Here is a 57,671-nt window from a genome sequence, read left to right as displayed (position 1 = left end):
AACCATATCAAGGTCATTTAACTGGGAGGAGAAAGACCATGAAACTGTCAAGATCACTGATGATCGGTGCGGCCTTGGCCATGTGCACCACGACTGCCGCGATGTCGCAAAATCTGCGCGGCGCGGGCGGCGCCTCGCAAGCGCATCCATCAACCTATATGTATGAACGCTTCGCCACCTATCTGGAAGAAGAGAGCGGCGGCAGCATGAGCCTGAGCCTGATCGGCCCCGAAGTTGTCACGCTGACACAGGTTCCCGATGCGCTGCAATCCGAACTGATCAATATCGGCAACCTGCTGCCGCTGTTTTTTGCATCCGACTTTCCACGCACCAATGTGGCAGGTGATATGGCGCTGATTGGCCGCCTGTCCCACGCGATGGCGCTGGCCATGACCGAATTCGTGGTAAACTGCGAACCATGTCAGGAAGAATTCAGCAACAAGGGCATGGTGTTTCTGGGCGCAGGGGCATCCGACCCCTATGTGCTGATCACCACCACCCCGGTGCGCACGGCCGAAGACCTGCAAGGTCTGCGCCTGCGTTCGGGCGGGGCACCCTTCTCTCGCTGGGCAGAGAATTTTGGCGCAACCCCGGTGAACATGCCGGTCGGTGAACAATTCGAAGGGCTGAACCAGGGCACTATTGATGGCACGATGAGTTCGATCGTGGACATGCTGTCCTTCCGTCTGGTCGATGTGGCGCGCTATGTGACCGATGTTCCGCTGGGCACCTATCATGTCACATCTAACTTCACAGTCAATCAGTCGACATGGGGCGGTATGAGCGAGGATGACCGCGCTACACTGCTGCGCGCCGCCAATCGCGCCAACCCGACACTGACCGATCGCTGGGGCTTCCAACTGCCAGAAGCGGCGCGCAATGCGGTTGCAGAGGCAGGAATAGAGGTCATCACCCCTGATGAAGCCCTGCTGGAAGCGTCCAATGCCTTCGCAGCCTCTGATGCGGAATCGCGCATCAGCGCCGATGAACTGGCAGGCGACTTCGCGGCGATGGTCGAGAAATGGACCACCATCGTTGAAGAGCTTGGCGACGATCCCGTTGCCCTGTCCGAACGCGCGATGGAAGAAATCTGGGCGAATGTCGATCTGTCGACATATGGCATCTGAGAACCAGCCTTGACGCCAACCTCTGGCCCCACCGGCCAGAGGATTTCAGGATGAACGCATGCACATGATAATCAGGTTTTCCGCCGGGCTATGCCGGCTATTGTCCTTCATTGGCGGTGCCGCCGTCGTGTTGATGATGCTGCATGTCACGCTTGATGTCGTGTTGCTGAACCTGTTTCGCGTGTCGATGAATACCACCCCCGAAATCGTGGCGCGCTACTACATGGTGGCGGTCGCCTTTCTGCCGCTGGGCTGGCTGACCTTGCGCAATCAAATGATCTCGGTCGAGTTGCTGGATTTCGTCCTGCCCAAACGGCTGCGGGAAAATCTGGACGTGTTGATCGCACTGACCGGAACCCTGATCTACGGCATGTTGACCTATGCAACATGGTTCAAAGCGCTGCGAGAGATGCGCTCTGGCTCTTTCGTGGAACTGGTGCGGTTTCAGATGCCGGTCTGGCACTCGCATTTCCTTGTCCCCATTGGCTTTGGCGCGGCAACACTTGCCTGCGCGTTGATGACCATCGTGCTGCTGTCACCCAGAAGCCGCGAATTGCTTGCCTCTCACATTGGGGAAGACACTGAATGAGTGTTGAAATCGGTCTTTGGGGTGTAGCGATACTGATGGGCCTGCTGGCGCTGCGTCTGCCGGTAGCGCTGGCGCTGATCCTTGTGTCTTTTGGCGGTATCTGGGCCATGTTGGGCTGGAACCCGGCTATGGGTATTTTGGCCAATACGCCTTATTCCTTCGCCGCGCGCTGGACCATGAGTGCTGTGCCCATGTTCTTGCTGATGGGGTTTGTCGCCTATCATACGGGCCTGACCGGCGGGTTGTTTGACGCGGCCAAGGCGTTGCTTGCACGCCTGCCGGGGGGGCTTGCCATCTCGTCAATCTTTGCGTGTTCCGCCTTTGCCGCCGTGTCCGGGTCGTCACTGGCAAATTCGGCGGCTATGGGCCGAATTGCAATTCCCGAAATGGTCAAGGCAGGCTATCGCCCCTCCATCGCAGCGGGATGTATTGCGGCGGGCGGCACCATTGGCGCATTGATCCCGCCATCCATCCTGATGATCATTTATGGCGTGATTGCCGAAACCTCTATCGTTCAGGTGTTTCTCGGCGGTATCAGCATCGGCCTAATTACGGCGCTGTCCTATTGTATCGTGGTGCTGTGCATCGCGTGGTTCCGGCCTGACATCATCCCGCCCACCGGCGCAGTCGAGCCGCCAGACCTGTGGCAATCGCTGCGCCAGGTGCTGCCAATCGTTCTGTTAATTATACTGGTCTTTGGCGGTCTGTTTTCAGGCATGTTTACTGCAACACAAGCCGGGGCAGTCGGGGCTTTCGGAACTGTCGCGCTGGCAGCCGCAATGGGACGACTGACCCGCGACGTGATCCGCCGCTCCCTGAATGAGACAGTGATCACCACCAGCTCTCTGCTGATCATCGGCATTGGTGCGACCATGTTCACCCGCTTTCTGGGCATTTCGGGTGTATCGAACCTGATCGCATCATTTGTCAGCGATAGCGGCATGAGTATGATGCTGGTGCTTCTCATCATCATCTGTATCTATCTTTTGCTTGGGACATTCATGGAACCTTTCGGCGCCATGCTGGTCACCCTGCCCATCTTTCTGCCCCTGATCGACGCGCAAGGGCTTAGCCTTGTGTGGTTCGGCGTGCTGGTGGTGAAGCTGCTGGAGGTGGGGATGATAACCCCGCCAGTGGGCATGAATGTCTTTGTCATCAAGAATGTCGCCAGCCGCTATGTGATGGTCACGGATGTGTTTCGTGGGGTGCTACCCTTCATTCTGGCCGATCTTGTGGTTGTGGCCCTGATCGTGGCCGTCCCCTCGCTGGTTCTGTTCCTTCCGGAACTGGTTTCAGGCGCGCGGTAGCGGGTATTGAAGCAATCTCCGAGAGAAATCATCAAGTTTAGAATCTTTCTAAAATAAAACTTGAAGCAAACCGGATGATACACTACATCTGGATTCAACGGGTAGCCAGCCAGTCGCAAGCCAGTCCCGTGTTGACGCATCCCGCATTTGCAACACGAAACAGGAGGGGTCCATGACCCAGACAGCCCAACAATTAACCGTTTCTGCGAAAGAAGCGATTTGCGAAGCACTTAATCAATCCGTCGCTGAAACTGCGGTCACCACCATGCTCGCGCAGAATTTCCACTGGAATGTAACGGGCATGGCTTTTGGGCCTTTGCACGCATTGTTTCAGCAAATCTATGAGGACCATTTTACCGCACAAGACGACCTTGCCGAACGCATCAAGGCGTTGGGCGGCCATGCCGAGGGGCAACTGGCCGGTATGCTGAAACGGTCCAAGGTTGCCGAACATGACGGCCATGCCACGGCCGAGCAGATGATCGAGGCCCTCGCCAAGGCGCAGGACACTCTTGCAGCAACTCTTGCGGGCACTGCCGCCATTGCCGAAGAAAATGGCGATCTGCTGACGCAGGATCTGGTCATTGCCCGCGGTCAGGCACATGAAAAATTCGCCTGGCTGCTGCGCGCGCATCTTGGTTGATATGGGCTAGACCGGCGCCTTGACACCTTTCTTGTCACAGCGCTTGCGATACGCGTCTATCCAATGGCGATATTTCCCCATGTCGTTTTGCTGATGCACCAAAAGGTCCAGAAAGGCCTTTTGGTGCGCTTCCTTTTTCAGTTTCTTGAACATGGATTTCTGCGCCTTGGTCATCGAGCACCCGATGCAATGGCCTTCTCTTTTGAATTTGCACACATCGATGCAGGGTGAGGGAATCTTGCTCATGAATATGTCCTGATAGGCATCATTGGCTGTTGGCTTGGCTATTTTGTGAGGATCAGTTTCCCCGCACGGGTAATTCGCAAAACATATGTTTGCCCCATAAGGCAAATATGGGCTGTCTGCCCGCCTCCCGTCAGGCTTCTGGCGCAATGCGTGGGAACAGCTTCAGCACATCGTCCATTCCCAATGGGCACGGTCGAAATGCCGCCCGGTTGCTTATCCTCATCCTGCATAGGCATTTGCCCGGCCTGTCAGGTCGGCATAGCGCAACAAGGCCATAACCACTTTACACGCGCATTGATCCAGCATCGGTATTCCACGTCACAAACCGGATGTAACCGGATATGATTATGCCGGGCTGACCGCGCGTCTGGCTAGGCGTCTGCCTTTTTCCTGACAAAAACAATTGGATATGTCAAGCCCGTCACAGCCGCGTCAGTGATCAAACCGAAAGCACGGCCTCCACTGCCCGTTTCCAGCGTGCTGTTCGTGCCTCGCGCGCAGTCGCATCCATCCGGGAGTTAAACTGCCGCTCGACCGCCCAACCCTTGGCGAAATCCTCCATCCCCGGCCAGACACCCGCGCGCTGGCCTGCCAGCCATGCCGCACCCAGTGCCGTTGTTTCCAGCACTTGCGGACGGTCAACAGGGGCACCGATAATGTCCGACAGAAACTGCATCGCATAGTCATTCGCCGCCATGCCACCATCGACCCGCAAGGTGGGCTGCGCGCCTTCGCGCACCCAGTCGGCCTGCATCGCCTCTAGCAGGTCGCGGGTCTGGTAGCCCACCGATTCAAGCGCCGCACGGGCAAATTCGGCAGGGCCGGAATTGCGCGTCAGGCCAAAGACAGCGCCGCGCGCCTCGGGCTTCCAATAAGGCGCGCCAAGCCCGACAAAAGCCGGCACAAGGATCAGATCCTGGCTTGGATCAGCCTGTTCAGCAAGCGCTTGCGTTTCCGGGGCCGCGCGGACCACCTGCAACCCGTCGCGCAACCATTGCACAACCGCACCCGCAATGAAGATGGACCCTTCCAGCGCATAGGTGGGTTTGCCGTCAAGCTGGTAAGCGATGGTCGTCAACAGCTTGTTGGTCGAGGTGACGGGCGTCCCGCCCGTGTTGAGCACCGCAAAACAGCCCGTGCCATAGGTGGATTTCAGCATCCCGGGGGTGAAACAGGCCTGCCCGATCGTCGCGGCCTGCTGGTCACCCGCCACACCCAGAATGGGAATCTCGCGCCCGAACAGATCGGCCCGCGTTGTGCCAAAATCCGCCGCGCAATCGCGCACCTCTGGCAGCATTTCGCGCGGGATGTCGAACAGGTCGCAAATACTCTGGCTCCAGCGGCCCTTGTGAATGTCATAAAGCATGGTGCGCGCGGCATTGGTGGCGTCCGTCGCATGCACCTTGCCCCCTGTCAGATTCCAGATCAGCCATGTATCGACGGTGCCAAAAGCCAGCTCTCCGCGTCGTGCGCGGTCGCGGGCCCCCTCAACCCTATCGAGGATGTATTTCAGTTTCGTGGCCGAGAAATAGGGGTCCGCAAGCAGCCCAGTGCGCGCGGTGATCATCGGCTCATGACCATCCGCACGCAGCCGCGCGCAGAAATCGGCCGTGCGGCGGTCCTGCCAGACAATCGCATTATGAATGGGCTTGCCGGTCTTTCGGTCCCATACAAGCGTGGTTTCGCGCTGGTTGGTAATTCCGATTGCAGCAATGTCCGTGGCATGAAGCCCCGCCTTCTCGATGGCGGCGCGCGTAGTAGCTGCGGTGGTTGCCCACAGGTCCGAGGGATCATGCTCGACCCAGCCAGATTGCGGGTAATGCTGCGGAAATTCTTCCTGCGCGACAGATGCGATCTGCATCTTTGCGTCAAACACAATTGCCCGGCTAGATGTCGTGCCTTGATCAAGGGCCAGAATATGGCTCATGACGCGCCTCCCGTTTTTCATACTTTCAGATTGCCTGCTTCCGTGCCCGCGTTCAACCGGTTGCGCGCCATCCAGTCATCCAGAACCGCGACCTGCGCCTGATCCAACCGCAAACCCAGCTTCGAGCGCCGCCACAGCACATCTTCGGCGCTATGGGCATATTCGCGGGTCATCAGCCATGTGACCTCCGCCTGGGTCAGGGTAGCCCCGAAGTCCTGCCCCAGATCATCGGCGGTTTTCGCACCGCCAAGGATAGTGCGGGCTTGAGTGCCATAGGCGCGCACCAGTCGCCGCGCCCAGAAATCGCTTAGGAACGGATAATCGCGCTGCAATCCCGCCACCAGCGCGGGCACACCATCATGCGCAAAATCCCCCCCCGGAAGCGCCACACCTGCGGTCCATGCCCCTTTGGCGACAGGCAGGACGGTGCCAATCTTCTCCAATGCAGACTCGGCCAGCCGCCGGTATGTCGTGATCTTGCCGCCAAAAATGTTCAGAACAGGCGCGCCCGCACTTCGATCAATCTTCAAGGTATAGTCGCGCGTGGCCGCCGTGGCCGAACTTGCCCCGTCATCATAGAGCGGGCGCACGCCGGAATAGGTCCAGACCACATCCGCCGCGGTGACGGGCTGGGCGAAATACGCGCTGGCAAAGTCGCACAGATAATCACGCTCTTCATCCGTGCAGACGGGCGCGCGCGACGGGTCGTCATGTTCCGCATCAGTCGTGCCGATCAGGGTAAAATCCTGCTCATAGGGAATGGCAAAGATGATCCGTCCATCCGTGCCCTGAAAGAAATAGCATTTGTCATGATCATAAAGCTTGCGAGTCACGATATGACTGCCACGCACAAGGCGCACATTCTCGCGGCTATTGAGGCGCAGTTTGGCGTGAATTACATCCCCCACCCAAGGCCCGGCCGCATTCACCAGCATTTTCGCACGAACAGTTTTCGTTTCACTTTCGGTTTTGACTGTGATCTGCCAGCTACCATCCACCAGCGCAGTGGCCGAGGTCACCTCTGCCCGCGTATGAATGCGCGCGCCGCGCGCCTCTGCATCGCGGGCATTCAGGACCACCAGACGCGCATCCTCGACCCAGCAATCCGAATATTCATAGGCTTTCGCAAACCGGTCCTGCAGGGGCGCCCCCTCTGGCGTGGCGGCCAGTGCGCGGGTGGCTGTTGCTGCAAGAATCTTGCGCCCGCCCAGATTGTCATACAGAAACAGCCCCAACCGGATCAGCCAAGCAGGGCGACGCCCCTTCATCCAGGGCATAAGCCGTGACAACAGTTTAGACGTTGGCGTATCACTCTCGAAGCGCATATCTTCATGATAAGGAAGGATAAAGCGCATCGGCCATGAAATATGGGGCATTGCACGCAACAGCGTCTCGCGTTCCATCAATGCCTCGCGTACAAGGCGAAACTCGAAAAACTCCAGATACCGCAACCCGCCGTGGAACAGCTTGGTCGACGCCGAAGAGGTTGCGCCCGCAAGGTCGCCTTTCTCGAACAACGCCACTGAAAGGCCCCGCCCTGCCGCGTCACGCGCAATCCCACAGCCATTGATACCGCCACCTATGATCACAAGATCATGAACAGTCTCTGGGGTGGCCTTTCCTTCATCGGATCGCGGCATGAACTCTCCTGGTGCGCGGCGCTATTTCTCTGCGCTACCTAGTACAACGAAAATATTTCATGCAAGTTTTTTTCGTTTCAGCCCAATAATTGTTCGCTATTTTCATAACGAATATCTCAAACCGATTTGTTCTATTTTCGTTTGGGCTTTAGTTTTCGAAATTCTCGATTCTTGCGAAAACCGAACATCGGCATTCAAGCTGTTCCGAAATACTTGTTCGTGCAAGCAAACATACACGAATCGCGGCATGGCACAGGCAGAACCTTCGGTTTCACCGCTCTTTTCAGGGACCACCATCAACAGCACGGCTCCATCGATATAGCCAGACAGGCGCGATGTCGCGGCCCGCCTTGCGCAGTTGCATCCGCAATTCGCAACGCACGCTTGCCTCTGACGGCGTCAGCACAAAACTGACCCGAAGTTTCGGGCGCTCTCCCTCTATTCTATACAGCGCCTGCCCGGAAATGACCGCCCCTTCAGGTTGCGCAATGACAAGTTCAAGATCGTCGGGGACTGGCAGCGGCGTGTCGCCCGCCACGGCATAATCAATCACAAAAAGCCTTGACGCTGTGTCTTCCGGGTTGACCCCCGATGCGCTGTTGACGGGCAGCAACTCCAACCCTGCGGCTTCTGGTAGCGCGGCCAGCCCCGGTTGGGTCCAGCGTAAATCATAGCGAAACCGATGTGCGCGTCCCGGCTGCAACGGGTCAAGCGGACGCCAGAATGCCACAGTATTATCGGCATATTCATTGGCGGTGGGTATTTCCAACAGCCAGACAGCCCCTTTTCCCCATGCGCCGACAGGCTCGACAAAGGCCGAAGGACGCCGGTGATACGCCCCTTCGGCATCGCGGAACGCTGCGAAATTGTCGGGCATTTGCAGCAGTCCAAAGGCCCGAGGTCCATCATCCAGAAACCCCGACATTTCCACCTGTGCGGGGTTTGCCAATGGACGCCACAACCGCTCTCCCGCGCCATTGTCCACAACCAGCACGTCGCTGTCATGGACCGCAGGGCGGAAATCATCCACGCGGGCTGGTCCAAGGGCGTTGTGCTGAAACATCGACGTCAACGGCGCAATTCCGATATCTGCGACCACTTCGCGCACGAATAGATGCAGATCACATTGCATGACCGTTTCGGGGTTTTCTGCATTCCCCGGACGCAAGTGCACGATCAGCGCTGCCGCCGCGCGCGGACTGTCGATCAGGCAACCAAAATGAAGCTGCCCGTCATTGGTGTCGAACACATCAATCTCGCGGGTAACCGGAAATTCTTCGGGGCCTGTGCCACCCGTTCCCAATGCCAGCCCGCGCGCAGACAGGCCGTAAGCAACGTCACGCGCGAGTGCACGAAAATAACTTGCGCCTTGCAAGACGATCAGGTCATCCAGCTGGTCGGGGGAATTCAACGGATAACGAATGCGCAAGCCAGAATGCCCAAGTCCGGTGAATGGGCCTTGTGGCGCACCATCAGGGAAATAGCGCGGATCGAAGTCGAAACTTTCAGGTTCAAAATCCACCCGTGCGCGCCGACCGGGCAAAGATATCTGGACCGGTGTGTTGAACAACCATCCCGGCGGCAGCAAATCTGCTTGGAAGTGCGCACCAATGTCCAGCCCCGCAGCGCGACCTGCGCGCGGACGAATGGCGCGATACATATCGTAATCAAGGCTATCAAACGGGGGTGGCAAGGCGTCCGCAGCGCCCTGATGGGGCTGTTCCGCTAGGGCCTGCGCGCGCGTAATCAGCGCGTCAAGACCAAAGGGGTCATCACTTCTGGCGACACCGGGGACGCCGCCAAATATCGCCCCAACAGCTACCAAGGCACTGTTAGAAAGCAAATCGCGGCGCTTCATGCGGCGTAGCTTTCTTGTCTTGGTCCGGACAGAGTCTTGTCCACCCAGTTGCGCCACTCATGGATTTCTAACCAATAAACCCTGAAGCGGCATGGCAAAGAGAAAAGACACAGTAAATCAGCCCGGCGAAACACATGCTCAGGTGCAAGGCAAATGCCCATCTGATTTCCCTTCCCCTGGCTGGAACTTGTTGCCATTTTCTTCTTGGTGTTTTTCCCTGTCGCCAAGGTCAAGCACCACTTACGGTAAAACTAGCCAGCCGATGGCCCAATTCAAGCATGACCCCTCGCAGGGTCATGTCCGAGAGGAAGAAAGCGCGCGGATACAGTGTTGGCCTGACGACAGGTGCCGTTGCCACAGAAAAGCAAGCTATTCCCGGAACGCACGTTCCTTCACCCGCACCACTGGCGTTGTCAGGTATTCCAGCACGGTTTTGCGGCCAGACAGCATGTCAATCTCGGTCACCATACCCGGCATTACCTCGACCCCGATCCCGTCACGATCAAGAAAGCTCTCTTCGGTGCGGACATGGACGACAAAGAATTCTTCCGTATCACGCTCTGACCGTGTGACAGCATCGGCCCCGATGCGTGTAATCTCACCGTTCAGGCTGCCATAGCGCGAGAAATCATAGGCTGTCACCTTCACCTTGACCGGCTGGCCCGGGTAGACAAAGGCAATGTCCGAGGGCCGCACATAGGCTTCGACCAGAAGCGTGTCATCCAGCGGAACAATCTCGATCAGGTCTTCGCCGGGGCGCGCAAGGCTGCCAAGGGTGGATCGGTGAATACGGTTGACCACCCCGCGCATCGGCGCACGGATCGCCGCGCGGTCCGCACGGTCACGCAATGCTGGCAGGCTGGGTTCCAGCGCGGCAAGCTCGGCCGTGGCCAGCGCAAGATCAGACAAGGCCGCCGCGCGGCTTCGTGCGCGCAAGGCGCGGATCTGATCGTCGATCTCCTCCAGCCCGGCTTGCAATCGGGCGATGCTGGCGCGCGCGCGGGTTTCACGCCCGCGCCACTCGGACTCGCGTCGACGCATTTCTAGAAGCGTGGTTTCCGGCTCTACCCGGCGCTGGACAAGCGGCTCTATCATCGCGCGCTCTTCGGATAGGATCGCCAAAGTATCACGCGCCGTTTCCAGATCGACCAGCCCTTCGGCGAACTGCTCCTGCCGCTGGTTGCGCTGGCGTTCCATGATCGTGATCTCTGACAACAGTTCGTCACTGCGCGCATGGTAAAGTGCCGTTTCCGAGCGTACGACCGCGGGTGCCTGTGCCACAAGCACATCAGAAAAGACCAGATCGACGCGGTCAATTTCGGCCTGTAACCGTTCGATACGGGCCATCAGGCCATAGGCGCGCTGTTGTTCCTGATCAAGCTGGCTGGACAGTTGTGTGCCATCCAGTTCCATCAGAATGTCACCCTCCTCGACAATGTCGCCTTCGACAACATGCAGCGCCTGTAAAACGCCCGGCTCTGTTGCCTGAATAAGCTGAAGGTCGCGCGAGGGAACGATGCGCCCCTCTGCGCGGGTGACATCATCAATTTCAGTGCGTGCGGCCCAGACCCCGGCAGTAAGAAAGAACAACAAGATCACCGCAAGCAGCAGGCTGCCGCGCCAGCTTTGGCGACCCTGCATTTCACGCGCAAGGCTGTCCAGATCATGCTTGCGTGCCATTGCTACCCCCTTTCACGCCAGCGCGCGCAAGAATGGATTTTGGCCCGTCCGCCGCCACGCGCCCCTGATCGATCACAATCACCCGGTCCACCAGGTCCAGCAGGCTGGTTCTATGGGTGACAATAACCACCGTCCGGTCCGCCAGTTCGGTTTTCAGCCGCGTGATCACTTCCGCTTCGTTCTGCACATCCATGCTCGAAGTCGGTTCATCCATCAGCATGATCGGACGCCGCCCAAGCAGCGCGCGGGCAAGCGTAATCGCCTGTTTCTGCCCGCCTGACAGCCCCTCGCCGCGTTCGGCCAGCATCATGTCATAGCCCGAGGGGTGGCGGCGCACGAAATCCTCGACCCCTGCAATGCGCGCGGCCTCGATAATCTCGTGGTCGCGCGCCTGCACCGCACCAATCGCAATATTTTCCCGCACGGTCCCGGAAAACAGCCAGATGTCTTGCAGGACAGACCCCATGTTGCGCCGCAGATCCCCCGGATCAATCTGGCGAATATCGACACCATCCACCAGCACGGCCCCCTCGCGCGGCTGGTACAGCCCCAGCATCAGACGGGCGACCGTGCTTTTGCCGGACCCGATCCGGCCCAGAACAGCCACTTTCTCGCCGGGCTTGATCGTAAAGGAGATATCGCGCAGCGCGTCCACACTCTGGTCAGGATAGGCGAAAGAGACCCCGTCGAACTTGATCTCGCCATCCAACTTGGGCCGCGAAATCCAGCCCTTGCCCTCTGGCCGTTCGCTTTCCGCCTTCATTAGCGCGTCCAGACTGCGATAGGATGTGCGCGCCTGATTGAACCGTGTCAGGGTTTGCGCCAGCTGCGCCAGAGGGGCCAATGTCCGCCCTGTCAGGATCACACCTGCGATCAGCGCCCCCATGCTGACCTCACCGGCCGTAATCAGGAAAACACCATAAAACACGATCATGACCTGCGCGCCCTGCTGCGCAAAAGCTGTCGCGTTGATGGCAAATTGGGTAACCGCGCGGCTTTTCAGCCCGTGGTCCGACTGGCGTGCAATCGCATCTTCCCACCGCGCGCGCATCTGGCGCTGCGCGCCCGCAGCCTTGATGGTTTCCAGCCCTGACAGGGTTTCAACCAGCACCCCCTGCTTGGACTGCCCGTCGGCAAAACTCTTTTCCGCCAGCCGTGCAAGAATAGGTTGCACGGCGATACCGACGATCAGCACAAAGGGCACTGCCAGCGCAGGCACGATCGCCAATGGCCCGCCAATCAGATAGATCACCCCTATAAATAACAGGATGAATGGCAGGTCCACCACAGCCACCAGCGTGGCAGAAGTGAAGAAATCGCGCAATGTCTCGAACTCGCGCAGGGTGCTGGCCAGTGCCCCGGTCGAGCCCTTGCGCGCACGCATCTGCAAATCAAGGATCTGGTCGAAAATCCGTCGCCCCATCACCATATCGGCGCGCTGGCCTGCGCGGTCGATGAATCCGGCCCGCAAGGACTTGATCAGAAAATCGAACAGCAGCGCGATGCCAACCCCGATCGTCAGCGCGATCAGCGACTCAATCGCCTCATTGGGCAGCACCCGGTCATAGACCACCATGATGAACAGCGAAGTCGACAGGCTGAGAAAGTTTGCCAGAACAGCTGCCAGCAGTACCTGACTATAGGCCCAGCGATTTTCGGCAAGGGTCGACCAGAACCAATGCCCCTGCCGCCCCGTGGCATTCAGTGCAATATCCTCGCGGTGTTCGGCGCGCATCAGCAGTGCAAAGCCGGTATAGGCCGCATCCAGCTTGTCCCGCGCCAGAATACCCACACCCTGCCCCAAGGCCGGGTCAAACACGGCAAGCTGGCCATCGGCCAGTACATCTTCAAGCACCACGGCCCGGTCATCATCAAGGATCAGGATTGCCGGGGTCAGGCTGGGATCAAAATCCTTCAGCGCGCGCCTGCCAAAGCCGGCTTGCAGCCCCGCGCGCTCGGCGGCGGTGATCGCATCGCGTAGCGTCACTACCCCATGCGTTCCCGATTGTGCGGCCTGCAATGCAGCAAGGGTGATGGGCCGGTCCAGACTGGCGGCGACATGCAACATGCATGCTTCCAACGAAGTCATGCCCTCTGCATCTGCGCTGGTTGGCACCGATGCGTCCCTTCCAATCTCGAGCGTTTCGTTCATGCGCCATCCTCGGCATCAACCTCTTGGCGCGTATCTCCGGTCGGGCTTGGCAGACTAATGGCGAACGCATCCAGAATGTCCCCGGTCAGGGCCAGCGCGGCATAGCCAGACAGCGCGACTTCTTGTTCTGCCGCGATCAGTGACTCATTCGCCTCGAACAGGTCCCGCTGCGCATCCAGCAGCCCCAGAAGCGAGCGCCGCCCGATCGAGAATTCTTCGCGCGATGCCTCTACGGTTGCCTGATTGGCATTCACGGCCTCGCGTGCGGCGGCCACGCGCGCAGCACCTACCCGCTGGTCAGAGCGCAGGTCAGCCAGTGCACGCGAAATATCGCGGGCAAGCCCCTCGCGCATGGCACGAACGGCATCAAGCTGCGCTTCGGCTGCGCGAATGCGGGCCTGCTGGCTGCCAGGAGCACCGGGGTCATATGACACATCCAGATTGGCACTATGGCTGCCGCGCTGCGCGCGCCCATCCACCCGCAATTGCGGGAAACGCTGCGATCTGGCGACCGCGACATCGGCCTGAGCGGCTGCGATTCTGGCTTCCATCCCCAGAATGCGAGGACTTGACGCAATGAGGTCTTCATCGCTTGCTCTGGGCAAGCTGGGCGCTTTTGGCGCCGCGGGCAACTGCGTCGCGGGGCGCTGTCCGAAACTGGCTGCGAAACCTGCCTCTGCCCGCTCGACACGGGCATCGGCATCGGCGGCACGGGCCTGCGCCGTGGCCAGACGGGCGCGCGCGGTCAGAACATCGGAATTCCCGCCTGCCCCGGCATCTGCGCGGTCCTGCACCTGCGCAAGCACCCTTTGATGCGCGCGCACATTATCGGCAGCGATACGCGCGCGTTCGCGCGCCGCGCGCAGATCATACCACGCGGCAACAGCATCAAGCGTCAGCGCAGCGGCAACTTCCTGTCGTCCGCCACGTTCCTCAAAGACCCGCGCTTGCGCCGCGACCTGCCGACTGGCAGCTTCGCCACCATCAAACACAAGCTGCATGACCTGAACCACCGGGGTCAGGCTGTTTCCACTGACAGTTCCGTTCACGATCGAACCCAGCGTGGCGCCCACTGAAAAGCGCGGATAAAAACCGCCCCCTTCAGCATCCGCGCGCGCCTGTGCGGCGCGGACCCCGGCACTGGACGCCCCGATTTCAGGATGGCTTTCCACCGCCCGCATCACCTGCTGACCAAATGTGCTGCGCGCGACATCGGCTGAGACACGCGCTGCGCGAATATCGGGTGGTGCATCAAAACTTGTACGGATTTCATCCAGATCAGGCCGCGGAGCACAGCCCGCCAGCAATGCCGATCCAATCAGGATTACAACGGCTTGTCGTGTCAGGGCGCGGCCCGCGCCAAAGCGGGTCGTGATCCGGGACTCATCTGAAAACATGCGTCGTTTTACCCTTAATCAAATATATTCCGTAAAATATTGCCAATACATCAATGCCCGCTGCCACACTGAAATTGTGCACATGCGCCGGGACAGAATCTCTTCAAATCACTCTGACCTTACTAGGCTATTTCGACAACCGACACCACTTTCGATAAAAAAAATTGGCACCTTTGGGTGGCTTGCGTCACAAATATGCCCTGTGCGCAGCATCTACCATTGTCGCATTCCCTGCCAGATGCCACGTTGTGCAAACGCAAAACGACCCTCTGACAAGGTCATCACGAATGCGTTTTTTGCATCGGTTACAAGCGGTCAGGTCTGGACGCGGCAGACAAGCCCCTTAGAACAGTCGGCATGAATTCTCGCCGCAGCTTTCTTATCGCATCCGCAGCTACCGTCTTTGCACCCGCGACCTTGCGGGCGCGATCAAATGATCTGCGCACAGCAATCGACAGCCTGCCTCAGTTGCATTCCTTGCAGATCAGTCGCGGGTCAGAGACAGTCTTTGCCGAAGCCCCGCGCGGGCCGGGCCTTGAGCGCTTGGCAAATATCAAGTCCTGTTCGAAAAGCATTGTCGCGCTTTTGCTTGGCGCTGCCATCGACCGGGGAGAGATCGCGTCGGTGCGTGCGGCACTGGGCGATGTGGCCCCGGCCATTGTGCCACAAAACGCCACCCCCGGCGTGACCAAAATCACGATGGAAGATCTTGTCACCCTGCGCGCGGGGCTGGAACGCACCTCGGGGGCGAATTACGGCAGTTGGGTCAGCACGCGCAACTGGTTGGCCGATGCGATGACCCGCCCGATGGTCGGCGCGCCGGGAGCAGAGATGCTGTATTCAACCGGCACAACACATATTCTTGGCGCCGCTCTGGTCGAGGCGACTGGGCAAAGCTTGCTGGAACAGGCGCGCACACGTCTGGGCCGTGCCCTGGATATCGAGATCCCACCCTGGACGCGCGACCCGTCAGGCTATTTTCTGGGCGGCAACGAGATGGCATTGCGCCCGACCGCAATGCTGAAGATCGCCCAACTGGTGCGTGACACCGGCAGATTTGCCGATGAACAGGTGATTGGCGAAGACTGGATGACAGCCTCGGCGCAACCCCGCGCACGGTCGCCATGGTCGGGGCTGTCCTATGGCTATGGCTGGTTCCTCTCGCCAAGCGGTTACATGCTGGCGCGCGGCTATGGCGGGCAGATCATTGCCGCACACAAGGACCACGACCTTGCCGTTGCCATTACTTCGGACCCAACGCGCCCGGCGCGCTCTGACGGGCATTTCGGTGATCTGATGCGCCTGCTGGACGGGCCAGTGCTGGATATGGCCTGACACCTGTCTTGCCGGCGCTGTGCCGGGATGCAAGTCTCCGACACTTGCGCAACTTGCAGCAAGAAGCCAGCATCCTGCCACAAATGAAACATGCCGGGACCAATGGCCCCGGCATGACGTTAATCAGGCACTGTCAGCACCCAAGCGGCAGATCAATCACTTGCAGTCATGACGGTCAGGTCACGCAAGGTCACATCAAGCCCATCAATTTCCCACGAGTCCATGATCGCGCCATCTTCAAGCGAGATCATGTGCAAGGCGCCATTCGCAGAAAGCCACGCCGTATTCGTGCCCTCAGCATCGGTTACAATGTCGAAGCCGACAGGCCCGTCGAACATGACCCCCAGTTCACCGATCATCGCGTTGTCGCCATCATTTGGCGCAGTCTGGCGCAGCAGAGCAGCGCGATCGGTGTCGATGTTATACATTGCAGTTTCATCCGGGGTGCCGAAAGAGTTGCTATAGGCGGTCCCCCCGACCATAGGCATACCGTCGGTTCCATCTGTAAAGGTCAGATCACCATCGACCATCACTTCACCGCTTGACAGGTTTACACGGTGGTTTGTCGTGCCGGACATGAAGCGCAGGGCATCCGCCGCCGGATTGATGTCAACGATCACCGCAGCGCCTTCGGCAATGTCCATAGACATGTCCATTTCGGCAATAACAGACCACTGACCGCTTTCCGGATCAATCTCGACCACGACGAATTCATCAGTAACGCCGATCAGACTGTCCGTTGCGGGGCGGTAATCGATGCCAAGCAAACGGCCCTCATAATCAACCTCGGTCATGCCGGTAACCTGACCTGTCGAAAGGTCGATCATCGCAAGCGTACGCTCTCCCGCAAGGCCAATCGCGGTATCGGCGGCAACAGGCAGTGCAAGCGCCGAAATCAGGGCGGCGGGTATCGTGAACTTAATCATGGTCTTCTCCATTTACTCGACCGGCCAGCGCGCCGGACAGCAATAAGGACGCCGCGCAGAAGCGAAAGTTTCGCCTGCATGTCTGACAGTTTCGTGAACGCGACTTCGTACAGCCGGGAAGATTGGCAGTGCAATCGCCTGCGATAGTTGCAGGCACGCCCCGGTCAAAGACAAATATCGGCGTTGCCGTCCAGCAAGGCCACAAGGTATTAAAGGTTGACACCGCGCGCGCTCTGAAGGCAGCTAGTGAAGCGAACAGAGTGGGCGACGGTTTGAGTGACAGTGTAATAAATGATCTTCTCGAAAAAGTTGCGCGGCAGGATCGGGCAGCGTTTCGTGAGGTATACCATCTAAGCGCCCCGAAACTCACCGGCGTGCTGACCCGTATGCTCAGGGACAGGTCCGAGGTCGAGGATGCTTTGCAAGATGTGTATATCCGTGTCTGGCAGCGTGCCACACAATTCGATGGGACGCGCGGTGCCGCAATGGGCTGGCTGGTCGCGATTGCGCGCAATGTGGCGCTTGACCGGCTGCGCGCGCGGCCAGAGGCGCGCGGCATGTCGCGCATAACCGCCCGTAGTGACACGCCAGATGACGACCCTCTGGCGCAACTGCCTGCCTCGGGAACCGACGCGGAAGAACGTATTCTTGCCTCAGCCAATGCGCGCCGCGCCGTTGAATGTTTCGGAGAGTTGGAGCCAGAGCGCGCAGCAGCCGTGCGCGGCGCTTATCTGGAAGGGATCGCCTATAAGGAACTGGCAGACCGATTTGACGTGCCGCTCAATACAATAAGGACATGGCTGCGCCGCAGCCTTTTGCGCCTGAAGGAGTGTCTGGACAGATGACCGACCCGACCACTTCAGATGACTTTGGCCCCGAAGAGCAGGACGAACTGCTGGCGGCTGAATATGTGCTGGGCACCCTGTCTGCCGAGGACCGCCGCCGTGCGCGCGAACGTGCCGAGGTTGACGGCGCCTTTGCCGAACGCATCGTGGCATGGGAAATCCGGCTGAGCACGCTGAATGACGGGTATGAGGAAATTCCGCCCGCTGACTTGCTGCCACGGATCGAGGACAGACTGTTCCCCGCCGCCCCCGCTACCGCCCCCGCGCCGCAACGGCGCTGGTTCTCCTGGGGGCTGCGTGGCGGTGCTTTGATTACTGCGCTGATTGCCGCAGTGGTGATCGGAGTGCTGACACTCGCGCCGCCCACAACAGCGCCTATTGTCCTTCAGGCCGAACTCGTCGCAGAAGAAACAGACCTGCGCTTTGCCGCGCGCTGGGATGCGAGTGCCGGATTGCTGGAAGTGACACGGGCCGATGGCGCGGCCGCACCCGCAGGGCAGGATTACGAACTCTGGGTTATTGACGACAGCGGTGTGCCGCGCTCGCTTGGGTTGCTTCGTGACGATGTCACGCAGGTTCAGGCAGTGCTGGAATCGGGGCTGACGCTGGCGATCAGCCTTGAACCCGAAGGCGGATCCCCCGATGCGGTGCCCTCTGGTCCGGTTCTGGCGGCAGCACCGCTGGATGATGCCTAGTGTCAGGTGCCTTAAACCAGGCACCTAGTGTTCGCCACATGACGAAAGGTTCCCGCGCGCCAGGCGATGCTGTTGCGTGTGGCTGCTATGTGGGACCAAGGGGACTTTGCAGCATCGGACACGAAGCCGCGTAGCGTCGGGCCATGGTGCGGCGTTGTGCGGTAAAATCTGTAGCACTTTATGCTGGCCAAATCCGCAAAAGATCAGATCGTTGCGCTGGGGGCAGCCCCCACCGTTTGACGCTACAGCCCGCAAATGCGTCGCAAAACTTCTCTGGCAGGGTGCCGCGCTCTTTTATATTCCTGAGCAAACCGAAGTCGTCCTTTTTGAACGGACTTGCGTTAAGGTCAGTCTACGGGGTGGTGATATATGCGAGAACGAAAAGGGCTAGATCCCACTGACATTCGTATCCTGAGCGCTGTCCAGCGGCACGGGCAGCTCAGCAAAACCAAGCTTGCGGAAATCGTGAACCTCTCGCCTACCCCATGTTGGGCGCGGCTGGCACGGCTGCGGGCTGCTGGCTACATTCGCGGCTATCATGCAGATATTGCTCTGGACCGGGTTCTCGATGCGACACGTGTTGTCGTGACGGTGTCACTGAACTCGCATCGCAAATCCGATTTTGACAGGTTCGAGACCTATATCAGATCGGTTGACGAAATCATCAACTGTGTCGCGACGGGCGGCGGCCTAGATTACGTGATGACAGTCGTGACCCCCAGCCTTGCAACCTTTCAGGACGTGATGGAGGACTTGCTAGCTGCGGATCTGGCGATTGATCGCTACATGACCTATTTCGCAACCCGCCTGATCAAGGCAGAACAGCCAAATCTGGCCAAGCTGGCGGCATATCGCAAAACTTGACGCGCCAAGTCCAAACGGTCTTTTTTTCGCCAAATCCAAGCCCGGACTGCCGCGTAAACGCCCCGATTTCAGTCCGCTATTGCGCGCGTTTTGCATTATCTCTGCTGCACGAGGAACCGCGGCATCTGGCAGCGCCCAAGCCGCAGTAAAGGGTGGAGAAGATGAACACGACGCAAGACTTCGGATTCGGAACACAGATCCGCAAATCGCCCTATTTTGACGCAACCGTGCGTTGGGGTGCGCAAGGGTTTTCGGTTTATAACCACATGTATATTCCGCGCGATTTCGGGGATCCTGAACAGAACTTCTGGAACTTGGTAAACGACGCAATCCTGTGCGACGTGGGCGTTGAGCGCCAGGTCGAGATTACAGGCCCTGATGCCGCGCGTTTCGTCCAGATGCTGACCCCGCGCGATCTTTCGAATATGTCCGTCGGTCAGTGCAAATATGTCCTGATCACCAATGCCGATGGCGGGATTCTGAATGACCCGATCTTGCTGAAATTGGGGGAGAACCAGTTCTGGCTGTCGCTGGCCGACAGCGATATCCTGCTTTGGGCGCAAGGGGTTGCAGTGCATTCGGGGATGCAGGTGTCGATTTCCGAGCCCGATGTCTCGCCCCTGCAATTGCAAGGCCCGAAATCCGGCAAGATCATGCAGGCACTGTTCGGCGATGAGATACTGGACCTGCGCTATTACTGGTTCCGCGAAATGGAACTGGACGGCATTCCCCTGATCGTGTCGCGCACCGGTTGGTCAAGCGAATTGGGGTATGAGCTTTACTTGCGCGACTCGGCCTATGGCGATGCGTTGTGGGAACGGATCATGGCCGTTGGCATGGCATTCGGCCTGAAGCCCGGCCATACCTCCAGCATTCGTCGGATCGAAGGGGGTATGCTGTCCTATCACGCAGATGCCGATATCCACACCAACCCGTTCGAACTAGGGCTGGACCGTCTGGTTAATCTGGACATGGAAGCTGATTTTATCGGCAAATTTGCGCTACAGCGCATCCGGGACAACGGGATTACGCACAAACAGGTCGGGCTGATCATCGACGGTGATCCGTTGGCAGGGCCAAACACAAGCTTTTGGAAGATCAACCATGATGGCAACACTGTGGGCAAGGTCACATCGGCAGTCTATTCGCCGCGCCTGAAGAAAAACATCGCCCTTGCCATGGTCGCGGTTGAAGTGGCCGAGCTTGGGACCAAACTGCAAGTCTTCACCCATAGAGGCGAGACGACAGCGACGGTCGTCGAGCGCCCTTTTTTCGACCCGCGTAAAAGCCTTGCAGCGACCGGCGCGGCTGACGCAGCACAAGCTTCAGCGTAAGGGGCCTGCCATGTCCGCCCTTGCGATCGAGTTGCACTGGCAACGCACAGAACCTGCCTTGGAAACCGGCAAGTTTTCAAACGCGCATAGCGTGCATTACAACAGCAGCCACGAGTTGCAGGTTGACGCCGCCCCGGATTGGGGCGGCGCGCCCGAACACACCAACCCCGAACAGGCGCTTGCTGCGGCCCTGTCAAGCTGCCACATGATGACCTTCCTTGCGCTTTGCGCGAAGGCGGGCTGGCCTGTGGCCAGCTATCATGACTACGCCGAGGCGCATTTGGGCAAGAATGCGAAAGGGCAGATGGCGGTCACACGGATCGACCTGAACCCGGTCGTACGCTTCGACACCGGGTTTTCCGTCAGCGACGACCAACTGACCAATATGCAAGACAGGGCGCATCGCTACTGTTTCATTGCCAATACGCTGGCGGAGAGTGTCGAAATCAATGTTAACTAACCCTTCAAAAATCCCCGCATCCATGCCCGCTGAACCTGACATCCTTCTGCGCACGCTTACAGATGATGGCGTCTTGCGTCTGACCCTGAACGATGTTGCACGCCGCAACGCCTTGTCCGAGGCGATGCTTTCGGAACTGGGAAGGGCTTTCACTGCAGCGGGCCGCGACAGCGCGGTTCGCGTGATCGTCCTGGCCGCAAATGGTCCGGCATTCTGCGCGGGCCATGACCTGAAGGAAATGACAGCCGGGCGCGCGGCCCCTGATGGGGGGCGCGCCTATTTCGCAAGTGTCATGGCACAATGTTCGGCTGTGATGCAGGGTATCGTCCAGTGCCCCAAGCCCGTGATTGCCGAAGTGACGGGCGTTGCCACGGCTGCGGGCTGTCAATTGGTGGCAAGCTGTGATCTGGCGATTGCGGCGGATACTGCAAGGTTCAGCACGCCGGGGGTGCATATCGGGCTGTTCTGTTCGACCCCGATGGTGGCCTTGTCGCGCAACATCTCAAACAAGCACGCGATGGAAATGCTTCTGACCGGCGACATGACCCCGGCCCCCCGCGCGGCAGAAATCGGCCTGATAAATTACGCCGTCCCTGCTGCGGAGCTGACAACAACCACGATGGAGATGGCCCGCAAGATCGCGTCGAAATCCGGCATGACGCTGGCCACAGGCAAACGCGCCTTTTACGCACAACGCGAGATGCCCCTTGCGGATGCCTATGACTATGCCAGCCAAGTGATGGTAGAAAACATGCTGGCCCATGACGCCGAAGAGGGTATAGGCGCCTTCATCGAAAAACGTGCGCCCCAATGGCAGGATCGGTGAACAAGCCGCGTAGCTGAATTATGGCGCATCGGCATTCGGCCACGTCGAGTGATCCGGCGCTTTTGCCAGTCCGATCAAAAGTCTTTGGTCGGCTATCGCCTCAGAGCATTCAATCCTGCTGAAAGATCGCGGTAAGAAAGGCTGAACGAGAACACGATGCAACCGCTCGCCAATGCCATTGCCAGCAAAATGGCAGCGCCATCAGTCAAGTCCCAAGCCTGGGTGATCAGCAGGTAAGTTACAGCCGCCGCGATAGCCAGAATGACCTGTCCACCTACGGCCTTCATGTAATCTGCGACGCTGCACCCAACAAGTGGCAACATCACCCGAAGGCTCCAGGCAGAGAATGCGAGCGAGGAAACCGTATAGGCGATGGCAATAGCGTAAAGCCCGAACCAGACCGAGCCCAAAAGGCTAATCATCCACAGGACAGTTGACTGCATCGTCAGCCGAAGCTGAACATCCGGGCGCCCGATTGCCAGCACAAATGTTCCCAACACCCCGATGACAGGCTGGACTGCCGCTGCTGCGACAATCAAGGAAAAGACATATGCCGCCTCTCGCCATTTTTCAGAAAGCAGAATGTCGAAAATGGGTACGCTGGCCGCCCCAATCAAAGCCATAGGTACAAGCAGCAATGTTGCGATGACTTTGCTGACCAGCAGGGCCTGCGCGCGAAGCCTGACAGGATCGTTCTGCGCGTCTGCCACTTGTGGGAATAACACAAACTGAAGCGGGCCTGTCACAAGCATCCATGGCAGCTTTGCAAATTGATACGCCATGCCGAACACGCCCAGATCAGCCGCGCCCCTGAATTTCCCGATGACAATACTCTCCGCCGAACGCCCGGCGAATGTGATCGCATTCGCCACCAATAGCTTCCAGCCGAAGACCACATGTCCCCGCGCGGCCTGCCATTCAAAAACCAACTGCGGCCGGTAGGGGCTAAGAAGGCCTGTAAGCAATAGCCGGACACCGTAAAGAACGACCTGCTGCCAGACCAGCGCCCAGACGCCAAACCCATTCAAGGCCACAGCGATGGCCACGCCGATGCTTGCCAGAACCCCGGCTATCTCGGCCGCCGCGACCCGACTGAACAAACCATGCCTTTGCAGTGCGGCCCCGGGCACAAGCGTCAATGACTGTAGCAGAATTACGACTGCAAGTGTGGCCATGACGGGTGCCAGTGCCGGCTCATTCATCCAGTCAGCAAAGGTCGGAGAAAATGCCGCAAGCACTAGGCAAAGGCCTGCACCCAGCACCGTCGTCAACCAGAAGCAGGAGTGCCACGCGGTCGCCCCGGCGGTTTGGTCCCTAACAAGCGAAACGCCCAGACCGCTATCCGCAAAGAGCATGACAAACAGCAAGATCGGCATCGCCATTGCCACGATGCCATAATCTTCGGGGCTAAGCAGTCGCGCCAGCAAGGGCAGCGATACAAACTGCACCACCAGTCGCAGCATATTGACTGACGAAATCAGGGCCGTGCCCGTGACCAGCTTTCTAAAGGTCGCCATCCGTCTCTCAGTCGGCACTTACAGGAATGGGTTTTCCCTGCAGCTTTGCAATGATCGTCTTAGGAATTGCGCTTAGCACTGCGCCCAATCCACCTATGTCTGTTCGCGCCAAACGCCAGGCCTCACGAGCAGCGTTCTTTGGCTTTTTCAGCATATTTCGTATCAGGTGGTAGCTTAGTTGATCAGTTAATGCCCGAACCAACTCGTCGCTCAGTGCTTTGTTATTCGTGCTAATGAAGTTCGATCTGGATAAAGTGCGGTATGTCAGAAGCTGGTCAACCTTGATACTCAGGAAGCGAGGGGCATCCCAACCCAAGTGACCAAAGTAGATATTCAAGCCTTCACCACATACGACAATACTATCCGAGTCAAAGGCTATGCGATTGGCGCTTGCCAGAAGCGCTGTGAAAAACAAAACATCTTCACCCGAAGACTTGAGTACGGTATTAAACCGCAAATCCGGCGCTACAGCTTTCCGATAGACGATCGTTGATGCTTGACAGGGAAACTCCCTAAGGCAACAGCCAACCATGTCATCGCGGGGCAGTTCAATGATCCCCGTTTTTTCGCTAAGCTGGGCAATGAGCTTTGCAGTGCGTGCTCCATATGGTGACCAGATGTAGGAGTCATGAGAGCCTGCTCGAGAGTTATCGGTAAAGTAAAAGTCGAAACCCGCATCCAATGCTTCAATGGCGCGTCTCAGATGGTCCGCGGGCCAAATGTCATCCGAGTCCAGAAAGGCAATTGCGTCACTTTCCGGGATGGCAACATCCAGACCGCGATTTCTGGCAGCGCCTACGCCCGCGTTCTTTTGTTCAACCAGCTTCAGATATCGCGGTTCTGTCAGTTCAAAACCGTCAAGTTCGCGCTTGGCGGGCACGGGTGAGCCGTCATCAACCACCACCACCAACAAGCGCCAATCTGCCGGTAGGTCCTGAGCCTCGACAGAGCGAAGCGCGCGGCCAAGCACACCGGCTTCGGATTGATAATATGGGATTACGACCGAGACTGTACGCATGGGGACCCGCCCTCTGTTTGAAGAACTAAAACGCGATAATTCGCTAATAATGGAACGCGACCCGATGGATGCATTGCGTCAGCTTGAGTCAGCATTGCTTTCCGCCAAAAAGACCGGGTCTGCATGATCAAACTTTTGCCAGAAACCAATCGAGACGGCACCCAACACAATCACACATCAAGATCTGGCCAATTGCGGTCTTTGTCGGACATCTCTGTCGGGACCATCGGCCAGGAAATAGCGGCAACCGGATCGTCCCAGCGGACCCCCCGCTCAGCAGCAGGCGTATAGGGGTAGCTTACAAGATAGTTGACCTCGGTATCATCTGCCAAAGTCTGAAATCCATGCGCGAAGCCTTGGGGAACAAGCAATTGCGTCAGGTTTTCGGCGGTCAGTTCAAAACCTGCCCATTGCATGAATGTCGACGACTCTGGCCTGAGATCAAGGATCACATCAATGATCGCCCCGCGCGTGCAGCGCACCAGCTTGGCCTCGGCATGCGGCGCAACCTGATAGTGCATGCCCCGCAATGTTCCGCGCCGGGCAGAAACAGAAATATTTTGCTGAACGAATGTATCGGGCAGACCCTGCGCGCGGAATTCCTCGGCGCAGAACACGCGCCCGAACATTCCGCGCGCATCGGCGTGGCGTTCTACATCAATTAACTTTGCACCTTCAAAGATGGTGTTGCGGAAAATCACGAAACCGCACTCCCACTGACAGGCAGCGGCGCAACCACTGCCCTAGGCCTTAGCCAGGGCGCGCCCTGCGAATAGGCCTTTTCAAGGACATGCTTGTCACGCAGGGTATCCATGCTCTGCCAGAAGCCGTCATGGCGATAAACGGCAAGCTGCCTGCCTGCAACCAGGCGCGCCATCGGCTCTTGCTCCCAGACGGTGGCATCACCGTCGATCAGGTCAAAGACCGCCTTTTCACACACGAAAAAGCCACCATTGATCATTCCAACATCGGCAGACGCCTTTTCGCGGAACCCTTCAACAAGCTCGCCTCCGCCGGTTGTCAGCACCCCGAAACGCCCCGGTGGCTGAACTGCGGTCACGGTTGCGGTGGCACCCACGTCACGGTGATGGGCGATCAGGGCGCTGACATCGACATCTGCAAGCCCGTCACCATAGGTCAGGCAAAACGGCCCATCGCCGATAACATGCTGCGCGCGTTTCAGGCGGCCGCCGGTCATGGTGTCAATGCCAGTATCGACCACAGTAACTTTCCAGCTTTCGGCGCGCGTGTCGGCCCATGTCACCTGACCCGTGCCCAGATCGACGGTAAAATTCCCCGACCGCTGGTAATAGTTCAGAAAATAATCCTTGATGACCTCGACCTTGTATCCGCCAAGAACGACAAAATCAGTCAGGCCGTGCAATGCAAAGACAGACATGATGTGGTGCAGGATCGGCTTGCCGCCAATCTCGACCATCGGTTTGGGGCGACGGCCAGTCTCTTCCGACAATCTGGTGCCCAACCCCCCTGCGAATATGACAACTTTCATGAATAGGCCCCCTCCATTTCAGGAACGCGTGAGAACTGTCGTTCCATTTCACCATAAAGTTCCGCGACGCGACTCCCCGACGGCAGGTCCACATCTTCGAAGTGCAGCACCGCGCCCTTGGAAACCGGCCTTTTCAGGATTGCGCCCTCGGCAAGGCCCATAGGCAAAAGCCTGTCCCGCGCGATCACGTCATAATTCTCGGCTTGTCCATAGGTCATGAAGCCGCCGATCCCGTCGATCTGATCACCCGCCCCGAGGTCGCGCTTGGCGGTCGCGACAACCCCCACCTGCGGACCGGAAAGCGGCGTCAATGCGGCATCGGCAAACAAGACTGCGCGCGCGACCGTCATTGGCACTTCGAAATGGCACAGGTGGTAGGGCGTGTAGAACAGGTAGAAAGGCCCATCTCCCAGTTTATACAGCGCAAGGTAATGCTGCTGGCGCGGGTCATCATGTGTGCCCAGCACAAACACACCGGGTCCGGGCCGCGCGCCGACAACAAAATCCACGATGCCGGGGCCATCGGGGTCGATATGCGGGCGCAGCATGTCAACGAAATCTTCCAATGGGCGCAAGGGCGCTGTCGGATCTTTGCCGGTCGGGTCAGGGCCGATCATCCCGCGCCTTGCCACGCGCATACCCGTGCCATTTGCGACAATGGCTTGTTCGAACGCAATCTTGGTGCCGTCTGCAAAGGATGTGACCATCGCAACATTCTGGCCCCATTTCTCCGCAAAGCCGCGTTGCGTATCGGGGGTGCGGTCCGTGTCCTGCAATCCCTTGATGTTTCCGGCCAATACTGGCTTCACGCCAATCCCTTTGACAAAGCGGATCAGGTTCATCTGAACCCCGGGCTGGTCGCCATCGGCATTTGTATAGACCACACCCGCTGCACGCGCCCGCTGTGCCAGCAGGGGGCCGATTGTGCCGTCCAACTCTGCATTCATCAGCACCACGTGTTTACCGGTGCTGATTGCGGTTTCGACACCGCGCAGGGCGTAATCCATTGATCCTGTGACCTCAATGATCGCGTCCAGCCCCTTGGCCGCAGCCATCACGGCAGGGTCTTCGGTCACGACCGGCGCATCCTCGCGGATCGCGCGGGAGACGTCATCGACACTTTGGGTTACGCGAACAGCCTCGCCCTTGCGGCTGGCCTCGAATACCGCGCGCGCCTGATCCGTCTGGCGCGCCGCGATTGCACATATCTGCACTCCGGGCACCGACTGCGCAATCTGCAACGCGATGCCCGAACCCATGAACCCGGCCCCCACCATGCCGACACGGATTGGCCGAGCTTCGGCGGCGCGTCTGGCAAGGGCGGTGTCGATGATGATCATGCTGCGACCGCCCCGAACCGTGCTTCTGTCCAGCGCAGGCCCTCATCCAGCAGCCCGCTGTCGCACAGTTTCCGGACCATTTTCTGACGGGTATAGGCCGGCGCGCGAAAATCGGCCTCCTCCATGCCGATCCTTTCAAACAACTGCTTCATTTGCAGCGCACCGCTTTGTGCGTTCCACTGGCAGCGGAACTGCGGCAGCATCTTTCCGATACGCGCGAAGCTGACGCGATAAGACCTGTTATCCGCGCTTGGGGGACCAACCTCTATCTCGCAATTCGGAAAGGCGGCTGCCACGATATGCGCAATGTCGATCACGCGGTAACACTGATCATCCGAGCCGACATTCATGGCAACCCCGGCAACCTTTTCTGCCGGTGCTTGCAGTGCAAGATGCACCGCCTGACACACATCCTGCACATGAACAAGCGGCCGCCAAGGCATACCATTTGAGAGAAGCGTGATCTTTCCGGTGGTCCAGGCCAGCCCACACAGATCGTTCAGGACAAGGTCAAAACGTTGCCGTGGGCTTGCACCAAAAACAGTTGCGTTGCGCAGAAAACAGGGGCTGAATTCCGGGGCCATCATACGGACCAGATCACGTTCCACATCGACCTTGCACTCGGCATAAGCGGTCTGGGGTTTTACCGGGCTGTCTTCTGTCAGGATCGTATCGCCATCTGCCACCCCATAGACCGAACATGACGACATATAGACAAATCTGGTGACACCTGCCTGGCGCGCCGCCTCTGCCAGCCTGATTGACCCGCGATAATTGATATCACGTGTCAGCTCCGGCGATTGCTGCGCCAAAGGGTCATTCGACAGTTCCGCCATATGAACAACGGCGTCAAAGCCCTGCAAATCGCGGGCTGTGATATCACGGATATCCATGGTCAGCGTCGCAGGGCGCGACACTCCCGGCTCAAACAGCCAACCTTGCCGGTAGAACCCTGAATCAAGGCCCACAACCTCATGCCCTGCGGCCATAAGATAGGGACAAGCAACTGCGCCAATGTAACCATCCGAGCCCGTAACCAGTACCTTCATTGAAGACCTCCTACCAAATGCGATCTTCAACCGGTTGCAGTGCGCATTGTTCCCGCCGCGCATAGTTATTTTGGGCTTGGGGGAACATTTTTTTGCGGGTGCTGTTGGTGGGGTGAATTTCGGAGGAGTCTGATATGACTGAACGCCACTGTCTGTTGATGGCAACCTTCAATATGGACGTGCGCGCATGGAGTGGTGTGATCTGGGAATTTGTCGATGTGATTTCTCAGATCGAAAGCGCTGACATCGTTGCACCAAGTAACCGTTTTTTTGACAAGGATAACCCGAGTGCCGTTCCCCCCTTGCGCGATCGACTGGACGCAAAACTGCGAAGCATGGCAGGCCGCCATGTGGCAAGGATGCCCGTGACCATTCTGGACCGCGATTACGATCTGGCCATCTATGTCTGTCAGTTCATTCATGAGGTTGAAGAGCTTGTCCAGATCCGTGACTGGCGCAGCCGCGCCAGCAAGGCTGCGATCTTCCTGCTTGAAACCTGGCCCGCAACCTTTCCGAACGAGGCACGCACCCTCGCCAAACTTGACATGTTCGACCATGTCTTTGTTCTGAACGGGTCCAGCATTCCGGAACTTGGGCGCTACACGTCAACGCCGATCACCCAGCTATCGACCGCCACTGATGTGATGCGCACGACACCAGTGCCCGATCATCCCCAGCGCGTGGTTGACCTGTGTTGCATAGGGCGCAATAACCCCGAGGTTCACACCGAGCTTCTTGCCTTGGCAAAGTCACAGGGCATGTTTTATCATTACGACGTATGGAAAAACCAGAATGTCGGCGAAAGCTGGGATGCAGTGCGGCAATGGAATGCCGAACTGATACGGCGCAGCCGATATTATCTTGTTTGGGACCCAGCCCACAAGACAGCCGGAAATCGGCATGCAGGTCATGAGCAGGCTTTGTCGACGCGGTATTTCGAAGGGGCCGCGGGTGGGGCGGTTCTGATTGGCTCTGCGCCTGATTGTTCCGAATATCATGCCGAATTCGACTGGGCTGATGCTGTCATCCCTTTGGGCCACAACCCCGCATCCTTGATTGCCGATCTGGAAAATGATCCTGCGCGCATATCACGCATCAGGACGCAAAATATCACCCAGTCCCTGCGCCGCCATGACTGGGCGCATAGGTGGCGCCGCATACTCGACGTCTTTGGCATGGCGCCGACTGCCACGCATATCGCCCGTGAACACGCGCTGGAGGCGCGCGCGTGCCGCGCCGACCTGCATAAAGAGAACATAAGCATTGGCCTTTAACCTCAGAGGGCGGAAGCCAGACCGATGCTGTAGGTTGCCGTAGCTGACATAGCCAACCGCAAGATCTGCTGTTGCAGCTGCAATCCGCCCTGCATCCGCAACTCGAACAATCTGGCCGCACGACGCGATGCGTTGACGCCGATCAAGTCGCCGCTGACTCATTCTTGCTATGATGCACCAGTGTTTCATGATTTCTGACCGACGATCAGGGCGTGCCAAGACAAACATATTTCCAACGCAGCAGGGGGGTGTGCATGGAATTGACTGACAATCAGATCATCCGTTTCAATGACCTTGGTCGGGGCGATGTCGCGCAGGTTGGGGGCAAGAATGCCTCGCTGGGTGAAATGGTGCGCCATCTGGGCGCGCGCGGGGTCGATGTTCCCCCCGGTTTTGCCACCACGTCACGGGCCTATTGGCAATTCGTTGATGCTGGCGGCCTGCGCGAAGTGGTCGCCGGGGCGCTGGGCGCGATGCATAAGGGCAAAGCGACGCTGGCCGAGACGGGCAAGGCATTGCGCGACGCCTTTCTGAAGGCCGACTGGCCGGAACACACAGCCGCTGCGATCCGGGCTGAGTATGAGGCGCTGTGCAACCGCATCGGGCGCGAAAATGTCGATGTTGCAGTGCGCTCATCCGCCACAGCCGAGGATTTGCCAGATGCCAGCTTCGCTGGCCAGCAGGAAACCTTTCTGAATATTCGCGGGGCAGATGCACTGCTTGATGCGTGCAGGCGTTGCTATGCGTCGCTGTTCACGGACCGGGCCATAAGCTACCGCGAAGCCAAGGGGTTTGACCATCTCAAGGTTGCGCTTTCGGTCGGTGTGCAGGTCATGGTGCGCTCTGACATTGGCGGGTCTGGTGTGATGTTTTCCATCGATACCGAAACCGGATTCGAGGGCGTGGTGGTGATTGATGCCGCCTGGGGCTTGGGCGAGACGGTGGTACAGGGCATTGTGGACCCTGACGAATATCAGGTTTTCAAACCACTTCTGGCAAAAGAAGGCACCGTGCCCATTGTCGAAAAACGGCTGGGCGCAAAGACCCATAAGATGATCTACGCCCGTGCGGGCGAAGGCACGACCCGCACCGTGCCAACCTCAAAGGCCGAACGCGTAGGGTTTGTGCTAAGCGAGTCCGAGATTGTGCAACTTGCCCGCTGGGCCTGTGTGATTGAAGATCACTACGGTTGCCCGATGGATATCGAATGGGCCAAAGATGGTGACACTGGCGCACTGTTCATCGTTCAGGCCCGGCCCGAAACCGTGCAGTCGCGGCGCGAGGCGGGGGCCTATCGCAGCTACAGTGTGACAGGACAGGGCCGCAAGCTGGTCACGGGCCTGAGCATTGGCGACGCTGCCGTCGCGGGCAATGTCTGCCTGCTGGACAGCCCGCGCGACATTGACCGTTTCGTGGATGGCAGCATTCTGGTCACTGGCAATACGGACCCTGACTGGGTACCGATCATGAAACGTGCCGCCGCCATTGTCACAGACCGGGGCGGACGCACCAGCCATGCGGCCATTGTCAGCCGCGAACTGGGCCTGCCCGCGATCGTAGGGGCCGGCAGTGCCACCCATGTCCTGCATGACCAGCAGGAAGTCACCGTGTCCTGCGCCGAGGGCGATCAGGGGTTTGTCTATGAAGGGACGGCGCAGATTCTTGAGGAAATGCTTGATCCCGCCGCAGTGCCCGAAACCCGCACGCAAGTCATGCTCAATCTGGCCAATCCGGCCGCCGCGTTTCGTTGGTGGCGGCTACCGGCAGATGGTGTGGGGCTGGCGCGGATGGAATTCGTGATCAACAATCATGTGCGCATTCACCCGATGGCGCTGATCCATTTCGACACGCTGCAAGATGCTGATGCAAAGGCGCAGATCACAGCGCTTACAGCAGGCCATGACGACAAGGCCGAATACTTTGTTGACCGGCTGTCGCGCGGGCTGGCGCGCATCGCGGCAGCGCTATACCCCAAGCCGGTCATCATCCGCATGAGCGATTTCAAGACCAATGAATATGCCGACCTGATCGGGGGCGCGCAATTCGAACCACATGAAGAAAACCCGATGATCGGGTTTCGCGGGGCCTCGCGCTACACCTCACCTCGCTACCGCGAAGGGTTCGCGCTGGAATGCCGCGCAATCCGGCGGCTGCGCGAGGAGATGGGCTTTGACAATGTTGTGGTCATGATCCCTTTCTGCCGCTCGGTGGCAGAGGCGGACCGTGTGCTGGCTGTCATGGCTGAAGAAGGGTTAGAGCGCGGCAGGAACGGGTTGCAGGTGTATGTCATGGCTGAAATCCCGTCCAATATCGTGCTGGCACCGGCCTTTGCCGAACGGTTCGACGGGTTCTCCATCGGCTCGAACGATTTGACGCAACTGACCCTTGGGGTGGACCGCGACTCCGAAACGCTGGCCGAGCTGTTTGACGAACAAGACCCGGCAGTGAAATGGATGATCGGCCATGTGATCGCGGCGGCAAAGGACGCAGGCGCCAAGATCGGGCTATGTGGCCAGGGGCCAAGCGACCACCCGGAATTTGCGCGCTTTCTGGTCGAATGCGGGATCGATTCCATCTCGGTCACGCCTGACAGCTTTATTCGCGTGAAAGAACAGGTCGCCCGCGCTGAAAGGGACAGACCATAACTGAGCGGCGGCGCTTTCACAAAATGCCAGAGGCGGACGCCGTGCACGCATGCCCACTGGCGGAGAGGCGCTAGTCCAGTTGCGACCTTGCAGCCGTGAAAAACCAGACGCCAAGCTTGAGTAAAGCGCAAAACGGCAGTGCGTGGGTCCGTGAACACGGCAAACCGACCATTCAGCACCAAATTGACAGGTTCAATGCAACTTGGTGTCAGAAATCCTTAAGCAAGCGCGTTGTTTCCGGGTCCATAAACCCGGCCACAGTGGCGTCGGTTTCAAGCTGGAGCGCGCGGTGCATGTCGGTGCAGGCCGTCAGGTTAAGCGTGCGCTTCATCGCGCGCACTGCCAATGGCGGCAGAGAGGCAAGCTTTCGGGCAACAGCCATCGCTTCGTCGTGCAAGACCGCATCCGGCACGACGCGCCATGCGACACCGGCCTCGTGCAGTTCCGCAGCCGAATAACGCTGCCCCAGAAACAGCATCTCACGCGCTTTTTGCAGCCCCGCAAGCGCCGGCAAAAGGCTGGTTACAGCCCCCGTGACAAAGAGGTTCAGCGACACTTCCGGAAAGAACCCCTTGGCGCTTTCGGCCCAGACGGGAAAATCGCAATTGATCGCCCATTCAAAACCGCCGCCCACAGCCCAGCCATTAATCGCCCCCACAACGGGCTTGGGGCCGAAACTTATGGCGCGGGTGGCATCCTGTATCCCCTCGACCAGCGCCCGTGCCTGTTCCGCGCTATCGGGGTGGCTGTGATCATGACGATCATCGCCCGCACAAAACGCGCGCCCCGCGCCGGTGAACAGGATCGCATTAGAGTCCGGGTCTTCATGCGCATCGCGAAAGGCCTGCGTGACATCGCGTATAAGCTGAAGGTTCATGGCATTCAGCCGCGCGGGGCGGTTCAGCGTGACGCAGCGCACCCCGCCCGCTGCAAGAGTGCTGATCACTGTGTCATAGGCGAATTCGGTCATGTGTCTCTCCTGATGACACGGCGGGTCTTGCCTTCGGTCAGGGGAAAGCTGTCGGGCGGCAGAACCGTGACGCGCGCAGTTGCGCCAAGCTGGCGCTTGATCGCTGCCTCCAGCGCGGGGGCGATGTCGGGGTCATCAACACTGCCCCCGGCGCGTTCGACATGGAGCGGCAGATGATCATAGGGCGGCTGGCCGTCGAGGATGACCCGGTATTCGCCCGACAGCCGCGGATCGGCATTGACGATTGCGGCCACCATGGTTGGAAACAGGTTCAACCCGCGCACCACAACCATATCATCGCTGCGCCCGATCACCCGAAAGCGGAACCCTGTGCGCCCGCAAGTGCATGGATCGGTGTGATCAATCGCGATAATATCGCCTGTGCGAAACCGGACCAGCGGCTGGCAATCGCGCACCAGATGCGTCAGCACAAGTTCGCCCTCTGCCCCGGCCTGCAACGTCAATGGCGCGCCCGTGTCTGGGTCGATCAGTTCCGGCCAGAGCACATCGGCGGCCATGAAATGCAGATGCATGTCATCTTCGCATTGCGCGGCGAAATTCGAGAACACGTCCGAGACGCCATAATTTGCGTTGCGCGGCTCCATCCCCCAGACAGTGCGCAGCCGGTCGCGCAATGCCGGATCGTCCAAACCCGGTTCGCCCCCAAAGAGGCCAAGCGTCAGGCCCAGATCACGGGGCGCAAGGTCGGGAAAACGCTCGGCCAGCACGCGCTCCAGCACCGCCGGATAAGAGGGCGTGCAGGAAATCGCGTTGACACCAACCTCGCGGATGGTGCGGATCAGCAAGTCGGTGCTGCCAACTCCAAAGGGCACGACCAGCGCGCCGGTGGCTTGCAAGGTCATGTGATCGGTCAGCCCGCCCATCCACATCTGGTAATTCAGGCAATGCACGACCGTCATGCCGGGGTGCAGCCCTGCCGCCCGGTGGCAGCGCCCGCCTACAGTTTCCGTGATCGCGCAATCACGTGCGGACAGGGCAAGGTTCATCGCCTGCCCGGTTGTGCCCGAGGTTCGGTGCAAGCGAACAGCCCTGTCGCGCAGCGCGGCAAGATAGTCGCCGAACGGCGGATGATCTGCTTGCGACTTCCTGAGTTGTGCCTTGTCGGACAGTGGCAGTTGCGGCAGATCGCGCAAGTCCGTGGGCGGAGTCATGCCCTTCCAAAGCGCCTGATAGAAGCCAGAATGCGCCGTGACATGGGCTGCCTGTGTTTTCCAGGCCGCTTGTTGTTGTGCCGACAATGCGGCGGTGTCCATGAATTCAGCATCCTGTACAAGGCTCATGTTCCCATCCCCCGGTTCCAGATGAAGGTCAGTGTGTCGATAACCGCATCGCGATCCTCAGACAGTTCGGCCAGATTGGCATCGCGGTTGAAATGCAGCGTGACCAAATACTGATCGACCATGCCACCCAAGGCATAGGCGCGGCGCAACAACTCGTCTTTTGGAACGAACCGCCCCGAGCGCGCCAGCCGTCGCGCAGCGGCGTCAGCGACAGTCGTTGCCCAAGCGCGGTTGAGGGCCTGAAACCGTGCGGCGGCTTCGGGAAAATTGTCAAAACTGCTGACAAGGCAGCGCATCAGGCCGGGGTTCTGCTCAAACAGCGCGACATATTGCGCAGTCGTTGCCCGCACCGGTTCGGCAGGCAAGGTTTTTCCCGCACTCTGCATGGCATCTTGCACATGCTCAACAAAGGCTTGCAGCAAGACATCAAGAAGCGTGCGGATATCTGAAAAATACAGATAGAAGGTGCCATGCGCGACCCCTGCTTGGCCACAGATATCCGTGACCCGCAATGCCTCCGCAGATGTGCTTGACAGAAGATCGCACGTCGCCGCCAGCAGCGCCGCGCGGGTGCGGTCGGATTTTCGCTGTCCAGCAGCATTGAGCCGCAAGGCAGACGCAAAATCTGGGTCTGAAATCGCATGGGCTAAGGGCACAGGGAAATCTCCATTTGTAAATATGACATCATTTTCATAAATATGCTTTGTCAAGACTAAACTCCGCCATGCTGCCACGCGGGCGGCAAATTCGCGTGGAAACTCGAGGCTGCTATCTCAAGGCCGCTATATTGTGGCGGGATACCTCGCCGCCGAACTCGTCCACAGCCTGCGCTTAACGCTGGCTGTGTGTTTTGTCGGGCACAACCGATTGGCCTGTAATATCAGATTTCCGGATGAACGAGAGAAGTCTGCCCTGAAATGCTGCACAAATCGGGCTGCTGATGGTACCGCGCCGCAAGACAAAGCCGACGGTCCGCACCGCCAAAGGATCATGCAGTTCAAGCGCGCAAAGGTCATCATCTATCGACTGCGTCGCCAAAGCAGGCAAGATCGTTGCCCCTGCCCCTGCCCGCACCAATGCCAGCAGTGAAATGACATTGCGTGCGCTGAGCGCCGAGCCGCCATCCCGACCCGCTGCATCGAAATCGGAATACCCCAGCGTAGATTTATTGCTGATCAGTCGATGGGACAGCACATCTTGCCGTGTCAAGGTACGTTGCAGTCGCGCAAGCGGGTGGTCCTTGCGACAGACAAGTCGAAACGGGTCATTGAACAAGGCAACAAATTCCAGACCAGCGCTGGTTTCCGGCTTGCCGCCAATGCCCAATTCGACCACGCTCGTCTCAACCATCATATGAACGCTGGCGCTGTCGGTATCCAGCAACTCGATCTGGACGCCGGGGTGATCGGCCAGCATGGCGCTAAGCACTGGCGGCAAAAGCTGCGCGGCGACAGAAGGGACGGCTGCAATTCGCAAGTAGCCTTCGCGCCCTTGGGCAAGCGCCACGATCCGCTCAATGGTGCGATCATGTTCGCGCAGCAAGTCCTGTGCAAGCTTGTTCACCTCTAGCCCAAGCGGTGTGAGCGTGTGTTTCCGGTCCGTTTCGAACAACGGGGCACCAAGATCACTTTCAAGCTGTTTGAGCGTCATGGAAATAGCGGAATCGGTTCGGCGCAGGGCCTTGGCCGCATCACGGATATTTCCGCAACTGGCAACGGTGACGAAAACGCGCAAGGTCTGTGTTCGGATCATGGGCCTACATTTCAGCAAAACTGAAGTTTAATTCATTTTAATTCGTTTGATCTGAACAAGCCACCCTCATAGCGTAGTGTTGGGGGTGATGATGACAGACATGACACTTTCATTGGATCAGGTTGAAGTGCTTGCGCGGCAGGCTTTGGTCCGCGCGGGGGCAACCGTAGAACAAGCCGCTTCGGTCGCCCGTTCGACCCGACTGGCTGAGCGCGATGGCATTCGCAGCCACGGCCTGATGTATGTGCCGATCTATGCCGAGCATCTGCGCTGCGGCAAGGTGCTGGGCACGGCCAGCCCGGTTGTGTCCCGCCCGCGACCTGCCGCCGTGCAGGTCGATGCGGCGCATGGGTTTGCCCATGCTGCAATTGATGCAGGCTGGCCGGAATTTGATGCGGCGGTGCGCGAACAGGGCATTGCGGCAATGGCCGTGTCGCGCTCCTATAATTGCGGTGTGCTGGGCCACCATGCCGAACGGCTGGCCGAAGCCGGGCTTGTGGGCCTGTGCTTCACCAATGCACCGGCCTCGATGGCCCCGATTGGCGGCACGAAGCCAGTGATCGGCACCAATCCCTTTGCCCTCGCGGTGCCCGATGGCGCGGGCCGCGCGCGGCTGGTCATTGACCAATCTGCCAGCGCGATTGCGAAATCCGAAATCATTTTGCGCGCCCGCAAGGGCGAGGCGATAGAGCCGGGCTGGGCGCTGGATGCCGATGGCCAACCCACCGAAGATGCCGAAGCCGCGCTGGCGGGATCAATGCTGCCAGCGGGCGGCCAAAAAGGCTTCGGGATGGGGTTGATGGTCGAGGTTTTTGCCGCCGCCCTGTCAGGTGGCAATCTGGGGCTGGACGCCAGCCCCTTTTCCGGCCCCAAAGGCGGACCCCCGGGAACAGGGCAGTTTTTCATCAGCGTTGATCCGGCAGCGTTTTCCGGTGACGGGTTTCACGCGGCAATCACGCGACTGGCGGGTGCGATCACGGACCAGCCGGGCACACGGCTGCCCGGTGCGCGCCGCACTGCCAATCGCAAACGTATCGAGAGTGAGGGCGTGCAGGTCGATGCCGCCCTGATGGACAGGATCAAGGCCGCCTGAGTGGCAAAAAGGAATGATATGGAACTGGAGACCCGCAATTTCATCGCAGGCGACTGGCAGCACGGGGCAGGCACGGTAGAAAACCGCAACCCCTCGGACCTGTCGGATGTGATCGGCCATTTCGCGCAGGCCGATGCAGCGCAGCTTGCCGAGGCTTTGTCGGCAGCGCGGCGCGCGCAGGTCGAATGGGGCGCGACCGGCCCGCAGAAGCGCCATGACGTGCTGATGGCCATCGGCACCGAGATGATGGCGCGCGCCGAAGAAATAGGAACGTTGATCGCGCGTGAAGAGGGCAAACCACTGGCCGAAGGCAAGGGTGAGGTCTACCGTGCGGGCCAGTTCTTCACCTACTTCGCCGCCGAAGCGCTGCGCCAATTGGGCCAGACCGCCGACAGCGTGCGGCCTGACATCGAAATTGATGTGCGCCGCGAACCTGTGGGTGTGGTCGCGATCATCAGCCCGTGGAATTTTCCTGTGGCGACCCCCGCCTGGAAAATCGCCCCTGCGCTGGCCTTTGGCAATGCCGTGATCTGGAAACCCGCAAACCAGACCCCCGCCAGCGCGGTGGCGCTGACGCAGATCATCGCAAGGCAGGACCTGCCCAAGGGGCTGTTCAATCTGGTCATGGGGGCCGGCCGCGAGATAGGGCAGGCTTTGGCGGAAAGCGCGCGCGTCGATGCGATCAGCTTCACGGGTTCTGTGCCTGTGGGGCGCTGGATTGCGCGCGCGGCCATTCCCAACATGACCAAGCTGCAAATGGAAATGGGCTCCAAGAACCCCATGGTCATAATGGAGGATTGCGACCTTGATCTGGCCGTTGCCCACGCCACCAATGCGGCTTTTGGCGGCACCGGTCAGAAATGCACGGCGGCCAGCCGTCTGATCGTGCATGAGCGCATTCATGATGCCTTTGTCGAAAAACTTGTCGCGAGCGCGCAGGCGTTGAAAGTGGGTCACGCGCTGGAGGACGGCACCCAGATCGGCCCTGTGGTCAGCGCAGACCAGCTTTCCGCCAATCTGGACTATATCACGACCGGCAAGCGCGAAGGGGCGGAACTGCTCTGCGGCGGCGAGCGGCTGGAGCGCGCGACCGAAGGGTATTTCATGGCCCCCGCCATCTTTGCAGGCACGCGCAACGACATGGTCATCAACCGCGAGGAAATGTTCGCGCCGATCACCTGCATCCTCAAGGCGGGCAGCTACGACGAAGCCCTGCATATCGCCAATGACACTGAATTCGGCCTGACCGCGGGCATCATGACCCGCGATCTGGGCCGCGCCACGCATTTCCGCCGCAACGCACGCGCAGGTTGCGTCATGGTCAATCTGCCAACGGCTGGCACGGATTACCATGTCCCCTTTGGCGGGCGCGGCGCGTCCAGCTACGGGCCGCGCGAACAGGGCCGCTATGCCGAGGAATTCTACACCATCGTCAAGACGTCCTATATCCACTCGGGGGCGCCTGCATGAGCCCACGCATCGACGCCCTGCAATACGCCAACTGGTCGGAGAAGATCTTTCGACAGATGCGCGCAGGCGGCGTCGATGCGGTTCATGTGACGATCACCTATCACGAGAATTTCCGCGAGACGGTGCTGAATGTTGAGCGCTGGAACCGCTGGTTCGAACGCTTGCCTGACCTGATCTTCCAAGGTTTCACTGCCGATGACATTGACCTTGCCCGCCGGACCGGGCGCACGGCAATCTTCTTCGGGTCGCAAAATCCGTCCTGCATTGAAGATGATATCGGGCTGGTCGAGGTGCTCCACCGCCTCGGCCTGCGCTTCATGCAACTGACCTATAACAACCAGTCGCTGCTGGCCTCTGGCTGCTATGAGGCCGAAGATACCGGCCTGACCCGCATGGGCCGCGAGGTGGTGGCGGAAATGAACCGCGTCGGTCTGGTCATAGACATGAGCCATTCAGGCGAGCGCTCGACGCTTGACGCCATCGCGCATTCTGCCCGCCCCATCGCCATCACCCATGCCAACCCGGCAAGCTGGCATCCGGCGCTGCGCAACAAATCCGACCGCGTGTTGCGCGCGCTGGCCGAGAGCGGCGGGATGCTGGGGTTTTCAGTCTATCCGCATCATCTGCGCGCGGGCAGTGACTGCAGCCTCGATGATTTCTGCACCATGGTCGCGCGCACGGCAGACCTGATGGGGGTGGAGCGTATCGGCATCGGCACTGATCTGTGTCAGGACCAACCTGACAGCGTGGTGGACTGGATGCGCGCAGGCCGCTGGACCAAAGCGCGCGATTATGGCGAGGGCAGCGCCGCCAATCCCGGGTTTCCGCCCATGCCCGTCTGGTTTCGCGACAATCGCGATTTCGGTCAGATCGAGGAAGGGTTGCGCGCTGTTGGCCTCTCGCCCGAAAATGTCACCGCTGTCATGGGAGGCAACTGGGCGCGGTTTTTCCGTGAGAGCTTCGGCGCGGTGGAACGCGCCCGGCAAGAGGCCGCGCAATGAGTTGCGAGGGCCTGAACCCCATTCCACAGGCGCGCGCTTTTCGGCGCAGCCCCGACGAGGTGATGCGGCTGGCCCGTATGGGATGCAGCCATCCCACGCGCCTGTCCTTCCTGCGCCAGCTTCTGCGCCGGATGCAGGCCGAGGGCTGGCGCTTTGATCGGCCCGTATGGCAGATTGACGCCAAGGGCGTTGGCCGTGCTGTCTACCGAGCGATTGGCCCCACGCGGACCTACAGCCTTGTGGCCTTTGCCCATGACCTGCCGCCCGAAGCGCGTTCGGATCGGGTGATCGCCACCGCTTGGGACGCGACCTTCGCGCTGTTTGACGGCACACCCGATGCTGCCGATCTGGACCGCCTTGCCGCCAATGTGCCTTTGCAGGAGGCCGGGCGCATCTCCCCGCGCGAACTCAGCCTAAGCCGCGCCAACCGTTCGGTCCGGTTGTTCGATCATGTTGTGGAACGGCTGGCGACAGGGGTGCAGCCCGATGCCGCGATGCTTTTGGAAACCGGCTATCTGATGCGCACGACGGCTGTTTACGGCTCTGGCAAATTCGGCGCGGCAGATCGGGCGTCGATCGCTGGGCGCCCCGAACTGAGCGCGCCGTTTCAGGCTGAAATGCTGTCAGTCTGGCTGACGCGCGCCTTTACCGTCGATCTGGTCGAACATCTGGCCCGCACGCGTGGCGGCAGCAAGGCCGCGCGGCTTGCGCCAGACCTCAGGCGCGCTTTGGGCGTCGGCAATTCGACCGGGCTTGGCATGGCCCCTTTCGTGATCCGTCATCCTGTGCTGCTGAACAACTGGATGTTGGCACGCGAAGAAGCTCTGGCGCGGGTGCGCGCGCAAACTGGTGTCGGTGCGGCAGAACTGGCCGGGTTTCTGGCCGCGCTGAACGCAGCGCAGGCGAATGCAGAGATTTGGACCAGCTCTCATGACATCCAGCGCGCGAAACTGGCCGATCTGCGCGAGGGCCTTGCGCAGATTTCCGACCATGTTGCGCAGCACTGGGACCAGAATACTGCGCACCCTTGGGATGACCTGTGGCGCTGGGGGCAGGAGGTCTTGCCCCTCGAAGGGCAAGAAGCGCTGCTGGCCGCGATGCTGGAGCCACATGGCGCGCTGATCGACGGCTTAGGCGATTGCATGGATGCCAATGAGGACGCTTACTTTCCAATCAATGGCGCCATGCAGATAGGGGAGTTGCGCGCCATTTTACAGGCGCATTACGACTGGGCGATTGGAGTTGACTATACCGAGCCCACCCAATGCGCCCGCTTCTGGTATGTGTCCGAGGACAAGCTGGAACCGCGCCTTGGCGAGCGCCATCAGGAACCGGGTGCCGCGCGTGAACTGCCGCTCGATACCGGACGGCAGGCCGCAGCGCTCTGGCAGGCGTTGCAGGGCCAGCCCGAGGATATGCCAGTCGCGCATCTGCTTCTGGAAACCCCAGAGCATCGCCCGATCGTGCGCCGCGCACAAATCACGGCGCGCCATCCCTTTGCGGAAATCCGCGACAACCTGATTGCTGCCCAAATGCTGCCCATCGACATACTGCGCTGCAAACTCGCGTTTTTCGGGGCCACGCGCTTTGACCCACGCTCGGACCGCTGGGTGCGCATCAGCTTGTTTCAAGATGCCCCCTACCCTGAAGAGATGAACGGGGGCGACCATGAAGCATGACCCCTTGACGGACGAGGTGCTTGCGCTGTCGCTGTCGGAAATCGCGGCCCTGTCCGCCCGCGCCACGCGCGGGGCGGGGCGCAACTGGGGCGAGGCAGAGGAAGCCGCCGAGGCTGCCTGCTGGCTGGCCCGTGCCGGTCTGGATTGGGCAGGCGCATTGCTGGAGGTTTTGCAGCACCCTGCCCCGCAAACCGATTGCGCACTGCGCATTGGCATCGCGCTGGCTGATGCCGCCGCGCTTTCCTCCCCCACGCGAAACGCGCATCTCGCAACAAGCAGCCCTTGTTTTCTGCTGCCGTTTGTCGCGCGCGCAGCCGATCAGACCGGACAGAAGATCAGGCTGACTGTGGCGGATACGCAGGTTGTGCTGGCACCGGGCGCATGCCCGTTGATTATCGGCCCGATCTGTATTTCGCGACAAGCGCGGGTCACGATCACGACCGACCAGCACGACAGCCCCCCCTGCCCCGCCTGGCCGCAAACCCATCACGGGGCCATCCGTGCCACGGAATACGCACAACTGACGCAACTCATGATGGCCTTCACCGTGCCCACATCCGCCCATTCGCAAGCCGGGGCGGGCGCGCAAGAGGATGACAACGACTGACCCAAGACCCCACCCAAACCACATAACAGGGAGACTGAACAATGAAGAAAACACTTGTCGCCACGGCCTTTGCGGGCCTCGCTATGCCCACTGTTGCGCTTGCCGATTGCGGGCGCGTGTCGGTTGCGGAAATGAACTGGGCCTCGGCCTCGATCATTACGAAGGTCACGGAATTCCTGCTGGTTCAGGGCTATGGCTGCGAGGTCACGCTGGTGCCATCCGCAACCACGACCGCGATCACCTCTCTGGCAGAAAACAATGAACCGGATGTCGTGCCGGAACTCTGGATCAACTCCGCACCACTTTACACGCGGCTGGAAGCCGAAGGCCGGGTGCGCAAAGCGGCTGATGTATTCTCGGACGGGGGTACAGAAAACTGGTTTGTCCCGGATTATCTGATCGAAGAACACCCGCAACTGGCCACGCTTGAAGGCGTTCTTGCCAATCCCGAACTGGTTGGCGGGCGGTTTCATAACTGCCCTGATGGCTGGGGCTGCCGCATCGCCAATGACAATCTGATTATCGCGCATGACTTCGAGGGCGCCGGGATGGACGTGTTCAATCACGGATCAGGCGAAACTCTGGCGGCAGCCATGGCCACTGCCTACGAGAACCGCGAGCCGTTCTTCGGCTATATGTATGGGCCGACAGCCGTGCTTGGTCGGTATGGCATGGTCGCGATAGACATGGGGCCGCATGTTCCGGAAATCCACGAATGCAACCAGACTGTCGATTGCGCGACACCGGGCATTTCCGCCTTTCCCGCAGCGCCCGTCCTGACCGTGGTGACAGCCGATTTTGCCGAGCGCAACCCGGACGCCTTTGAACTTGTCAGCAATATCTCTTTCACCTCACAATCGCTGAGCGAGCTTCTGGCATGGCAGGATATCAACAGCGCCTCAAGCGAGGAAGCGGCCGTGCATTTCCTGACAACACAGCAAGACGTCTGGCAGGACTGGGTCAATGAAACGGCAGCCGAACGTCTGGCCGCGATTTTCCGCTAAGCCATCGCCGTGAACCGTCCGGGGCCGCCAGTGCGTGGCCTCGGACCCGCAAATTCAGCGCTAAGGGGGCCAAGGTGACGACTTACAACTTCATCTTCGACGGGTTGGGTCTGCGGAACTGGTGCGGCGAACCGGAACGCTCCGGCCCGATGACCATGGCCGAATTGATGGCGCGCGGCTCTGCCCCGGCCGAGCCGGGCAGCGGGTTTGACTGGTCCGCGATCTGGTCGCTGCCCTTTCCTTCGCTTGACGAATTGCACAAAGCCTGTGCCGCCATCCCCCGCTCACGCGACCTGACCAAATCGCTGGAAACCGGGTTTCTGAATATCCGCGAAAGCCTGAAATATGTGCTGGACCCATTAACCCAACCGCTAAGCTGGGCGCTGGAGACGGCGCTGTTCGTCGCGGTCAATACGCCGTGGTGGTTGATGCTGCTGGTTCTGCTGACAGTCGTCTGGGTTGCGGGCCGATCAGTGGCATTGGTCACACTGGTCGCCGCAGTGATGGGCTTTTTGCTGTTTGTAGACCATTATGTGTTTGCGATGCAGACACTGGCCATCATCTTCGTCTGCGCCTTCCTGTGTGTGGTCATGGGGGTGCCGGTGGGGATAGCCATGTCGCGCAGCAACCGCTTGCAGCGCCTGATGATCCCCGTGCTGGACATGCTGCAAACACTGCCCACATTCGTCTATCTGATCCCGCTGATCTTCCTGTTTTCCGTGACAGAACCAAAGCTATATGGGATTGCGATCATTCTCTATGCCATCGTGCCCGTGATCCGGTTGACCGATCTGGGCATCCGACTGGTAGACAAGGACGTGATCGAGGCCGCCGAAGCTTTTGGCATGACCCGCCACCAGAAACTGATCCGGGTGCAGATCCCGCTTGCGCTGCCCAACATCATGGCGGGCGTCAACCAGACCATCATGATGAGCCTTGCGATGGTGGTGATTGCCTCGCTTGTTTCGGCCCCCGGTCTGGGTGTTCTGGTCCTGCGCGGCATCCGCAATCTGGAACTGGGTGTCGGACTGATGGCCGGGCTTGGGATCGTTCTGCTGGCGGTCATCCTTGACCGCGTCACGAAAGCGGCCCTGGCGCGGGTCAATGCCGCCGCCAGTGTCCCACGTCATTGATCGGAAGCGCAGATGAGCCAGAGTGCAAGCATCTCCATTCGCAACCTCTACAAAATCTTCGGCAGCCAGCCGATACGCGCGCTGGAGCATGTCCGCGCGGGCATGGGCAAATCCGAGTTGATGACCAAGCACCGCCATGTGCTTGGCCTGCGCGACATCAATGTCGAGATGCGGGCGGGCGAGATTACAGTCATCATGGGGCTATCAGGTTCCGGCAAATCGACCCTGATCCGCCATGTGAACCGGCTGATCGAACCGACTGCGGGCGAAATCCTTGTGAATGGCGAGAATATCCTGAAATTTGGCGAAACCCGCCTGCGCGAAATGCGGCGCAAGCAGATGTCGATGGTGTTTCAGCATTTCGCACTTCTGCCGCACAAGACCGTTCTGGACAATGCCGGCATGGCACGCGCGGTGCGTGGCGAAGACAGGTCTGGCTATGAACAGGACGCGCGCGACTGGCTGGCGCGCGTGGGGCTTGGCGGTCAGGAAGGGCAGTATCCGCATCAACTCTCCGGTGGTATGCAGCAGCGCGTGGGAATTGCGCGCGCGCTAACCTCGAATGCCCCGATCATGCTGATGGATGAAGCATTTTCCGCCCTAGATCCGTTGATCCGCACCGACATGCAGGATTTGCTGTTGGAACTGCAGCAGGAATTGCAAAAGACGATTGTATTCATCAGCCATGACCTTGATGAAGCGCTGAAGCTCGCAGATCACCTTGTCATCCTGAAAGATGGGATCGTTGTGCAGCAAGGCGAGCCACAGGAGATACTGCTGAACCCCAGCGACCCTTACATCGTGGATTTCATCAGCGATATCAATCGCGCCCGTGTGTTGCGGGTACGCTCGATCATGGATACCGCGCCGCCCGACGCTGCGCAGATAGCGGGAAAGGTCAATGCTGATGCTACGCTTGAATCGGTCATCGCTTTGTCGGGAGGGGATACCGCACTGAGCTATGAGGTGCATCGCGTAGGCGTTCATGTCGGCTATCTGAACATGCAAAAGCTTGTGCGCGCTCTGGTCCCAACGCAAGCCGCACAAAACGGCATGCGCAAATCAGCGAGAACAGGTTCTGATTGACAAGGGCGTCAGCACTGCCCCCGCCGTCAAAAGGGAGTCAGCACTGCCTCCGCCGTCATTGCCGCAAGCTGACTTCTTTTATGCGGGTGAATGACTGCATAGACGCATGCCACTGAAAATCCGTCCAGTCGCTTTGGGTCGAGCGTGTCGATAAATATGCGCGGCGCCGAAGCGGTGTGTGGTGCACCCCTCACTGGTTTCTGTCATATGACGGGGTTCACGCTCTGAAAGAGCGATGGCTTGAAGCGTCACCTTTTCCAACGGCTGAGTGCAGCGGATCGCAAAAAAGTTTTTGGTCGGCTGTTTGCTTATCCAACTCGCATCACCTGCTCAATAAACTCTCTGCACGCACCGCCCTCATCACCATCAAACACCGCTTCGACGCTTGGGCTGGAAAGCTCTAAAAGCCCCAATGGCCACCGGTTTTTGCAATCGCCGCCTCCAACGCTGCACGCACCAACGGCGTTGGCCCAATGGTGCACCGGCTGGGTCGAATGGCGCACCCTTGGCCCTTTCATGGCAACCGGCCAGGACAGCAGCGTCACCAAGGCCAATTTCGAAACGGCGAAAGCAAGGGGCAAGAGAGCGCCACCTTGCCATCACATCGCGCAGAACAAAGCACCAAGGCAGACAGCTTTCGGTGACGATGCCAGATCGGTTCTCAGTTCCCCTCAACACCTCGCCCTACGGCCCCGGCATGATGAAATATCTTCGCATCTCCGCGTTCACCACAGGTCATTCGAAGCGGATTCTACCGCTTGTCCTTGCAATCGCAGAACCTGGGCGCGCAACTTTAACACGCGAGTTGCAAGCACCGGGTCGCAAGAACCGTCGGGATGTAGTGTTGTGGCCAGTGCTTCGACGAAATGCTGCAAACCCTCGGTTTCTTGACGGAGGCGGTCAACCTGCTGCAAGGCTACATGATCGACTGTATGGGCCTCGGCTAGGACTTGATCAAGCAGGGCATCAACCTGGGCCATATTCCCGGCGAGCAGTTCAAGCTCACGGGCCATTCGACCAAGAACCTCGGCCACCGGAACGCGCCCTTGGCCCGATGGCATGTCGCTAAGCACTGCCGTGACAGATGCCTTCATGTCAATTTACCCGTGACCAGTTCAATGCATCGCAGCATCGCCTCTTTGGTAAAAGGCTTTGCGATGAAATTGTTCATGCCTGCTGTCTTGCCGCGTTCGACCAACTCTCGGCTGGCGGTTCCAGTCACAAGAATGAACCCGATGCGCTGTGTCGATTTGTTCATGCGCAGGTTTTCAAGCAGGCTGATCCCGTCCATGCCGGGCATGTTGTAATCCGAGATTACCAGATGCACCGGTGCCGCCACCAGGCGCGCCAACGCCCTTTCGCCATTGGACTCGTACTGGACCTTGTTAATCCCGGCCCAATCAAGGGCCTGTTCGATCAAACCACGGCTAACGCTCATGTCATCGACCACCATAACATGAAGCTGGGATTTAAGGGGCATAGTTGATTTCCTTCAATTTGATTGGTCAGCGCGGTCTTGCGCAACCTTGTATGCGGTCGTTCCAACGGCGCGGAATCTGTTTGCGGCGGGGCCGTCTATGCGTTCAGAATGGCCAATCATCAGATAGCCTTCGGGATTGAGAACCGAGGCGAAGCGGCCCCACAGGTTTTGCCGCATCGGTACGTCAAAATAAATCACCACATTGCGGCAGAAGATCACGTCGAACCGTCCCGAGAAAGGCCAGGACTTGTGAAGGTTCAGCTCGCCAAAACGCAGCAATTCGGACACTTCGGGCCGAATGGCTAAGCCGTCTGGCGCAGCAGTGAAGAACTTTGCGCGCCGCGCGGAGGAAAGCCCATGCAACCTTTCTTCGGAGTAGCGACCGGCCCGTGCCTTTAAGACCATGTCGGGGTCGATGTCGGTCGCAAGTATCCGAATATCGTGACGCGCGGCATCGGGGATTGCTTCCAACACGGTCATGGCGATGGAATAAGCCTCTTCGCCCGAAGAGCAGGCAGCCGACCAGAGCCGCACCCGACCGCCTGATCTCGCCTTTGCCAGAAGCGGTGGAAGCACCTGCTGCGCAAGAAAGTCGAAGTGATGTGCCTCGCGAAAGAAGGCCGTGACATTCGTGGTGATTGCAACCAGCAAGGCGCGCCGCTCTTCGGCGCTATCTGGCTGGTCCAGCATGTCGCAATAAGCACTGTAATCGGCCAGTCGCAGCGCCCGCAGGCGCCGGTTGATCCGGGCAGATAGCAGCCCACGCTTTGTTTCGGCAAGGTATATCCCGGTATCTTCATGAACAATCCGCGCAAGGCGCGCGAATTGTTTTGCAGACATGGGGGGCAAGGTTTCAAGCATATCGGTCCCTAGCCGCCCGTTTGCGGGACATCTGGCAGAAGCTGCTTGAGGTCGATCTTGCGCAGGATGCGCCCATCTTCGAAGGTGATCATCCCCGAGATAAACTCATGCGCCGGATCAGAGGCAATATCCGGCACGGCCTGGATCGAGTCATCACTGATGGTGACGATGTCCGACACCAGATCGGCAAGCAAACCGACGATCCGGCCTTCATACATGGCGATGATGACCACATGCCTGTGCGTGGGTTCCGAAAGGCCGAAACCAAGGCGGGCAGACAGATCGATCACAGTGACGACCGCCCCCCGCAGGTTGATGACCCCGCGCACATAGTCGGGTGCATGGGGAAGCACCGTGGTTGGCGACCAACCGCGGATTTCGCGGACAAGCCCGATATCGATGCAGAAATCCTGATCGGCAAGTTTGAAGGCGATGGCTTCGTGCTTGCCCATAACATTGTCAATAATTGTCTGTAGCATGTGTCAACCTACTGCTATGAGCGCCACGCGGTCTCGGGCGGGCTCGGATGTTGTGGACATGATGATTTCCTCGGGATCAATGATGAGAGCGATCTTTCCGTCGCCAAGGATGGTGGCGGCGGAAACACCGGCCACGCGGCCATAGTTTTCTTCAAGGCTTTTGATGACGACCTGGCGCTGGTCGAAAATGGCGTCGACCTGAAAAGCCGCGCGTTTGTGGTTGTCGGTCTCGACCACGATCAGAACCCCGTCCTCCAGATTGCCCGGAGCGTCGCGCAGCCCGAAACTGCAGCCAAGATCGATGATCGGGATCAGTTTGCCACGGTTTGCAAGGGCGCGACCACCCGACCCTATGTAATGCACCGAAGCCTGATCAGGGCGCAGCGTTTCCTGGACAGCGGTGATGGGCAGCACCATGGTCTGGTCGTTCAACTGGATCAGCATGCCTTCCAGCACTGCGAGGGTCAGCGGCAGTGTAATCGTGAAAGTGGTGCCCTTGCCTTCGACCGAAGAGATCATCACCCGACCGCCCAGCGCCATGATTTCACGGCGCACAACATCCAGGCCAACACCGCGTCCCGACAGGGCCGAGACCGCGTCTTTCGAGGAAAACCCGGGAAGAAAGAGAAGCGAGTCAACCTCACCCGGCGTCAGCGCGGCACCGGGGGCAACAAGCCCCTTGTCCTCTGCAATCTGGCGTATTTTTGGCCGGTCGATGCCGCCACCATCATCGGTAACCTCGATCTGGACACGGCCAGATTTATGGGCAGCCGAAAGCGTGATCGTGCCTTCTTGCGGTTTGCCGTTGCGCTGGCGGGTCAGGGCATCTTCCAGCCCGTGATCGACCGAATTGCGGATCATATGCGTCAAGGGGTCGATCAGGCGCTCGACCATCGTCTTGTCGACTTCCGTCTGCTCGCCCACAGTCACAAGGCGAACCTGTTTGCCCGTAGCCTCGGCAGCTTCGCGCAAGATGCGGTGCATGCGTTGGAACACCTGTTTGAGCGGTTGGGCACGAATGGCCATCACGCTTTCCTGAATGTCCCCTGCCAGTTGCCGCAACCCGTCCAGCGCGCCGACGACCTCGGGTTCGGTCGCAAGACCCGCTGTCTGCACGACCTGGGTCAGCATCGCCTCTTTGATGACCAGTTCTCCGATCATGTTCATCAGCTTGTCGACACGGTCGAGACTGACGCGGATCGTGGCCGTCGCGGCAGCATCGGTCTGTTTTGGGGGGCGTCCGTCTGCTGGTGTTTCAAGACGCGGGGCGGATGGCGCGCCTTGATTGTCTACGAGCGGGCCGTCGTTCTCCCCAACAGGGATCATCTCCGCCTCGGGATCGATCTGCTCCTCAACGGCTTCGCCAAGGTCAACCTCGGCCAGCGGCTCAAGTTGCGAAATCGACAGCTTGCAACAATCCTCGACAAACTCGAAAACCGCAGCAACCTCTGCTTCGGTTGCATCGGTATAGAGCGTGATTTCCCAATTCAGGGCCGGGTTTTCCTTTGACCATTCGGACAGGACAGGCACCTTGTCCGTATTGATGCGCACCTCGGTCCGGCCAAGTTTTTCAAGCGCACGGATCAAGGCGCAGGGATCATTGCCGCTTCGATACAAATCAAGATCGGGCTCGAATTCTATTATATAGCCTTCCGCTACGACAGGGCCGCCGAAATCACCGAAATCGATCGCTGTGGGAACGAACTCGATCTCGCCTTCGACCTCTTCCTCGCGACCGATGAGGGCGTCAAGCTCTGCCAGAAGGTCGTCCTTGCCGGCATGTTCCGAACCATCTGACAAGCGCGCCGAAGATACCAGATCTGCCAGACAATCCGACGAACGATGAAACACCGACATGACCTGCGGCGTGGCATCCAGCGCATCCGATCGCAGCAGGTCCAGCGCAGTCTCGAACTTGTGGGCAAAATCGACAAGTTCGCCAAGACCAAAGGCAGCAGCCCCCCCCTTTATGGAATGGACGGCACGGAATACGGCATGAACCGTTTCCATCTCGCAGGTGCCTTCGTCTATCTGGCGCAGGCCGGTTGCGACGGATTCCAGCAGTTCGTCGCATTCGGCAAAGAACATTTCGAGAAATTCGTCCATGTCCGACATTGGCGTTACCTTCCCAAAACTTTGTCAATAATCGCAATTAGCTGGGCATCTTCGAAGGGTTTGACGATCCATCCGGTCGCCCCGGCCTTGCGCGCACGCGCCTTCAGGTCCGCGCCGCTTTCGGTGGTCAGCACCAGAATCGGCACCGACGCGTATTCGACCGAGGCGCGCACACCTTCGATCACGCCGAATCCGTCCATTCGGGGCATGTTGACATCGGTGATGATAAGGTGCGGGTCGGCATCTGTCAGCGCGCCCAGCCCATCCACCCCATCCACGGCGGTGAACACTTCAAAACCCGCGCCTTTCAAGGCCCGACCGACAATACCGCGGATGGTTGGGGAATCATCAATGGCAAGAATGCGAACCGACATATCAGACCTCATCGAACAATTCGGAAGGGCTGGCGCCCAGCGTTTCCAACGCCTGCAAGGCGGCCTCTGACCAACCGATGATTTCAAGGGCCTTGCCATCGGCGCGCCACTGCAGGGCTGCAGCAACCAACACTTCCAGCCCAACGCCGCTAAGACGCTGCACAGCCGACGCATCAAGCCCCAGGTTTTCGCCGCGCAAACCAAGAAGCTGCTCGGCAAAAGCCGAAGCACCCCCAAGATCTAGATTTTCTGGCAATGATATCCCGGACACCAACGCACTCCCTTCTGACTTTGACGAAACGCACGGTCCCGGGTCTGCTGATCAGCCCGTCTTCATGCGATTTCCCGAATCGTTACCAGCACCGTCTTAACAATCCCTTTCACCCAACCCGCTCCGGACCAGCACCAACAGAAGTTTTTTCAGGCAATGGGTTTTTAACACTTTGGCGCAATGCTGGCGGTTCAATCGATGCACCCCCTACATGCGAGTCCCTAGATGAACAGTTCTCAAACCCGAAACTTGCTTGTTGCAGATCCCAACAGCCTGCGCCGGGAAATGATCTTGCAGGCTTGTGCCAGCCACCCGGCGCTACGGGGTCACGGTGCGTCGACGGTCGCAGAGCTGTATCGCCAGACCGAAAGTCTGATGCCTGCCTATGTTGCCCTTGCCGTCGAATTCGCCCAGATGCGCGAGTTCACGGCCCTGGCAAGCCTGTTTGACATGATCGGCGCGGAGCTGGTGATTCACGGCGAAACCCCGATGAGCAGCCTGTCCTATCGCTGTTTCAGGGTCGTTGGCCCGAATGACGCGACCAGCCTTGTCGACGCGCTTGCACCAAGCAGTGCCGCCGCAACCGGTAACCCGCCCGGCCCTCCAAGACGTGTGCCATCGCCAGGGCCTATCACTCAGGTAGTGCCGCAGCGCGACCCTGCGAAAGCACCGGAAATCATCGCTATCGCAGGGTCAACCGGTGGAATTGTTGCAATCGAGAAAATCCTCTTGGAGTTTCCAGAGGATTGCCCCCCGACGCTGGTGGTCCAGCACATCCGTCCGGGCTTTGCCGACGGGCTAGTCCGGCGACTTGACCGGATTGTTGCCCCAAGGGTCGTCGGGGCGATCGACGGCGGCGCGATCCATCGTGGCCATGTCTATGTGGCAACAGATTCCGAGCGCCACCTCGGGCTGATCAGCAGGGCTGGCCTGAGAGCGCGGCTGTTGGATGCGCCAGAGGTCTCTGGCCACAGGCCGTCAATCGATGTTCTGTTCGACAGTCTTGCACAACTGGGCGGACGTCACCGCATCTCGGCCTGTCTTCTGACAGGAATGGGGGCTGACGGGGCGGATGGCATGGTAAACTTAAGGGCCAACGGCGCCTATACCATTGCGCAGGACAAGGAAACATCGGTGATCTGGGGCATGCCGCAAGCCGCCATCCAACGCGGTGGCGCGGCAGTTGTGCTGCCGCTTGACCGAATTGCCCCTGCCTTGCTGGCAGGCCGGGCGGCACTCTCACGAGTCGAAGGTTTTGTGAAATGACCTCGGCGCAGAACACGACGCGCAGCATTATTCAGGGCGAACATGCCGTCTCCAATGACCACAACCTGACGATCACAACACTCCTTGGGTCTTGCGTCGCTGCATGCATTTACGACCCGGTGTTAAAAATTGGCGGTGCGAATCACTTTCTACTGCCCGACGCCGGCAATGGACCATCAGACATTCGCTATGCCGCCGCCGCGATTGAGGTTCTGATCAACTCGCTGTTGCGTGCAGGCGCACATAAGCGACGGCTGGAAGCAAAGCTGTTTGGTGGCGCGCGCATCATGCCAAATCTGCCCGATATTGGACGCAGCAATGCGCTTGCAGCTGAAAAATTCCTAACCACAGAGGGCATTCCGGTTGTCGCGCGCGATGTCGGCGGCCAGCTGGCCCGGCGCCTGCGGTTCTGGCCAACGACCGGCCTTGTCCGCATCCAGCGGCTGGACCCCCAAAAAACCCTCCCCGTGGAAACGCCGCGTTCAGCAAGCACGCAACAGATCGAACTGTTCAACTGAAAGGTCGGCATATGGTCGAAACAAAATCTTCATATGTGAAAGCAACCGATCCGCTTCATTCCACCGGCCCCGCCGTTTTGCTTGGAGCGGTCGGTCTGCTCGGCCTGGTTGTCCTGCGTCTTGCCCCATCGGAAGATGATCGCTTTGCGGCATTGGTCTTCCCCCCATGGGTGCCCGCTCACGAAATTCTGGGCGACGCAGCGGCCCTGGACGTGCCGCTATACGACCTCGGTTGGAACGGGCGGCTTGTCTTGCTTGCGCTTGACGACGCAGCACCGGCAACCCGCCGGATTATGAACACATGGAAAGTAGGCCGCGCCCTCAGGATTGCGGCCAATGCACCGCCGACCTGCGCGCCAGTAAAGGAATCAAACTGATGAACGACGCACCGCCACTAGCACTTTTGAAGCTGCGCAGATCAGGGACCTTCTGGGTCATGATCCTGCTATGGGGCATGGCAATCCAGGCTCTCGCGATCAATGTCCTGACAGGCCAGAACGAATGGACGGTCCTGCTGGCGATTGCGGCGCTGGCAGCGATCAACATGCTGGACTATCTAAATGCCCCCGGGTCAGAGCGGAACCAACTGACCAGCGCGGCGGCCCTTGCCATTGCGGTGGCGTTGATTGTCTACAGGTTCGAGGGCCACCCGTGGCAACCCGACATGCACATGCAGTTCTTTGCCGCTTTGGCGGTGCTTGCGGTCTATTGCAACTGGCACGCGATCGTGACCTTCACCGCCATTGTCGCAGTGCATCACCTGTCCTTGACTTTCCTGATGCCCGGCGCGGTGTTTTTGGGGGAGGCAGACCTTGGCCGTGCGGTCTTGCATGCCGTCATATTGCTGGTCGAGGCGGCTGCACTGATCAGCATCGGCATTATGCTTGTCCGGGCCCTCAGGCAGGCAGCAACGGACAAGGAAACGGCCGAATCCGCGCTGAAGGAAGCGGAAATCCAGCGTCAGCAACGGTTTGCACAGCATGAGGCGGACACGCATGATCGTACTCTGCGCATGAACGAGCAACAAAGGGTCGTCACCGAAATCGAAGCCGGGCTGATCCGCCTTGCCCGAGGCGATCTGTCGAAGCCAATTGACAGCCCCGCTCATGCCCCCTTCCCCGCAGAATACGATGTCTTGCGCAGTGCCTTCAACAACACGCTGCATCAGCTGGATGACCTGATCGAACGCGTCGACGGTATTTCCGGTATCGTCCGCGGGGATGCATCCGAGATCAAACGGGCAACGCAGGATGTGCATGACAGCGCCAATGCGCAGGCCGTTACGATGTCAGACAACGCCAGAGTGCTTGAAAGCGTGATCGGAACGATGACGACGAGCCTTGAGACGGCGCGCGAAGCCGAGATCGAAAGCCGCGAGAACCAGTCTCTGGCCGAAATGGGCGGGGATGTGGTGCAACAGGCGATCACCGCCATGGATGCAATCGAAAAAAGCGCAAGCCAGATCACCCGCATTATCGGCGTGATTGAGGAGATCGCTTTTCAGACAAACCTTCTGGCGCTTAACGCCGGGGTTGAAGCGGCTCGTGCTGGCGACGCCGGCAAAGGTTTTGCCGTTGTCGCGACCGAAGTGCGCGGTCTTGCCGACCGGGCAACGGTTTCGGCACGCGAGATCCGCGCGTTGATTTCCGAAAGCGAAACTCAGGTCAAATCGGGATCGGATCTGGTTGGAAAAACCGGCGAATCACTGTCGCAGATCGTAAAGCGTGCGCAGCGCATTCGTGAACTGATCGACCGGATCGTCATCAGCTCGCAAAACCAAAACAATGACCTTATGCAGGCGCGCGCGAATCTCGAGCGCTCGGAAAAACTGACCAGCAAGACCCAGTCGGCGGTTGGGCACACGCTGACACTGGTTCAGGGTATCACCGACAAGGCGGATGACCTTGTAACCACCCTTGCCGTCTTCAAGACGCCCGTACACCCGGTCGATCCCGGTTTTCTTGCATCAGACCGATCAACCGATTCTTCAGACATTCAGACATATGCTGCAACCGGAGGCATGGGGTGAGCGGGTGAAAACCTGCGCTTTCCATCGGCCTGAAACCAAAAATCGAGGATGAACATGCTCAACAACATCAAGTTCGGAACCCAGATCGCAATCGGCTTTGCGATCGTTGTGTTCCTTTTTGCCGCATTGGCAGTCTTCAGCTGGAATCGGCTGAATTATATGGAAAGCCTCTTCCAGGAATTCGGGGATGCGGCTCAGATCTCGGTCAATTCATCTGATCTCGCGGCCGCCATTGGCCAGGCTGGCATGTCGATCGAAAGATTCATTGATCGCCATGAAGGCGCAACCGGTGAGAAGATCGTTGATGCAATGCAGGATGTCCTCGAACGGGCCCGGACACTTGAGGACGCGGGCATCGTGGCATCGCGCCGTATGGTGGCGCTGAAGATTCGGCATCTCGAAGAAACAGAGGCCTTCATCCCGCTTTTTGACCGCCGCATAGAACTGATGCAAGAGGTGGAACGTACAGGTATCGAAGGCCGGCGTGCAATCGGCAGGCTCAACGAATCACTCGGTGCACGTGGCGAGAGCGAGCTTGCCTACCTTGCACTACAGGCGTCCGAGAGCTTTCTGATTACGCGTGCCCGGATCGACCGCTTTTTCACGTCAGGCAATGCCGAGGAATTCCGGTCTGCGCGCGCACCCTATGACACCACCACATCCCTGCTGAGCCAGATCGCAGCGACCCGCTTGACCGGCGACGAACGCAGCCTGCTTGCAAGCGCACAGCGCGGCACTGCGGAATTCTGGACAAACGCGGCCGAGGGCGAAGGCGTCGTTGCCGCAAGTGCTGCCGCATTGGCAACGGTGGTAGCAACCACCGAGGATGTAAACCGCGTCATGGCCGATATCCGCATTGAGACTCTGGCGGCACGGCAAGCACAGTCGGAACATATCCAAGACACGACCCAGTCTGTCATCAACTCCATCCTGAGTGGGGTGGTTCTCGCCTCTCTCATCGCGGCGGCGATGGGCACGTTCCTGTCAATCATCCTGTCACGCCGACTGACGGCAACGGTCAATCAGACGCGCAGACTCGCAGAAGGCGATCTTGACGTTGTCATCACCGGCGATGTCGGCACCGGCGATCTTGCGCAGGTGTCCCGCGCCCTGAGCGTCTTCAAGGAGAATGCGCTGCAAAAGATCGAAGAGGAAGCCCGCGCAAAACAGGCGCAGGCCGAAGCAGCGGCCATTCGTGAAACCCAGGTCAAAACGCAGGCGCGTGTCGTGCGCGACATTAGCGAGGGCCTGAACAAGCTGGCACAGGGTGATGTCGCACATACCATTGACAGCCCCGCGGACGACCCCTTCCCCCAAGAATACGACGCTCTGCGCGAAGCCTTCAACAGCGTCACATCGACCATGTCTTCAACCTTGTCGCGTGTCTCGGATGTGGCGGTGAATGTGCGCTCGGGGTCCGAGGAAATCACCGCCGCAGCGCAAGATTTGTCGGCGCGTGCGGAAACTCAGGCCGCGACACTTGAACAGTCGGCCGCAGCGCTCAATCAACTGACCGAAAGCGTGCGCTTGACGGCATCTCGCGCCCGCAATGCCCAAGAGGTTTCGGAAGAGAACCGGATGATCGCAAAGTCCGGCGCCGATGTGGTGCGCGATGCGGTTGGTGCGATGAAGAAAATCGAGAAGTCGTCCGAGCAGATAAGCCGGATCATCGGCGTGATTGATGATATCGCTTTCCAGACGAATTTGCTGGCGCTCAATGCCGGTGTCGAGGCCGCGCGCGCGGGCGACGCAGGTCGCGGTTTTGCCGTGGTTGCATCGGAGGTTCGGGGGCTGGCCCAGCGCGCCTCTGACTCGGCGCGCGAAATCAAGGCCCTGATCTCCGAAAGCACGATGCAGGTCGAGACCGGTTCGGCCCTTGTTGACAAGACCGGCCAGAGCCTGGAGGAAATCCTGCGCAAGGCGATCGAGGTATCGGAACAGGTTTCCGCAATCGCCGGTGCTGCTGCTGAACAGTCGACGGGCCTTGGCGAGATCAATTCCGGGGTCGGTCAGCTGGATCAGGTAACCCAGCAGAATGCAGCTGTTGCGGAAGAAACCAACGCTGCAGCCAATTCCCTGCAAAGACAGGCAGAGAACCTGCAACGCGAGCTAGAGGGCTTTCGTCTCGCCCCCGCCTCCAGATCACAACTCCAAGTGGTTCGTTCTGAGGTTGCCCGCGACAGCAAACCCGCAGCTGCCTTCAAGCAGGCGACTCACAAAGCTGCTTCGGCCCAACAGGCGGTTGGAGGTGAGTTCGTTGACTTCTAGACACCAGTTGATCTGCCACGGCCCGTATTGATGGCATGGCTGCCCCCTCTCGGGCCGGGTGGTCGCCGGGTCTTCTCGCACAACGCCTTGCCGTCATGCGGCCACGTTATTGCCGAGGATGTCGACCGCCACTGCGAGCGCCACGCCCTGAGGGCGCATAGGGGTACATAAGATAATTGGGATGGGCCTGCTTGAACAACGCCACGGCGTGGAGCAGGCCCTTCTTGTCATTTACCTTCCAGACGTTAACCTGTTGTCGGGCATTCACGCGCGCCGTTCGACAATATCAGGCGCAGCGACAGATTTCAGCTTACAGTATTTAAATTGATGCCAACCCGTTCCGGGCCAATCTCCGCATGGCTGCCCGAAACGCTTGCTACAAAGATGCGGTCGAACTGGTTGTCACGGCCAAGTTGAGCACGATACGCGCGCAAGTGGGAAGCTTGAGAGGCTTTGCCAAACCCACCCGGAATTCAGATGCGATTAGCTGGATCAATTCGTGGTTCATTCACGAGCGGGTGATGTCTTGGTCATAGCGACCTCCCCGCCGGATGGATTGGCGAAGTGTTTCCTCAACCATCAGGGGTCTGCGACAACGCTGTTCTGAATCACGGAAAGGTCGGGTCAGGCAACTTGAAAGGGTTCTTGTCATCGCTTTCCTTAGGTTATACGGTTTCCGCTACGGAACCATTTTTATGAAAGTTTTCCTA

The 57,671-nt window shown here is 59.2% G+C and carries 52 protein-coding genes; 26 read left to right on the top strand and 26 right to left on the bottom strand.

All coding sequences use genetic code 11. The features are described from left to right. Nucleotides 1-38: 38 nt before the first annotated feature. The 4 genes from EV660_RS11960 to EV660_RS11945 all read left to right on the top strand — a co-directional run bounded on the left by EV660_RS11960 (nt 39) and on the right by EV660_RS11945 (nt 3,666). Nucleotides 39-1,127 (top strand): C4-dicarboxylate TRAP transporter substrate-binding protein, encoded by a 1,089-nt coding sequence (locus tag EV660_RS11960; RefSeq protein WP_071480234.1) that lies wholly within the window; start codon nt 39-41, stop codon nt 1,125-1,127. 58 nt (nt 1,128-1,185) lie between these two features. Beyond that, nucleotides 1,186-1,716: a TRAP transporter small permease gene (locus EV660_RS11955; RefSeq protein ID WP_071480233.1), complete on the top strand. Its 531-nt coding sequence runs from the start codon at nt 1,186-1,188 to the stop codon at nt 1,714-1,716. Continuing rightward, nucleotides 1,713-3,023 (top strand): TRAP transporter large permease, encoded by a 1,311-nt coding sequence (locus tag EV660_RS11950; RefSeq protein ID WP_071480232.1) that lies wholly within the window; start codon nt 1,713-1,715, stop codon nt 3,021-3,023. The genes EV660_RS11955 and EV660_RS11950 overlap by 4 nt, the downstream gene beginning before the upstream one ends. A 172-nt stretch (nt 3,024-3,195) precedes the next feature. Next, nucleotides 3,196-3,666 carry a Dps family protein gene (locus EV660_RS11945; protein ID WP_071480231.1) on the top strand — a complete coding sequence of 157 codons (471 nt, stop codon included), beginning with the start codon at nt 3,196-3,198 and terminating at the stop codon, nt 3,664-3,666. Nucleotides 3,667-3,672: 6 nt separating this feature from the next. On the opposite strand, the gene EV660_RS11940 is transcribed toward EV660_RS11945, so the two are convergent. The 8 genes from EV660_RS11940 to EV660_RS11905 form a co-directional block, all read right to left on the bottom strand. Further along, the gene (locus EV660_RS11940; RefSeq protein WP_084634797.1) at nt 3,673-3,912 is read right to left on the bottom strand and encodes a DUF1289 domain-containing protein; all 240 of its coding nucleotides are present in this window, start codon (nt 3,910-3,912) and stop codon (nt 3,673-3,675) included. A 38-nt stretch (nt 3,913-3,950) separates the two neighbouring features. After that, complete coding sequence (gene hemP / locus EV660_RS11935) at nt 3,951-4,142, bottom strand: hemin uptake protein HemP (protein ID WP_084634796.1); 192 nt, start codon at nt 4,140-4,142, stop codon at nt 3,951-3,953. Nucleotides 4,143-4,351: 209 nt separating this feature from the next. Beyond that, entirely contained in the window at nt 4,352-5,839 is a 1,488-nt protein-coding gene (gene glpK, locus EV660_RS11930; RefSeq protein ID WP_071480230.1) for a glycerol kinase GlpK, read from the bottom strand. A 17-nt stretch (nt 5,840-5,856) separates the two neighbouring features. After that, nucleotides 5,857-7,479, bottom strand: a complete 1,623-nt coding sequence (gene glpD / locus EV660_RS11925) for a glycerol-3-phosphate dehydrogenase (protein ID WP_071480229.1) — start codon at nt 7,477-7,479, stop codon at nt 5,857-5,859. A gap of 283 nt (nt 7,480-7,762) precedes the next feature. Continuing rightward, on the bottom strand, nt 7,763-9,337 hold the full coding sequence (locus tag EV660_RS11920; RefSeq protein ID WP_071480228.1) for a glucan biosynthesis protein: 1,575 nt from the start codon (nt 9,335-9,337) through the stop codon (nt 7,763-7,765). Between the two features lie 369 nt (nt 9,338-9,706). Next, nucleotides 9,707-11,017, bottom strand: a complete 1,311-nt coding sequence (locus tag EV660_RS11915) for an HlyD family type I secretion periplasmic adaptor subunit (RefSeq protein WP_071480227.1) — start codon at nt 11,015-11,017, stop codon at nt 9,707-9,709. Continuing rightward, entirely contained in the window at nt 11,001-13,169 is a 2,169-nt protein-coding gene (locus EV660_RS11910) for a type I secretion system permease/ATPase (protein WP_084634795.1), read from the bottom strand. Before EV660_RS11910 ends, EV660_RS11915 begins: the two co-directional genes overlap by 17 nt. Beyond that, nucleotides 13,166-14,566 carry a TolC family protein gene (locus EV660_RS11905; RefSeq protein WP_071480226.1) on the bottom strand — a complete coding sequence of 467 codons (1,401 nt, stop codon included), beginning with the start codon at nt 14,564-14,566 and terminating at the stop codon, nt 13,166-13,168. The genes EV660_RS11910 and EV660_RS11905 overlap by 4 nt, the downstream gene beginning before the upstream one ends. A gap of 357 nt (nt 14,567-14,923) precedes the next feature. On the opposite strand from EV660_RS11905, the gene EV660_RS11900 reads away from it, so the two are divergent. After that, the gene (locus EV660_RS11900; protein ID WP_071480225.1) at nt 14,924-15,901 is read left to right on the top strand and encodes a serine hydrolase domain-containing protein; all 978 of its coding nucleotides are present in this window, start codon (nt 14,924-14,926) and stop codon (nt 15,899-15,901) included. 152 nt (nt 15,902-16,053) lie between these two features. Here the strand turns inward: EV660_RS11900 and EV660_RS11895 are convergent, their stop codons facing one another. Beyond that, nucleotides 16,054-16,827 (bottom strand): DUF4394 domain-containing protein, encoded by a 774-nt coding sequence (locus EV660_RS11895; protein ID WP_100319124.1) that lies wholly within the window; start codon nt 16,825-16,827, stop codon nt 16,054-16,056. 272 nt (nt 16,828-17,099) lie between these two features. Here EV660_RS11895 and EV660_RS11890 point away from each other — a divergent pair, with 272 nt between their 5' ends. The 6 genes from EV660_RS11890 (at nt 17,100) to EV660_RS11865 (ending at nt 21,851) form a co-directional block, all read left to right on the top strand. Further along, on the top strand, nt 17,100-17,672 hold the full coding sequence (locus EV660_RS11890) for a sigma-70 family RNA polymerase sigma factor (protein ID WP_071481985.1): 573 nt from the start codon (nt 17,100-17,102) through the stop codon (nt 17,670-17,672). Then, nucleotides 17,669-18,367, top strand: a complete 699-nt coding sequence (locus EV660_RS11885) for an anti-sigma factor (protein WP_071480223.1) — start codon at nt 17,669-17,671, stop codon at nt 18,365-18,367. Before EV660_RS11890 ends, EV660_RS11885 begins: the two co-directional genes overlap by 4 nt. Before the next feature lie 369 nt (nt 18,368-18,736). Then, nucleotides 18,737-19,231, top strand: coding sequence for an Lrp/AsnC family transcriptional regulator (locus EV660_RS11880; protein ID WP_071480222.1), 495 nt, complete (start codon nt 18,737-18,739; stop codon nt 19,229-19,231). A 161-nt stretch (nt 19,232-19,392) separates the two neighbouring features. Then, nucleotides 19,393-20,565 (top strand): glycine cleavage T C-terminal barrel domain-containing protein, encoded by a 1,173-nt coding sequence (locus EV660_RS11875; protein ID WP_071480221.1) that lies wholly within the window; start codon nt 19,393-19,395, stop codon nt 20,563-20,565. Between the two features lie 10 nt (nt 20,566-20,575). Then, nucleotides 20,576-21,025, top strand: a complete 450-nt coding sequence (locus EV660_RS11870; RefSeq protein WP_071480220.1) for an OsmC family protein — start codon at nt 20,576-20,578, stop codon at nt 21,023-21,025. Between the two features lie 22 nt (nt 21,026-21,047). Beyond that, nucleotides 21,048-21,851, top strand: coding sequence for an enoyl-CoA hydratase (locus EV660_RS11865; protein ID WP_071480219.1), 804 nt, complete (start codon nt 21,048-21,050; stop codon nt 21,849-21,851). A gap of 92 nt (nt 21,852-21,943) precedes the next feature. On the opposite strand, the gene EV660_RS11860 is transcribed toward EV660_RS11865, so the two are convergent. The 6 genes from EV660_RS11860 to EV660_RS11835 all read right to left on the bottom strand — a co-directional run bounded on the left by EV660_RS11860 (nt 21,944) and on the right by EV660_RS11835 (nt 28,285). Next, nucleotides 21,944-23,368: a lipopolysaccharide biosynthesis protein gene (locus tag EV660_RS11860; RefSeq protein ID WP_071480218.1), complete on the bottom strand. Its 1,425-nt coding sequence runs from the start codon at nt 23,366-23,368 to the stop codon at nt 21,944-21,946. Between the two features lie 7 nt (nt 23,369-23,375). Then, nucleotides 23,376-24,386: a glycosyltransferase family 2 protein gene (locus tag EV660_RS11855; protein WP_071480217.1), complete on the bottom strand. Its 1,011-nt coding sequence runs from the start codon at nt 24,384-24,386 to the stop codon at nt 23,376-23,378. 170 nt (nt 24,387-24,556) lie between these two features. Then, nucleotides 24,557-25,087: a dTDP-4-dehydrorhamnose 3,5-epimerase gene (gene rfbC, locus EV660_RS11850; protein WP_071480216.1), complete on the bottom strand. Its 531-nt coding sequence runs from the start codon at nt 25,085-25,087 to the stop codon at nt 24,557-24,559. After that, nucleotides 25,084-25,896: a glucose-1-phosphate cytidylyltransferase gene (gene rfbF, locus EV660_RS11845; RefSeq protein WP_071480215.1), complete on the bottom strand. Its 813-nt coding sequence runs from the start codon at nt 25,894-25,896 to the stop codon at nt 25,084-25,086. Before rfbF ends, rfbC begins: the two co-directional genes overlap by 4 nt. Next, nucleotides 25,893-27,236 (bottom strand): NAD(P)H-dependent oxidoreductase, encoded by a 1,344-nt coding sequence (locus EV660_RS11840; protein WP_071480214.1) that lies wholly within the window; start codon nt 27,234-27,236, stop codon nt 25,893-25,895. The genes rfbF and EV660_RS11840 overlap by 4 nt, the downstream gene beginning before the upstream one ends. Beyond that, the gene (locus EV660_RS11835; protein WP_071480213.1) at nt 27,233-28,285 is read right to left on the bottom strand and encodes an NAD-dependent epimerase/dehydratase family protein; all 1,053 of its coding nucleotides are present in this window, start codon (nt 28,283-28,285) and stop codon (nt 27,233-27,235) included. The genes EV660_RS11840 and EV660_RS11835 overlap by 4 nt, the downstream gene beginning before the upstream one ends. A 134-nt stretch (nt 28,286-28,419) precedes the next feature. On the opposite strand from EV660_RS11835, the gene EV660_RS11830 reads away from it, so the two are divergent. After that, nucleotides 28,420-29,559, top strand: coding sequence for a glycosyltransferase family protein (locus EV660_RS11830; RefSeq protein ID WP_071480212.1), 1,140 nt, complete (start codon nt 28,420-28,422; stop codon nt 29,557-29,559). A 254-nt stretch (nt 29,560-29,813) separates the two neighbouring features. Beyond that, nucleotides 29,814-32,204 carry a phosphoenolpyruvate synthase gene (gene ppsA / locus EV660_RS11825; RefSeq protein WP_071480211.1) on the top strand — a complete coding sequence of 797 codons (2,391 nt, stop codon included), beginning with the start codon at nt 29,814-29,816 and terminating at the stop codon, nt 32,202-32,204. Nucleotides 32,205-32,412: 208 nt separating this feature from the next. Here ppsA and EV660_RS11820 read toward each other — a convergent pair whose 3' ends face one another. The 4 genes from EV660_RS11820 to EV660_RS11805 form a co-directional block, all read right to left on the bottom strand. Continuing rightward, nucleotides 32,413-33,174 (bottom strand): enoyl-CoA hydratase/isomerase family protein, encoded by a 762-nt coding sequence (locus EV660_RS11820; RefSeq protein WP_071480210.1) that lies wholly within the window; start codon nt 33,172-33,174, stop codon nt 32,413-32,415. After that, nucleotides 33,171-34,475 carry a phenylacetate--CoA ligase family protein gene (locus tag EV660_RS11815; protein WP_071480209.1) on the bottom strand — a complete coding sequence of 435 codons (1,305 nt, stop codon included), beginning with the start codon at nt 34,473-34,475 and terminating at the stop codon, nt 33,171-33,173. Before EV660_RS11815 ends, EV660_RS11820 begins: the two co-directional genes overlap by 4 nt. After that, complete coding sequence (locus tag EV660_RS11810; protein ID WP_232727386.1) at nt 34,472-35,131, bottom strand: TetR/AcrR family transcriptional regulator; 660 nt, start codon at nt 35,129-35,131, stop codon at nt 34,472-34,474. The genes EV660_RS11815 and EV660_RS11810 overlap by 4 nt, the downstream gene beginning before the upstream one ends. A gap of 175 nt (nt 35,132-35,306) precedes the next feature. After that, the gene (locus EV660_RS11805; protein ID WP_071480208.1) at nt 35,307-36,227 is read right to left on the bottom strand and encodes a LysR family transcriptional regulator; all 921 of its coding nucleotides are present in this window, start codon (nt 36,225-36,227) and stop codon (nt 35,307-35,309) included. An 88-nt stretch (nt 36,228-36,315) separates the two neighbouring features. On the opposite strand from EV660_RS11805, the gene EV660_RS11800 reads away from it, so the two are divergent. The 8 genes from EV660_RS11800 to EV660_RS11765 all read left to right on the top strand — a co-directional run bounded on the left by EV660_RS11800 (nt 36,316) and on the right by EV660_RS11765 (nt 45,300). Further along, the gene (locus tag EV660_RS11800; protein WP_071481983.1) at nt 36,316-37,320 is read left to right on the top strand and encodes an Ldh family oxidoreductase; all 1,005 of its coding nucleotides are present in this window, start codon (nt 36,316-36,318) and stop codon (nt 37,318-37,320) included. Nucleotides 37,321-37,338: 18 nt separating this feature from the next. Further along, nucleotides 37,339-38,790 carry an aldehyde dehydrogenase family protein gene (locus EV660_RS11795; protein WP_071480207.1) on the top strand — a complete coding sequence of 484 codons (1,452 nt, stop codon included), beginning with the start codon at nt 37,339-37,341 and terminating at the stop codon, nt 38,788-38,790. After that, a complete protein-coding gene (locus EV660_RS11790; protein ID WP_071480206.1) occupies nt 38,787-39,791 on the top strand; it encodes a membrane dipeptidase in 1,005 nt (334 codons plus the stop codon). Before EV660_RS11795 ends, EV660_RS11790 begins: the two co-directional genes overlap by 4 nt. Continuing rightward, nucleotides 39,788-41,470 carry a hypothetical protein gene (locus EV660_RS11785; RefSeq protein WP_071480205.1) on the top strand — a complete coding sequence of 561 codons (1,683 nt, stop codon included), beginning with the start codon at nt 39,788-39,790 and terminating at the stop codon, nt 41,468-41,470. The genes EV660_RS11790 and EV660_RS11785 overlap by 4 nt, the downstream gene beginning before the upstream one ends. After that, complete coding sequence (locus EV660_RS11780) at nt 41,460-42,077, top strand: DUF3726 domain-containing protein (RefSeq protein WP_071480204.1); 618 nt, start codon at nt 41,460-41,462, stop codon at nt 42,075-42,077. The genes EV660_RS11785 and EV660_RS11780 overlap by 11 nt, the downstream gene beginning before the upstream one ends. Nucleotides 42,078-42,118: 41 nt before the next feature. Then, a complete protein-coding gene (locus EV660_RS11775) occupies nt 42,119-43,081 on the top strand; it encodes an ABC transporter substrate-binding protein (protein ID WP_071480203.1) in 963 nt (320 codons plus the stop codon). A gap of 74 nt (nt 43,082-43,155) precedes the next feature. Then, nucleotides 43,156-44,214, top strand: a complete 1,059-nt coding sequence (locus EV660_RS11770) for an ABC transporter permease (RefSeq protein WP_071480202.1) — start codon at nt 43,156-43,158, stop codon at nt 44,212-44,214. A gap of 12 nt (nt 44,215-44,226) precedes the next feature. Beyond that, complete coding sequence (locus EV660_RS11765; protein ID WP_071480201.1) at nt 44,227-45,300, top strand: betaine/proline/choline family ABC transporter ATP-binding protein; 1,074 nt, start codon at nt 44,227-44,229, stop codon at nt 45,298-45,300. Between the two features lie 725 nt (nt 45,301-46,025). Here the strand turns inward: EV660_RS11765 and EV660_RS11760 are convergent. Genes EV660_RS11760 through EV660_RS11730 form a run of 7 tightly spaced genes read right to left on the bottom strand, consistent with a single transcriptional unit; the run spans nt 46,026 to nt 50,880 of the window. Next, a complete protein-coding gene (locus EV660_RS11760; RefSeq protein ID WP_071480200.1) occupies nt 46,026-46,394 on the bottom strand; it encodes a hypothetical protein in 369 nt (122 codons plus the stop codon). Continuing rightward, the gene (locus EV660_RS11755; RefSeq protein ID WP_071480199.1) at nt 46,391-46,780 is read right to left on the bottom strand and encodes a response regulator; all 390 of its coding nucleotides are present in this window, start codon (nt 46,778-46,780) and stop codon (nt 46,391-46,393) included. Before EV660_RS11755 ends, EV660_RS11760 begins: the two co-directional genes overlap by 4 nt. 12 nt (nt 46,781-46,792) lie before the next feature. Beyond that, nucleotides 46,793-47,620: a CheR family methyltransferase gene (locus tag EV660_RS11750; RefSeq protein WP_084635085.1), complete on the bottom strand. Its 828-nt coding sequence runs from the start codon at nt 47,618-47,620 to the stop codon at nt 46,793-46,795. A 29-nt stretch (nt 47,621-47,649) separates the two neighbouring features. Further along, nucleotides 47,650-48,120, bottom strand: coding sequence for a chemotaxis protein CheW (locus EV660_RS11745; RefSeq protein WP_071480197.1), 471 nt, complete (start codon nt 48,118-48,120; stop codon nt 47,650-47,652). Nucleotides 48,121-48,123: 3 nt separating this feature from the next. Continuing rightward, nucleotides 48,124-50,226: a chemotaxis protein CheA gene (locus tag EV660_RS11740; RefSeq protein WP_071481982.1), complete on the bottom strand. Its 2,103-nt coding sequence runs from the start codon at nt 50,224-50,226 to the stop codon at nt 48,124-48,126. 14 nt (nt 50,227-50,240) lie between these two features. Next, nucleotides 50,241-50,609 carry a response regulator gene (locus EV660_RS11735; protein WP_071480196.1) on the bottom strand — a complete coding sequence of 123 codons (369 nt, stop codon included), beginning with the start codon at nt 50,607-50,609 and terminating at the stop codon, nt 50,241-50,243. Nucleotide 50,610: 1 nt separating this feature from the next. Next, a complete protein-coding gene (locus EV660_RS11730) occupies nt 50,611-50,880 on the bottom strand; it encodes an STAS domain-containing protein (protein ID WP_071481981.1) in 270 nt (89 codons plus the stop codon). A 225-nt stretch (nt 50,881-51,105) separates the two neighbouring features. On the opposite strand from EV660_RS11730, the gene EV660_RS11725 reads away from it, so the two are divergent. From EV660_RS11725 to EV660_RS11710, 5 genes are read left to right on the top strand one after another with little or no spacing between them, the layout of a single operon-like run. Next, nucleotides 51,106-52,146, top strand: coding sequence for a CheB methylesterase domain-containing protein (locus tag EV660_RS11725; protein WP_084634790.1), 1,041 nt, complete (start codon nt 51,106-51,108; stop codon nt 52,144-52,146). Further along, the gene (locus tag EV660_RS11720) at nt 52,143-52,664 is read left to right on the top strand and encodes a chemotaxis protein CheD (RefSeq protein ID WP_071480194.1); all 522 of its coding nucleotides are present in this window, start codon (nt 52,143-52,145) and stop codon (nt 52,662-52,664) included. Before EV660_RS11725 ends, EV660_RS11720 begins: the two co-directional genes overlap by 4 nt. A gap of 11 nt (nt 52,665-52,675) precedes the next feature. Next, entirely contained in the window at nt 52,676-53,041 is a 366-nt protein-coding gene (locus EV660_RS18640; RefSeq protein ID WP_071480193.1) for a hypothetical protein, read from the top strand. Beyond that, nucleotides 53,041-54,693, top strand: a complete 1,653-nt coding sequence (locus tag EV660_RS11715; protein WP_071480192.1) for a methyl-accepting chemotaxis protein — start codon at nt 53,041-53,043, stop codon at nt 54,691-54,693. Before EV660_RS18640 ends, EV660_RS11715 begins: the two co-directional genes overlap by 1 nt. Before the next feature lie 54 nt (nt 54,694-54,747). Further along, on the top strand, nt 54,748-56,961 hold the full coding sequence (locus EV660_RS11710) for a methyl-accepting chemotaxis protein (protein WP_157798918.1): 2,214 nt from the start codon (nt 54,748-54,750) through the stop codon (nt 56,959-56,961). Nucleotides 56,962-57,671 lie beyond the last annotated feature (710 nt).

Origin of the sequence: Roseinatronobacter bogoriensis DSM 18756 (assembly GCF_004366635.1) — a bacterium.
GTDB classification, from domain to species: domain Bacteria; phylum Pseudomonadota; class Alphaproteobacteria; order Rhodobacterales; family Rhodobacteraceae; genus Roseinatronobacter; species Roseinatronobacter bogoriensis.
This window is presented reverse-complemented; position numbering and strand designations above follow the sequence as displayed.

Coding starts and splice junctions, on each gene's coding strand:
- EV660_RS11800 (WP_071481983.1), top strand. CDS start 36,316: ATGATGACAGACATGACACTTTCATTGGATCAGGTTGAAGTGCTTGCG.
- EV660_RS11960 (WP_071480234.1), top strand. CDS start 39: ATGAAACTGTCAAGATCACTGATGATCGGTGCGGCCTTGGCCATGTGC.
- EV660_RS11900 (WP_071480225.1), top strand. CDS start 14,924: ATGAATTCTCGCCGCAGCTTTCTTATCGCATCCGCAGCTACCGTCTTT.
- glpD (WP_071480229.1), bottom strand. CDS start 7,479: ATGCCGCGATCCGATGAAGGAAAGGCCACCCCAGAGACTGTTCATGAT.
- glpK (WP_071480230.1), bottom strand. CDS start 5,839: ATGAGCCATATTCTGGCCCTTGATCAAGGCACGACATCTAGCCGGGCA.
- rfbF (WP_071480215.1), bottom strand. CDS start 25,896: ATGAAAGTTGTCATATTCGCAGGGGGGTTGGGCACCAGATTGTCGGAA.
- EV660_RS11885 (WP_071480223.1), top strand. CDS start 17,669: ATGACCGACCCGACCACTTCAGATGACTTTGGCCCCGAAGAGCAGGAC.
- EV660_RS11755 (WP_071480199.1), bottom strand. CDS start 46,780: ATGCCCCTTAAATCCCAGCTTCATGTTATGGTGGTCGATGACATGAGC.
- EV660_RS11955 (WP_071480233.1), top strand. CDS start 1,186: ATGCACATGATAATCAGGTTTTCCGCCGGGCTATGCCGGCTATTGTCC.
- EV660_RS11915 (WP_071480227.1), bottom strand. CDS start 11,017: ATGGCACGCAAGCATGATCTGGACAGCCTTGCGCGTGAAATGCAGGGT.
- EV660_RS11760 (WP_071480200.1), bottom strand. CDS start 46,394: ATGAAGGCATCTGTCACGGCAGTGCTTAGCGACATGCCATCGGGCCAA.
- EV660_RS11875 (WP_071480221.1), top strand. CDS start 19,393: ATGAACACGACGCAAGACTTCGGATTCGGAACACAGATCCGCAAATCG.
- EV660_RS11780 (WP_071480204.1), top strand. CDS start 41,460: ATGAAGCATGACCCCTTGACGGACGAGGTGCTTGCGCTGTCGCTGTCG.
- EV660_RS11815 (WP_071480209.1), bottom strand. CDS start 34,475: ATGAGCCTTGTACAGGATGCTGAATTCATGGACACCGCCGCATTGTCG.
- EV660_RS11855 (WP_071480217.1), bottom strand. CDS start 24,386: ATGCGTACAGTCTCGGTCGTAATCCCATATTATCAATCCGAAGCCGGT.
- EV660_RS11910 (WP_084634795.1), bottom strand. CDS start 13,169: ATGAACGAAACGCTCGAGATTGGAAGGGACGCATCGGTGCCAACCAGC.
- EV660_RS18640 (WP_071480193.1), top strand. CDS start 52,676: ATGGTCGAAACAAAATCTTCATATGTGAAAGCAACCGATCCGCTTCAT.
- EV660_RS11790 (WP_071480206.1), top strand. CDS start 38,787: ATGAGCCCACGCATCGACGCCCTGCAATACGCCAACTGGTCGGAGAAG.
- EV660_RS11735 (WP_071480196.1), bottom strand. CDS start 50,609: ATGTCGGTTCGCATTCTTGCCATTGATGATTCCCCAACCATCCGCGGT.
- EV660_RS11745 (WP_071480197.1), bottom strand. CDS start 48,120: ATGCTACAGACAATTATTGACAATGTTATGGGCAAGCACGAAGCCATC.
- EV660_RS11920 (WP_071480228.1), bottom strand. CDS start 9,337: ATGAAGCGCCGCGATTTGCTTTCTAACAGTGCCTTGGTAGCTGTTGGG.
- EV660_RS11820 (WP_071480210.1), bottom strand. CDS start 33,174: ATGACCGAATTCGCCTATGACACAGTGATCAGCACTCTTGCAGCGGGC.
- EV660_RS11725 (WP_084634790.1), top strand. CDS start 51,106: ATGAACAGTTCTCAAACCCGAAACTTGCTTGTTGCAGATCCCAACAGC.
- EV660_RS11950 (WP_071480232.1), top strand. CDS start 1,713: ATGAGTGTTGAAATCGGTCTTTGGGGTGTAGCGATACTGATGGGCCTG.
- EV660_RS11805 (WP_071480208.1), bottom strand. CDS start 36,227: ATGATCCGAACACAGACCTTGCGCGTTTTCGTCACCGTTGCCAGTTGC.
- EV660_RS11715 (WP_071480192.1), top strand. CDS start 53,041: ATGAACGACGCACCGCCACTAGCACTTTTGAAGCTGCGCAGATCAGGG.
- EV660_RS11865 (WP_071480219.1), top strand. CDS start 21,048: ATGCCCGCTGAACCTGACATCCTTCTGCGCACGCTTACAGATGATGGC.
- EV660_RS11765 (WP_071480201.1), top strand. CDS start 44,227: ATGAGCCAGAGTGCAAGCATCTCCATTCGCAACCTCTACAAAATCTTC.
- EV660_RS11740 (WP_071481982.1), bottom strand. CDS start 50,226: ATGGACGAATTTCTCGAAATGTTCTTTGCCGAATGCGACGAACTGCTG.
- ppsA (WP_071480211.1), top strand. CDS start 29,814: ATGGAATTGACTGACAATCAGATCATCCGTTTCAATGACCTTGGTCGG.
- EV660_RS11720 (WP_071480194.1), top strand. CDS start 52,143: ATGACCTCGGCGCAGAACACGACGCGCAGCATTATTCAGGGCGAACAT.
- EV660_RS11945 (WP_071480231.1), top strand. CDS start 3,196: ATGACCCAGACAGCCCAACAATTAACCGTTTCTGCGAAAGAAGCGATT.
- EV660_RS11860 (WP_071480218.1), bottom strand. CDS start 23,368: ATGGCGACCTTTAGAAAGCTGGTCACGGGCACGGCCCTGATTTCGTCA.
- EV660_RS11835 (WP_071480213.1), bottom strand. CDS start 28,285: ATGAAGGTACTGGTTACGGGCTCGGATGGTTACATTGGCGCAGTTGCT.
- EV660_RS11785 (WP_071480205.1), top strand. CDS start 39,788: ATGAGTTGCGAGGGCCTGAACCCCATTCCACAGGCGCGCGCTTTTCGG.
- EV660_RS11940 (WP_084634797.1), bottom strand. CDS start 3,912: ATGAGCAAGATTCCCTCACCCTGCATCGATGTGTGCAAATTCAAAAGA.
- EV660_RS11775 (WP_071480203.1), top strand. CDS start 42,119: ATGAAGAAAACACTTGTCGCCACGGCCTTTGCGGGCCTCGCTATGCCC.
- EV660_RS11795 (WP_071480207.1), top strand. CDS start 37,339: ATGGAACTGGAGACCCGCAATTTCATCGCAGGCGACTGGCAGCACGGG.
- EV660_RS11830 (WP_071480212.1), top strand. CDS start 28,420: ATGACTGAACGCCACTGTCTGTTGATGGCAACCTTCAATATGGACGTG.
- EV660_RS11840 (WP_071480214.1), bottom strand. CDS start 27,236: ATGATCATCATCGACACCGCCCTTGCCAGACGCGCCGCCGAAGCTCGG.
- EV660_RS11710 (WP_157798918.1), top strand. CDS start 54,748: ATGCTCAACAACATCAAGTTCGGAACCCAGATCGCAATCGGCTTTGCG.
- hemP (WP_084634796.1), bottom strand. CDS start 4,142: ATGCAGGATGAGGATAAGCAACCGGGCGGCATTTCGACCGTGCCCATT.
- EV660_RS11880 (WP_071480222.1), top strand. CDS start 18,737: ATGCGAGAACGAAAAGGGCTAGATCCCACTGACATTCGTATCCTGAGC.
- EV660_RS11750 (WP_084635085.1), bottom strand. CDS start 47,620: ATGTCTGCAAAACAATTCGCGCGCCTTGCGCGGATTGTTCATGAAGAT.
- EV660_RS11895 (WP_100319124.1), bottom strand. CDS start 16,827: ATGATTAAGTTCACGATACCCGCCGCCCTGATTTCGGCGCTTGCACTG.
- EV660_RS11905 (WP_071480226.1), bottom strand. CDS start 14,566: ATGTTTTCAGATGAGTCCCGGATCACGACCCGCTTTGGCGCGGGCCGC.
- EV660_RS11870 (WP_071480220.1), top strand. CDS start 20,576: ATGTCCGCCCTTGCGATCGAGTTGCACTGGCAACGCACAGAACCTGCC.